At 31.9% G+C, this 56,928-nt stretch carries 69 protein-coding genes, 1 tRNA gene and 2 pseudogenes (2 of these 72 only partly in view); 29 read left to right on the forward strand and 43 right to left on the reverse strand.

Annotated features, from left to right (window positions below):
• The 3 genes from K5781_RS00425 to bioA form a co-directional block, all read right to left on the reverse strand.
• On the reverse strand, window positions 1-62 hold the 5' portion of the coding sequence (locus K5781_RS00425; protein ID WP_297439669.1) for an aminotransferase class I/II-fold pyridoxal phosphate-dependent enzyme. 1,075 nt of this gene lie to the left of the window's left edge; the window shows 62 of its 1,137 coding nt (coding positions 1-62); it begins with the start codon at window positions 60-62; its stop codon lies beyond the left edge, outside the window.
• Window positions 46-1,023 carry a biotin synthase BioB gene (gene bioB, locus K5781_RS00430; RefSeq protein WP_297439670.1) on the reverse strand — a complete coding sequence of 326 codons (978 nt, stop codon included), beginning with the start codon at window positions 1,021-1,023 and terminating at the stop codon, window positions 46-48. Before bioB ends, K5781_RS00425 begins: the two co-directional genes overlap by 17 nt.
• Before the next feature lie 73 nt (window positions 1,024-1,096).
• The gene (bioA, locus tag K5781_RS00435; RefSeq protein WP_297439671.1) at window positions 1,097-2,419 is read right to left on the reverse strand and encodes an adenosylmethionine--8-amino-7-oxononanoate transaminase; all 1,323 of its coding nucleotides are present in this window, start codon (window positions 2,417-2,419) and stop codon (window positions 1,097-1,099) included.
• A 74-nt stretch (window positions 2,420-2,493) separates the two neighbouring features.
• On the opposite strand from bioA, the gene bioD reads away from it, so the two are divergent.
• Together bioD and K5781_RS00445 are read left to right on the forward strand one after the other, a co-directional pair.
• Entirely contained in the window at window positions 2,494-3,180 is a 687-nt protein-coding gene (gene bioD, locus K5781_RS00440; protein ID WP_297440191.1) for a dethiobiotin synthase, read from the forward strand.
• Between the two features lie 62 nt (window positions 3,181-3,242).
• Window positions 3,243-4,456 (forward strand): annotated as a pseudogene (locus K5781_RS00445) (dicarboxylate/amino acid:cation symporter).
• Between the two features lie 5 nt (window positions 4,457-4,461).
• Here K5781_RS00445 and K5781_RS00455 read toward each other — a convergent pair.
• Window positions 4,462-5,010, reverse strand: coding sequence for a hypothetical protein (locus K5781_RS00455; protein ID WP_297439674.1), 549 nt, complete (start codon window positions 5,008-5,010; stop codon window positions 4,462-4,464).
• Window positions 5,011-5,086: 76 nt separating this feature from the next.
• Between K5781_RS00455 and K5781_RS00460 the strand changes: the two genes are divergently transcribed.
• Window positions 5,087-5,557 carry a hypothetical protein gene (locus tag K5781_RS00460; protein ID WP_297439676.1) on the forward strand — a complete coding sequence of 157 codons (471 nt, stop codon included), beginning with the start codon at window positions 5,087-5,089 and terminating at the stop codon, window positions 5,555-5,557.
• 25 nt (window positions 5,558-5,582) lie between these two features.
• Here the strand turns inward: K5781_RS00460 and K5781_RS00465 are convergent, their stop codons facing one another.
• The 3 genes from K5781_RS00465 to K5781_RS00475 all read right to left on the reverse strand — a co-directional run bounded on the left by K5781_RS00465 (window position 5,583) and on the right by K5781_RS00475 (window position 8,548).
• Entirely contained in the window at window positions 5,583-6,977 is a 1,395-nt protein-coding gene (locus K5781_RS00465) for a hydroxymethylglutaryl-CoA synthase (protein ID WP_297439677.1), read from the reverse strand.
• A gap of 111 nt (window positions 6,978-7,088) precedes the next feature.
• Window positions 7,089-7,793 carry a thioredoxin domain-containing protein gene (locus K5781_RS00470; protein WP_297439678.1) on the reverse strand — a complete coding sequence of 235 codons (705 nt, stop codon included), beginning with the start codon at window positions 7,791-7,793 and terminating at the stop codon, window positions 7,089-7,091.
• 41 nt (window positions 7,794-7,834) lie between these two features.
• Entirely contained in the window at window positions 7,835-8,548 is a 714-nt protein-coding gene (locus K5781_RS00475) for a hypothetical protein (RefSeq protein ID WP_297439679.1), read from the reverse strand.
• A gap of 70 nt (window positions 8,549-8,618) precedes the next feature.
• Between K5781_RS00475 and K5781_RS00480 the strand changes: the two genes are divergently transcribed.
• Window positions 8,619-9,575, forward strand: coding sequence for a response regulator (locus K5781_RS00480; RefSeq protein WP_297439680.1), 957 nt, complete (start codon window positions 8,619-8,621; stop codon window positions 9,573-9,575).
• Here K5781_RS00480 and K5781_RS00485 read toward each other — a convergent pair.
• The 6 genes from K5781_RS00485 to K5781_RS00510 form a co-directional block, all read right to left on the reverse strand.
• A complete protein-coding gene (locus K5781_RS00485; RefSeq protein WP_297439681.1) occupies window positions 9,562-11,496 on the reverse strand; it encodes a polysaccharide deacetylase family protein in 1,935 nt (644 codons plus the stop codon). The genes K5781_RS00480 and K5781_RS00485 overlap by 14 nt on opposite strands.
• A gap of 1 nt (window position 11,497) precedes the next feature.
• Window positions 11,498-13,321, reverse strand: a complete 1,824-nt coding sequence (locus K5781_RS00490) for a glycosyltransferase (protein WP_297439682.1) — start codon at window positions 13,319-13,321, stop codon at window positions 11,498-11,500.
• A gap of 109 nt (window positions 13,322-13,430) precedes the next feature.
• Entirely contained in the window at window positions 13,431-13,733 is a 303-nt protein-coding gene (locus K5781_RS00495; protein WP_297439683.1) for a hypothetical protein, read from the reverse strand.
• Between the two features lie 94 nt (window positions 13,734-13,827).
• A complete protein-coding gene (locus K5781_RS00500) occupies window positions 13,828-13,953 on the reverse strand; it encodes a hypothetical protein (protein WP_297439685.1) in 126 nt (41 codons plus the stop codon).
• 49 nt (window positions 13,954-14,002) lie between these two features.
• The gene (locus K5781_RS00505) at window positions 14,003-14,314 is read right to left on the reverse strand and encodes a hypothetical protein (RefSeq protein WP_297439686.1); all 312 of its coding nucleotides are present in this window, start codon (window positions 14,312-14,314) and stop codon (window positions 14,003-14,005) included.
• A 45-nt stretch (window positions 14,315-14,359) separates the two neighbouring features.
• Complete coding sequence (locus tag K5781_RS00510) at window positions 14,360-14,548, reverse strand: hypothetical protein (RefSeq protein WP_297439687.1); 189 nt, start codon at window positions 14,546-14,548, stop codon at window positions 14,360-14,362.
• A 77-nt stretch (window positions 14,549-14,625) separates the two neighbouring features.
• Here K5781_RS00510 and K5781_RS00515 point away from each other — a divergent pair, with 77 nt between their 5' ends.
• Window positions 14,626-15,675, forward strand: coding sequence for a type II glyceraldehyde-3-phosphate dehydrogenase (locus tag K5781_RS00515; protein ID WP_297439688.1), 1,050 nt, complete (start codon window positions 14,626-14,628; stop codon window positions 15,673-15,675).
• Here the strand turns inward: K5781_RS00515 and K5781_RS00520 are convergent.
• Together K5781_RS00520 and K5781_RS00525 are read right to left on the reverse strand one after the other, a co-directional pair.
• Window positions 15,672-16,931 (reverse strand): hemolysin family protein, encoded by a 1,260-nt coding sequence (locus tag K5781_RS00520; protein WP_297439689.1) that lies wholly within the window; start codon window positions 16,929-16,931, stop codon window positions 15,672-15,674. The genes K5781_RS00515 and K5781_RS00520 overlap by 4 nt on opposite strands.
• 142 nt (window positions 16,932-17,073) lie before the next feature.
• Window positions 17,074-18,411, reverse strand: coding sequence for a threonine synthase (locus tag K5781_RS00525; protein ID WP_297439690.1), 1,338 nt, complete (start codon window positions 18,409-18,411; stop codon window positions 17,074-17,076).
• 105 nt (window positions 18,412-18,516) lie between these two features.
• Here K5781_RS00525 and K5781_RS00530 point away from each other — a divergent pair, with 105 nt between their 5' ends.
• On the forward strand, window positions 18,517-18,891 hold the full coding sequence (locus K5781_RS00530; protein ID WP_297439692.1) for a hypothetical protein: 375 nt from the start codon (window positions 18,517-18,519) through the stop codon (window positions 18,889-18,891).
• Window positions 18,892-19,188: 297 nt separating this feature from the next.
• Here K5781_RS00530 and K5781_RS00535 read toward each other — a convergent pair whose 3' ends face one another.
• The 3 genes from K5781_RS00535 to K5781_RS00545 all read right to left on the reverse strand — a co-directional run bounded on the left by K5781_RS00535 (window position 19,189) and on the right by K5781_RS00545 (window position 20,643).
• Window positions 19,189-19,500, reverse strand: a complete 312-nt coding sequence (locus K5781_RS00535; RefSeq protein WP_297439693.1) for a hypothetical protein — start codon at window positions 19,498-19,500, stop codon at window positions 19,189-19,191.
• A gap of 70 nt (window positions 19,501-19,570) precedes the next feature.
• The gene (locus K5781_RS00540; RefSeq protein WP_297439694.1) at window positions 19,571-20,020 is read right to left on the reverse strand and encodes a hypothetical protein; all 450 of its coding nucleotides are present in this window, start codon (window positions 20,018-20,020) and stop codon (window positions 19,571-19,573) included.
• Between the two features lie 50 nt (window positions 20,021-20,070).
• Window positions 20,071-20,643: a resolvase gene (locus tag K5781_RS00545; protein ID WP_297439695.1), complete on the reverse strand. Its 573-nt coding sequence runs from the start codon at window positions 20,641-20,643 to the stop codon at window positions 20,071-20,073.
• A gap of 118 nt (window positions 20,644-20,761) precedes the next feature.
• On the opposite strand from K5781_RS00545, the gene K5781_RS00550 reads away from it, so the two are divergent.
• Both K5781_RS00550 and K5781_RS00555 read left to right on the forward strand, forming a co-directional pair.
• Window positions 20,762-20,974, forward strand: a complete 213-nt coding sequence (locus K5781_RS00550) for a hypothetical protein (protein WP_297439696.1) — start codon at window positions 20,762-20,764, stop codon at window positions 20,972-20,974.
• Between the two features lie 31 nt (window positions 20,975-21,005).
• Entirely contained in the window at window positions 21,006-21,833 is an 828-nt protein-coding gene (locus tag K5781_RS00555) for a hypothetical protein (protein WP_297439697.1), read from the forward strand.
• On the opposite strand, the gene K5781_RS00560 is transcribed toward K5781_RS00555, so the two are convergent.
• The 4 genes and pseudogenes from K5781_RS00560 to K5781_RS00570 form a co-directional block, all read right to left on the reverse strand.
• Window positions 21,826-21,951, reverse strand: coding sequence for a hypothetical protein (locus K5781_RS00560; RefSeq protein WP_297439698.1), 126 nt, complete (start codon window positions 21,949-21,951; stop codon window positions 21,826-21,828). The genes K5781_RS00555 and K5781_RS00560 overlap by 8 nt on opposite strands.
• Before the next feature lie 84 nt (window positions 21,952-22,035).
• Window positions 22,036-22,134: pseudogene (locus tag K5781_RS10130) on the reverse strand (hypothetical protein); the annotation flags it as partial.
• Complete coding sequence (locus K5781_RS00565) at window positions 22,131-23,240, reverse strand: thiolase family protein (protein ID WP_297439700.1); 1,110 nt, start codon at window positions 23,238-23,240, stop codon at window positions 22,131-22,133. The gene K5781_RS00565 and the pseudogene K5781_RS10130, both read right to left, overlap by 4 nt.
• A 4-nt stretch (window positions 23,241-23,244) precedes the next feature.
• Window positions 23,245-24,207: an LLM class flavin-dependent oxidoreductase gene (locus K5781_RS00570; protein ID WP_297439701.1), complete on the reverse strand. Its 963-nt coding sequence runs from the start codon at window positions 24,205-24,207 to the stop codon at window positions 23,245-23,247.
• Window positions 24,208-24,308: 101 nt separating this feature from the next.
• Here K5781_RS00570 and K5781_RS00575 point away from each other — a divergent pair, with 101 nt between their 5' ends.
• Window positions 24,309-24,455, forward strand: coding sequence for a hypothetical protein (locus tag K5781_RS00575; RefSeq protein ID WP_297439702.1), 147 nt, complete (start codon window positions 24,309-24,311; stop codon window positions 24,453-24,455).
• A 9-nt stretch (window positions 24,456-24,464) separates the two neighbouring features.
• Here the strand turns inward: K5781_RS00575 and K5781_RS00580 are convergent, their stop codons facing one another.
• The 4 genes from K5781_RS00580 to K5781_RS00595 all read right to left on the reverse strand — a co-directional run bounded on the left by K5781_RS00580 (window position 24,465) and on the right by K5781_RS00595 (window position 27,205).
• Window positions 24,465-25,133, reverse strand: coding sequence for a nucleotidyltransferase family protein (locus tag K5781_RS00580; protein ID WP_297439703.1), 669 nt, complete (start codon window positions 25,131-25,133; stop codon window positions 24,465-24,467).
• Window positions 25,130-25,381, reverse strand: coding sequence for a hypothetical protein (locus K5781_RS00585; RefSeq protein ID WP_297439704.1), 252 nt, complete (start codon window positions 25,379-25,381; stop codon window positions 25,130-25,132). Before K5781_RS00585 ends, K5781_RS00580 begins: the two co-directional genes overlap by 4 nt.
• 257 nt (window positions 25,382-25,638) lie before the next feature.
• Window positions 25,639-26,028, reverse strand: a complete 390-nt coding sequence (locus K5781_RS00590; protein WP_297439705.1) for a hypothetical protein — start codon at window positions 26,026-26,028, stop codon at window positions 25,639-25,641.
• A gap of 34 nt (window positions 26,029-26,062) precedes the next feature.
• On the reverse strand, window positions 26,063-27,205 hold the full coding sequence (locus tag K5781_RS00595; protein WP_297439707.1) for a 5-(carboxyamino)imidazole ribonucleotide synthase: 1,143 nt from the start codon (window positions 27,203-27,205) through the stop codon (window positions 26,063-26,065).
• A gap of 105 nt (window positions 27,206-27,310) precedes the next feature.
• On the opposite strand from K5781_RS00595, the gene purE reads away from it, so the two are divergent.
• Window positions 27,311-27,886: a 5-(carboxyamino)imidazole ribonucleotide mutase gene (gene purE / locus K5781_RS00600; RefSeq protein WP_297439708.1), complete on the forward strand. Its 576-nt coding sequence runs from the start codon at window positions 27,311-27,313 to the stop codon at window positions 27,884-27,886.
• Here purE and ilvA read toward each other — a convergent pair.
• Entirely contained in the window at window positions 27,879-29,087 is a 1,209-nt protein-coding gene (ilvA, locus tag K5781_RS00605) for a threonine ammonia-lyase (protein WP_297439709.1), read from the reverse strand. The two genes, purE and ilvA, sit on opposite strands and share 8 nt — an antisense overlap.
• 183 nt (window positions 29,088-29,270) lie before the next feature.
• Window positions 29,271-30,110, reverse strand: coding sequence for a hypothetical protein (locus K5781_RS00610; RefSeq protein WP_297439710.1), 840 nt, complete (start codon window positions 30,108-30,110; stop codon window positions 29,271-29,273).
• A 208-nt stretch (window positions 30,111-30,318) separates the two neighbouring features.
• On the opposite strand from K5781_RS00610, the gene K5781_RS00615 reads away from it, so the two are divergent.
• Window positions 30,319-31,122, forward strand: coding sequence for an adenylate/guanylate cyclase domain-containing protein (locus tag K5781_RS00615; RefSeq protein WP_297439711.1), 804 nt, complete (start codon window positions 30,319-30,321; stop codon window positions 31,120-31,122).
• 14 nt (window positions 31,123-31,136) lie between these two features.
• Here K5781_RS00615 and K5781_RS00620 read toward each other — a convergent pair whose 3' ends face one another.
• Window positions 31,137-31,283, reverse strand: coding sequence for a hypothetical protein (locus K5781_RS00620; protein WP_297439713.1), 147 nt, complete (start codon window positions 31,281-31,283; stop codon window positions 31,137-31,139).
• A gap of 137 nt (window positions 31,284-31,420) precedes the next feature.
• On the opposite strand from K5781_RS00620, the gene K5781_RS00625 reads away from it, so the two are divergent.
• Together K5781_RS00625 and K5781_RS00630 are read left to right on the forward strand one after the other, a co-directional pair.
• Entirely contained in the window at window positions 31,421-31,792 is a 372-nt protein-coding gene (locus tag K5781_RS00625; protein ID WP_297439714.1) for a hypothetical protein, read from the forward strand.
• Window positions 31,793-31,855: 63 nt separating this feature from the next.
• Window positions 31,856-32,242: a hypothetical protein gene (locus K5781_RS00630; protein ID WP_297439715.1), complete on the forward strand. Its 387-nt coding sequence runs from the start codon at window positions 31,856-31,858 to the stop codon at window positions 32,240-32,242.
• On the opposite strand, the gene K5781_RS00635 is transcribed toward K5781_RS00630, so the two are convergent.
• The 4 genes from K5781_RS00635 to K5781_RS00650 are packed head-to-tail and all read right to left on the reverse strand — an operon-like array spanning window position 32,239 to window position 33,455.
• Entirely contained in the window at window positions 32,239-32,652 is a 414-nt protein-coding gene (locus K5781_RS00635) for a VOC family protein (protein ID WP_297439716.1), read from the reverse strand. The two genes, K5781_RS00630 and K5781_RS00635, sit on opposite strands and share 4 nt — an antisense overlap.
• A gap of 36 nt (window positions 32,653-32,688) precedes the next feature.
• The gene (locus tag K5781_RS00640) at window positions 32,689-32,907 is read right to left on the reverse strand and encodes an Lrp/AsnC ligand binding domain-containing protein (protein WP_297439717.1); all 219 of its coding nucleotides are present in this window, start codon (window positions 32,905-32,907) and stop codon (window positions 32,689-32,691) included.
• Window positions 32,901-33,140 carry a hypothetical protein gene (locus tag K5781_RS00645; protein ID WP_297439718.1) on the reverse strand — a complete coding sequence of 80 codons (240 nt, stop codon included), beginning with the start codon at window positions 33,138-33,140 and terminating at the stop codon, window positions 32,901-32,903. The genes K5781_RS00640 and K5781_RS00645 overlap by 7 nt, the downstream gene beginning before the upstream one ends.
• A gap of 36 nt (window positions 33,141-33,176) precedes the next feature.
• Complete coding sequence (locus tag K5781_RS00650) at window positions 33,177-33,455, reverse strand: hypothetical protein (protein WP_297439719.1); 279 nt, start codon at window positions 33,453-33,455, stop codon at window positions 33,177-33,179.
• 318 nt (window positions 33,456-33,773) lie between these two features.
• Between K5781_RS00650 and K5781_RS00655 the strand changes: the two genes are divergently transcribed.
• Entirely contained in the window at window positions 33,774-33,959 is a 186-nt protein-coding gene (locus K5781_RS00655; RefSeq protein ID WP_297439720.1) for a hypothetical protein, read from the forward strand.
• 271 nt (window positions 33,960-34,230) lie between these two features.
• Here the strand turns inward: K5781_RS00655 and K5781_RS00660 are convergent.
• Window positions 34,231-34,304, reverse strand: a tRNA-Phe gene (locus K5781_RS00660).
• A gap of 44 nt (window positions 34,305-34,348) precedes the next feature.
• Window positions 34,349-34,885, reverse strand: a complete 537-nt coding sequence (locus tag K5781_RS00665) for a cob(I)yrinic acid a,c-diamide adenosyltransferase (protein WP_297439722.1) — start codon at window positions 34,883-34,885, stop codon at window positions 34,349-34,351.
• An 85-nt stretch (window positions 34,886-34,970) separates the two neighbouring features.
• Between K5781_RS00665 and K5781_RS00670 the strand changes: the two genes are divergently transcribed.
• Together K5781_RS00670 and K5781_RS00675 are read left to right on the forward strand one after the other, a co-directional pair.
• Window positions 34,971-35,498, forward strand: a complete 528-nt coding sequence (locus K5781_RS00670) for an HD family hydrolase (protein ID WP_297439723.1) — start codon at window positions 34,971-34,973, stop codon at window positions 35,496-35,498.
• Window positions 35,499-35,501: 3 nt separating this feature from the next.
• Window positions 35,502-35,720 (forward strand): hydrolase, encoded by a 219-nt coding sequence (locus K5781_RS00675; protein ID WP_297439725.1) that lies wholly within the window; start codon window positions 35,502-35,504, stop codon window positions 35,718-35,720.
• Here the strand turns inward: K5781_RS00675 and K5781_RS00680 are convergent.
• On the reverse strand, window positions 35,717-36,016 hold the full coding sequence (locus K5781_RS00680; RefSeq protein WP_297439726.1) for a hypothetical protein: 300 nt from the start codon (window positions 36,014-36,016) through the stop codon (window positions 35,717-35,719). The two genes, K5781_RS00675 and K5781_RS00680, sit on opposite strands and share 4 nt — an antisense overlap.
• 73 nt (window positions 36,017-36,089) lie before the next feature.
• Between K5781_RS00680 and K5781_RS00685 the strand changes: the two genes are divergently transcribed.
• Together K5781_RS00685 and K5781_RS00690 are read left to right on the forward strand one after the other, a co-directional pair.
• Complete coding sequence (locus K5781_RS00685) at window positions 36,090-36,437, forward strand: hypothetical protein (protein ID WP_297439727.1); 348 nt, start codon at window positions 36,090-36,092, stop codon at window positions 36,435-36,437.
• Between the two features lie 45 nt (window positions 36,438-36,482).
• Window positions 36,483-37,706: a TIGR00300 family protein gene (locus tag K5781_RS00690; RefSeq protein ID WP_297439728.1), complete on the forward strand. Its 1,224-nt coding sequence runs from the start codon at window positions 36,483-36,485 to the stop codon at window positions 37,704-37,706.
• Here K5781_RS00690 and K5781_RS00695 read toward each other — a convergent pair whose 3' ends face one another.
• From K5781_RS00695 to K5781_RS00725, 7 genes are all read right to left on the reverse strand, one after another.
• Window positions 37,707-38,444, reverse strand: coding sequence for an ATPase domain-containing protein (locus tag K5781_RS00695; protein ID WP_297439729.1), 738 nt, complete (start codon window positions 38,442-38,444; stop codon window positions 37,707-37,709). It abuts the gene before it with no gap.
• Window positions 38,445-38,525: 81 nt separating this feature from the next.
• Window positions 38,526-39,377 (reverse strand): helix-turn-helix domain-containing protein, encoded by an 852-nt coding sequence (locus K5781_RS00700; RefSeq protein WP_297439731.1) that lies wholly within the window; start codon window positions 39,375-39,377, stop codon window positions 38,526-38,528.
• A gap of 129 nt (window positions 39,378-39,506) precedes the next feature.
• Window positions 39,507-40,118: a hypothetical protein gene (locus K5781_RS00705; protein WP_297439732.1), complete on the reverse strand. Its 612-nt coding sequence runs from the start codon at window positions 40,116-40,118 to the stop codon at window positions 39,507-39,509.
• Window positions 40,115-40,648: a hypothetical protein gene (locus K5781_RS00710; protein ID WP_297439733.1), complete on the reverse strand. Its 534-nt coding sequence runs from the start codon at window positions 40,646-40,648 to the stop codon at window positions 40,115-40,117. Before K5781_RS00710 ends, K5781_RS00705 begins: the two co-directional genes overlap by 4 nt.
• 74 nt (window positions 40,649-40,722) lie before the next feature.
• Entirely contained in the window at window positions 40,723-43,398 is a 2,676-nt protein-coding gene (locus tag K5781_RS00715) for a LamG-like jellyroll fold domain-containing protein (protein WP_297439734.1), read from the reverse strand.
• On the reverse strand, window positions 43,395-43,913 hold the full coding sequence (locus tag K5781_RS00720; protein ID WP_297439735.1) for a hypothetical protein: 519 nt from the start codon (window positions 43,911-43,913) through the stop codon (window positions 43,395-43,397). Before K5781_RS00720 ends, K5781_RS00715 begins: the two co-directional genes overlap by 4 nt.
• A 29-nt stretch (window positions 43,914-43,942) precedes the next feature.
• On the reverse strand, window positions 43,943-44,470 hold the full coding sequence (locus K5781_RS00725) for a hypothetical protein (RefSeq protein ID WP_297439736.1): 528 nt from the start codon (window positions 44,468-44,470) through the stop codon (window positions 43,943-43,945).
• A gap of 96 nt (window positions 44,471-44,566) precedes the next feature.
• On the opposite strand from K5781_RS00725, the gene K5781_RS00730 reads away from it, so the two are divergent.
• From K5781_RS00730 to K5781_RS00780, 11 genes are all read left to right on the forward strand, one after another.
• A complete protein-coding gene (locus tag K5781_RS00730) occupies window positions 44,567-45,589 on the forward strand; it encodes an AAA family ATPase (RefSeq protein ID WP_297439737.1) in 1,023 nt (340 codons plus the stop codon).
• Window positions 45,590-45,594: 5 nt separating this feature from the next.
• A complete protein-coding gene (locus tag K5781_RS00735) occupies window positions 45,595-47,166 on the forward strand; it encodes a vWA domain-containing protein (RefSeq protein WP_297439739.1) in 1,572 nt (523 codons plus the stop codon).
• A 95-nt stretch (window positions 47,167-47,261) separates the two neighbouring features.
• Window positions 47,262-47,906 carry a hypothetical protein gene (locus tag K5781_RS00740; protein WP_297439740.1) on the forward strand — a complete coding sequence of 215 codons (645 nt, stop codon included), beginning with the start codon at window positions 47,262-47,264 and terminating at the stop codon, window positions 47,904-47,906.
• A gap of 113 nt (window positions 47,907-48,019) precedes the next feature.
• Entirely contained in the window at window positions 48,020-48,664 is a 645-nt protein-coding gene (locus K5781_RS00745; RefSeq protein WP_297439741.1) for a hypothetical protein, read from the forward strand.
• A gap of 130 nt (window positions 48,665-48,794) precedes the next feature.
• Window positions 48,795-50,330: a type II/IV secretion system ATPase subunit gene (locus K5781_RS00750; protein ID WP_297439742.1), complete on the forward strand. Its 1,536-nt coding sequence runs from the start codon at window positions 48,795-48,797 to the stop codon at window positions 50,328-50,330.
• 2 nt (window positions 50,331-50,332) lie between these two features.
• Window positions 50,333-51,778, forward strand: a complete 1,446-nt coding sequence (locus tag K5781_RS00755; RefSeq protein ID WP_297439743.1) for a type II secretion system F family protein — start codon at window positions 50,333-50,335, stop codon at window positions 51,776-51,778.
• A 95-nt stretch (window positions 51,779-51,873) separates the two neighbouring features.
• Window positions 51,874-54,453, forward strand: a complete 2,580-nt coding sequence (locus K5781_RS00760; RefSeq protein WP_297439744.1) for a hypothetical protein — start codon at window positions 51,874-51,876, stop codon at window positions 54,451-54,453.
• A gap of 77 nt (window positions 54,454-54,530) precedes the next feature.
• On the forward strand, window positions 54,531-55,229 hold the full coding sequence (locus tag K5781_RS00765) for an A24 family peptidase (protein WP_297439745.1): 699 nt from the start codon (window positions 54,531-54,533) through the stop codon (window positions 55,227-55,229).
• A gap of 67 nt (window positions 55,230-55,296) precedes the next feature.
• The gene (locus tag K5781_RS00770) at window positions 55,297-56,256 is read left to right on the forward strand and encodes a helix-turn-helix domain-containing protein (protein WP_297439746.1); all 960 of its coding nucleotides are present in this window, start codon (window positions 55,297-55,299) and stop codon (window positions 56,254-56,256) included.
• Window positions 56,253-56,660, forward strand: a complete 408-nt coding sequence (locus K5781_RS00775; RefSeq protein WP_297439747.1) for a response regulator — start codon at window positions 56,253-56,255, stop codon at window positions 56,658-56,660. The genes K5781_RS00770 and K5781_RS00775 overlap by 4 nt, the downstream gene beginning before the upstream one ends.
• A gap of 18 nt (window positions 56,661-56,678) precedes the next feature.
• Window positions 56,679-56,928 carry the 5' end (the start) of a HAMP domain-containing sensor histidine kinase gene (locus K5781_RS00780; RefSeq protein ID WP_297439748.1) on the forward strand. It continues 818 nt past the right edge of the window, so the window shows 250 of its 1,068 coding nt (coding positions 1-250); it begins with the start codon at window positions 56,679-56,681; its stop codon lies beyond the right edge, outside the window.

A 56,928-nucleotide genomic window follows, 5' to 3' on the forward strand; every position in this document is an offset into this window, starting at 1 on the left:
TTTTTTTTCTTTAATTCTTCTAATTCCAAATCTATGAAATTTAGTTTATGTTTGGAGGCCAATTTTTTCTATCAATTTTCTATCTTTTTCAGCCTTATTTCCACCCATTGTTAGGTATCCTTCAGTGATAATCCCATTTGCCCCGCTCTGAAGAAGTTCTTCTCCTGAATCTCCCAATTTTGATTCTCTACCTCCAGAAATTTTGATAACTGATTCTGGAAGTAGAAATCTAATTACTGAAAACATCCTTACTATTTCGGAATTTGGAAGATCTGTTTGTAATTCTAAAGGCGTTCCTGGCATTGGAACAAGTATGTTTATGGTTACTTCTTCTGGAAATAACCTTCCTAGTTCTATTGCGAGCTCTAATCTTTGTTCTCTAGTTTCTCCTAATCCAATAATTCCACCAGTACATAATTCTAAACCGGCGTCTCTTGCTATTGCTAATGTTTTCAATCTGTCTTCATATGTATGAGTTGTACAAATTTCAGAAAATTTTGATTTTGCTGTTTCTAAATTATGATTATATCTTTTTACATTAAGTTCTTTTAATTTCTCTGCTTGTTTTGTTGTTAAAAATCCTAAACTACACTCTACACTAATTCCAACTTTGTCATTAATTTCTGTAATGATTTTACATACTTTTTCAAAATCTTTAGGTGATGGCTCTCTCCACGCTGCCACAAGACAATATGATTCTGCACCATCTTCTTTAGCTTTTTGTGCTTTTGAAACTACATCTTCTGGTGATGGTAATTGGTATGTTTCTATACCTGTATCAAAAAATGCTGATTGTCCGCAAAATGTACAGTCTTCACTACATGCATTTTTTTTAATATTGTTTAATTGTTCTACATCTACTTTTTTACCATTAAAATCCTGTGTAATTTCATTTGCAGATTTTGCTAATTCACTTAAAAACTCTTCAGGAATATTCAATAATTTTTTTGCATCCTCAGAGGATATTCCTATACCTGAAAAAACTTTTTCTTTACATTCTTTAATAATTTCTAGAGAATTCATACTATTTTTACGAAATATTCTATTTATAACAATAATGGATAGGTTAACCTTCTCTCAAGCAGGGGGTTAACAGTCAAATTATTTTTGGTATCGTGGCCTTGATTGTTTGGATTGTTCTGTTTAGGAGTAATTCTAGTTCATTTTCCGATATTGCCAAAGGGGGAACAAGCATGACTATGTTGCCTAATGTGCGGAGATAGATACCTTGTTTTCTTCCTTCTTCAAAGAATATCTTGTTAATGGATTTTTTAGGATGAATTGGCGTCTTTCTGTCTTTATTTGTAACTAGTTCTATTCCCATTAACATTCCTTTATGCCTAATATCTCCTACAACACCTATTTCAGAAATTTCTTGATAGAATTCCTCAAAAACCTTGGATGTTTTTTGTATTTTTTTAATGAGTTTATTTCTTTGATACATTTTGATATTTTGATTCGCGATTGCAGCTGCAATAGGATTACCTGTATATGTATGTCCGTGAAAGAGATGCTTCCAATCATTGAAATCTCCCAAAAATGAATCATATACTTTTTTGGATGTTAAGGTTGCAGCCATTGTTAGATATCCACCAGTTAACATTTTTCCATATGCTACAATATCTGGAATGCTTTTTTGTTCTTCATATTGTATCATTGATCCCAATCTTCCAAACCCCGTTGCTATTTCATCTAAAACAAACAACACATGATATTTTTTGCATAATTGACTAATCTTCTTTTGAAAATCTTTTGGATAAATGATCACTCCTCCAGCTACCTGTGCCCCACTTTCCATGATGAATGCTGCAATGTCATTATTTTTTGAAAATCTTTTTTCAATTTTATCTAAACAATAATTCTGATAATCTAAAAATGTAAATCCTTTTGGAATTCTGTATTTATTAGGAACTGAAAACTGTACTGTTGAGAATAATTGTTTTCTGAATTTTCCAAAAAATTCTGGAACATACCCTACAGACATTGCACCAAATGTGTCGCCATGATACCCGTTTTCAACTGTCGCAATCTTTGTCTTATTTTTCTCTCCTATATTTTTCCAATACTGTAATGCAATTTTTATTGCAATTTCCATTGCTGATGAACCATTATCAGAATAAAACACTCTGTGCATCCCAGGGGAAATTTTTACTAGACTTTCTCCAAGGCTTTCTGCAGGTTCATTTGTTAAATTAAACATTGAGGAGTGTTGGAGTTTTTTACTTTGATTTATGATGGCTTTGACTAGTTCTGGATTTGAATGCCCCCAAACATTACACCACATAGATGCTACTGCATCTATCATTTTCTTTCCTTTTGAATCTGTTAACCATACTCCTTTAGCACTTTTTATCTCTCCAAATGAGTCCCATTCTTTCATCTGGGTGTTTGGATACCATACAAAACTAGACTTTTTCAAGTAGTATCTGTAACTCCAATGTTCTTAATAATCAAACGATAAGATTAATCAGTAATCTCTTCTCACATTTCTTGTTGAAGTCGTTATTTGTTACAGGAACTGATACTGATGTTGGTAAAACCTACATTACTGCAGGATTGGCTATCACTTTGCGTAAAATGGGGATGGATGTTGGGGTGATGAAACCTTTTGCTGCAGGCACTGCCCAGAAAAAAGGCTACAAATCTGAAGATGTGGAAATTTTATCTAATTCTGCACAAGTAAAGGATTCTGAAAATTTGATAAATCCTCAATTTTTTCCAATACCTGCTTCACCATATACTGCATGGAAAACTTTGAAAACTAAACCCAATCTAAATTTGATAATATCTAATTTCAAAAAATTATCAAAACTTCATGAGATGATGCTGGTTGAAGGTATGGGTGGAATAATGACCCCTATCCTCAAAAACTATTTTGTAACTGATCTGATAAAAGCAATGAAACTTCCTGTAGTTATTGTTACACGAACCAAAGTTGGAACTGTTAATCACACTATAATGACTGTAAAGATGTGCGAAAAATACAAAATTCCAATTAAAGGAATAATAATAAATGATTTTGACTCTAATGGTTACAAAATAAATGAACTTTCTCGCGACTTGAAGAATTTAACTAATATTCCGATTTTAGGTTCAATTCCTTTTATCAAAGATATGAGTGATTCATCCATGTACAAAATTTTTAAGAAAAATCTTGACCTGAAATTAATTTTAAAGTGAATGAAATGACATTAAAAAATTATATTTTTAAAAACTTGTGGCTCCAAGTTGTAATATCTCTAATGATTGGTCTCCCTGTTGGGTTGATTTTAGGATATGATCTAGGGATGGGACTAAATGATGATAGTCTCAGTTTTATTACTTCTTATCTCTCGATTCCTGCCAACATTTTTCTGAGTCTTATTTACATGATAATAGTTCCGTTAATCTTTTCTTCAATTGTTGTAGCAATTACATCGTTAGGTACTACCAACAAACTAAAAACTCTGGGATTGGGTGTTGGAGCTTATTTTGTAATGACTACAATAATTGCAATTCTTGTGGCTGTATTTCTTGTGTCTGTGATATCTCCTGGAACTGTCATCGACTTTTCTTCACTAAAGGAATCGTATGATCTTTCAGATGCCGATGTTGAGATTACTGATGGATTTTCTTTAGATGATATTCCAAATGCTGTATCTAGCATTATTCCAAGAAATCCTATAACTTCATATCTTGAAGGACAGATGCTAAGCATTTTGATATTTGCTTTGATTATAGGTATGTCTCTTGCAGCGCTACCAAAAGAATCTGCCAAACCTCTTTTAGACATTCTTGAAACAATTCAAAAAGTAACGCTATACATCCTATTGTTTTCTATGAAGATTGTACCGTTTGCTGTTTTTGGATTGATTGTTGGAATGATCTCCAAAGTGGGCATAGGTTCTATGATAGGAATGGGTGCATACATGGGAACTGTAGTACTGGGTCTTGGAGTTATGTTATTAGTATACACATTATTTTTGAAGTTTGTAGCAAAGAGACCAATCTCTTCCACGTTTTCAAAATTCCGCAATCCACAAACAGTGTCTTTTTCAACTGCTAGCTCAATGGCTACCATGCCTGTTACATTAAAGACTGCAGAAGAAAGTCTAAAGATAGACACAGGGGCTCAAAATTTGTAATTCCATTTGGAACTACTGTTAACATGGATGGCACCGCATTATATCAGGTCATAGCTGTATTTTTCTTGGCCCAACTCTTTTCCATTGAATTGAGCATGCTGTCTATTTTTGTAATCATTGTCACATCTCTTTTGGCATCTATTGGAACTCCTGCTGTACCTGGAGCTGGCGTAATTGTATTGTCTACAATACTAATAACGGTTGGCATTCCTCCAGTTGGAATTTTACTGTTGATTTCTGTGGATAGAATTTTGGATATGATTAGAACTATGGTCAATGTTACAGGTGATCTTACAGCTTGTTGTGTATTTGACAAAATAACTCGAGACTAGAAGCATTATATTCGTAAAATTTTGAACTTGTTGGTTCCTTCAACATTGCTAAATTGAGCAATTTCAAAGATGATTTTTGAAAATGACTTGCTTTCCTTTGACAACACAAAAGATTTTTTGTTTATTGGTAAATTTTCAGATAAAATTAACCATATGTTATCTTTTTCAGGCTGAATTTTCTCTAGTTGAAGAATCTTTTTTTCAATTATCTTGATGTCTGAAGATTTTGGTATGCAAATCAACAATGTCTTTTTTGGATCTTTCTCTAATGTTTTGATATCTGGGATTACAATGTCTAGTTCATTTTGCTTATATTCGACTTTTCTTTGACTGGCAATTAGTGCATTTGTAAGCAAATAGTGTAATAACCCAGTAGCTAGTGCCCCTACTGATTCATCTTTATCCCCCATGAATAGAATTTCATCATAACAGTTTTTGATAACTTCCTCAATTATAACATCAAATTTTTTTTCAATTATTAATTTGGGGATTGATTCTGAATTTTTGATATATTCAAACAAATAATCTTTAATTGGATTTGATTCTTCTTCCAAGCTGTTTAAAACATGTTTTTCTTTTTAATTAATCCTTGGCAAATAATTTTAAAAAGCATGTTGGGTTTTTTCTATCATGTCTATTTTTGGAGATTTAGTTGAATTAACTGATGATGAATCCGTTCACCAATTTGATGAAAAAACAATTGAAAGCATTCCTTGGGAATTGCATGAAGGCATCAAAATTCCATCTGAAACATGTTCATTATATTCAATTGGTTTAGATCATCTTTCTATTGATGAATTACCTTCTGCCATATTTGAAATTATTAAAAAATCTTCATTCAGTCATATTTATCCACATATTTACCCATATGATGAATTGTTGATATTGTTCTTTGAGTTTGCCATTGAAAAAGATACAGATCAATTTGAATTTGGACATTTCGGCATAGTTCCTGCCAGTGATTTTTTTAATGCATTAAATGATGATTACGTTATTAAAATAAGAGATAAAAAATTCAAACTTAAAAAATCTGCTTTAAAAAAAATTCTAGAAAAAGTAACTGAATTTAAAAATCAATTTCCTAATAATTCATTATTGTAAACAGATAATCTTATTTTACAACACACTATTCATTGAAAATATAACGTCTTTCTCCTCTGGATTCTTTCTCTGTATCTACATGTACAAGAACAAACTCTTTTTTTGAATCTACCATAGATTCTTCTGGAGATAACTTGTTTTCATGTAATTCTTCATATTCTTCCCAAGTAAGCCTTCTTCTTTCTCCAATCTCTGTTTCCAAATTCATGTTCTTTACAATTTCTTTGTAGGTTGGTTGTACCACTCCACTAAACACCATGGCACTACTTCCACTTCCGTAGGAACCAAATCCTATTCTTTTTCCATCAAGATCAATTCCTTTTTGATATTCAAATTCTAGACTACTTCGGAATCCCAAATACAATGATGCCGTGTAAAGATTACCAATCATACTGGATGCAATAAGTGAACTTGATAGTTTTGATTCATAGACTTCTTGATATGCTTGTGTTTTTGTAAACAGTTTAGTGAATTCATGATCCTTTGCCATGAATTCCTCATCTCCCAATACTGATTCTATGGTTCCACGAGGATCTTTTGGAATAGGTTCTTCAATTCCTATTTCTTGTAAAATTTTCTTCCATCTTGGTAATTGTCTCCATTCATGTCGAACTAGATATGCTAATGCTTTTTTCCCCATATTGCTATATGGCAAATGCATATTGATGTAATCCATATGATCTAAAATTGTTTCACCTGGTTCCATTTTGATCAGTCCTGTTGAGATTACTTTTTTCTTGTATGCTTCAAGTGCTTTTCTTACTTGAATCATGTATAGTAAATTGGAGTATTGGCCATGAACAATAGGAGTTTCTTTTCCAAATGGTCTGTAAAAATCATATTCATCTTTAATGGATGTGGATGTTACTTTGGGATCAAATGCTAACAATCTTGGATTGTCATTTAGAAGCATAACTACTGCCCCTGCACCTTGTGTCATTTCTCCACTTGAACCCATATCATATTTTGCAATATCTGACACTACTACTAACGCATGTTTTCCTTCTGCTTCTCCTGCTCTAATCCAATTTGTATTATCATAAAGTGCATACGACCCACTTACACAAGCAAATTTAGTTTCAACTCCTCCACAATGCTCAAATGCACCTTGTCCGTAAACTTGTTCTAACATACCTACAACATACGAGTTCATTGCTTTTGATTCATCAAATGCTGATTCTGTTGAAACATACAATCTGCCAATATCTTCAGGTGACAGTTTATTTTTTTGCATTATTCGTAAACATGCGTTTGCAGCTAGACATGCTGGATCCTGATTTGCATCCACAATTGCCATTTGAGAAACACCTAGACCTTTTTGCAATTTGACTGGGTCTAGTCCTCTATTATCTGCAAAATCAGATGCATCTAGGTATAATCTAGGGATGTAGATTGCAATATCGTCAATTCCAGCTGCCATAAGCTTGCCTCCGAGTTTGTACATTTAAGGATATTGGGTAAATTCTAAGTAACTAGGAAGGAAATTTTAGTAATTTTTTAATAATTTGATTTATAAAATGATCGCAATTTATTATTGTTTTAATTCATCTTCAAAAACTTTTTCAAAAGTTTCATAAGGCTGAGCTCCAAACAACCTTGTTGTTTTTCCATCTGGTCCTATGACAAAAAATGCGGGCGTTCCAGTAAGTTCCAAACTCTTTGCATCCTCATTGCTTCCCAAGATTGTTTGAGAGTGCATTCCTTCTAACATACATTCAGTCCAGATATCCATGTCTAATCCAATTTCCTGTGCAAATCTTCCAAGATTTTCCGATGATGCCCACCCGTTATTTTCTCCCGTCCAATTAGTGTACAAAATATCGTGATATTCCCAAAACAATCCTTGATCTTTTGCACAATGGGCTCCATGTGAGGCATTTACTGAATCAGGACCAATAATGTTGTAATCTTTAAAGATCATTTTGACCTTGCCTGTTTCTACATAATTTTTCAAAATACTGTCTTCTGTAGAATGAAAGAAAACATTACAAAAATGACATTGATAGTCACCAAATTCAATCAAAGTTACTGGAGCTGTGGGATTTCCAAGTATGGGTGAACCATTTGCCAAAAATGTATTCATTGTGATTTTTGCAGGACCTATTGGTTGAATAGTGGGTGTAGGCTCTATTTTTAATTCCGCAGGGTTTGTTATTTCTTCAAATGCTATAAATGCAATAATTATTACTATTGCAGATATTCCAGATCCTATTGCAATAGAGGGACCATGTATCATTGAATTTTATTATTTTTTAGTACATTTAGTCTTTTGTGATTTTAATTTGAATCGTGATCAGGTATTTCACCTAAACTAAATATTTGAAATATTTTAGAAGTAGACGAACTGTCGTTTTCTGCATTTATTGTCAAGATTAGTGTTTCTCTTTTTGAATTTTCAGGAATTAAGTACTGTGTTTCAAATAACCCTCTTTGATTTGTTGTACCGTTTGATGAAAATATCTCTTCTCCTTCTTCATTAGTTAATTTCAAATTAATACCTGCATTTGAAATATATCCATAATTCTGATTAAACTCATTCAGTTTATTTTGAGTTTTATCATATGTTTTCACATCAACATAAATTGTTTTTTCAGAATATGCTCTTTGAGTATATTTCACTAACAGTAAAATATTTTCATCTTTTTCAACTTTTTTATCTTCAAAAATCACTTGTTCAAAATTTAATTTTTTAAATTCTCCTTGTATGAAAATTACTCCATATGTATCGATTTTATCTCCTAAAATTTTTGAATATGTAATGTATGGGAACCCTTCTAATGTTAAACCTGAGACACGGATAATCTTATCATCTAATAGCCCTCTTACGTTTATTAGATCACTTATTTGAAATTCATTTTCTGATGTATGTATTGTCCCAGTTTGAAAAAACTCTATTTCTGATAATGGATCAATTTGTGCCAAAACAGGATTAATTGACATGATTCCACAAAACAATAGAACAAACAATCCAAGAATAATAAAATAATTCATGTTGATTGTCTAAATTAACATGTTTTATTTTATAAACAATTTTTATTTTAGTTTAAAATGATTACTTTCATTGACTGCTAAAAATTCTGTTCTAATAATTGAAGATAGTCCTGCTGTAGGTATGCTTTTAGCTGAATTCATGCGAAAATTAGGATACACAGACATCAAAACTGCTGAAACTGGACATGCTGGCATTACTCTTTTCAAACAATATGTTCAAGATGGGATAACCCCGTTAATTTTTTTAGACTATAATTTACCTGATAGTACTGCAAATTCTATCATGTCTCAGATTTTACCAATCAAACCATTCACTAAAATTATCATTGAAACTGCAAATGGTAAAGAAGAAGAAACAATTAAGGAAGTAATTGGTTTAGGCGCATATCACTATCTCCAAAAACCAATCCATTTTAATGATGTAGAAAGAATAATTACTATTTTAGAAGAAGAAGAATCCTATTTAGAGAAAAAATCTCAACAAAAAGAAACATCTAAAGATACTGATATAGATGAAGAAAAAATTACTGAACACATTAATTTTATTTTAACAACCACCAGTCAAATCAGTTTAAATAAAATTTCCCAAATTCTTGGATTTTCGAATAATGTTGTTGATGATTATTTAAAAAAATTAGAAAGTAAAGGTAGGCTAGTTCAATTAGATAGTAAAAAAGAAATTGCATGTAATCAATGTGATTCTATTAGAACATCTCAGATTTTTTATTGTCCTAATTGTAAGAGTTCTAATTTCAAATTGGGCAAACTTATAGAACACTATGATTGTGGGAACATTACTGAAGAAGGAACTTATCAAAACGATCTATGTCCTAATTGTAAAAAAGAAATCAAAGCATTAGGGGTGGATTATAGAGTAATGCAAAATCATTACATTTGTAATGACTGTAATGAATTTTTTCCTGAAATTTCTACTAGTTACATTTGCTTGAAATGTGAAAATAAATTCAAACTTGAGGATGCTAGATGGAAATCAAGTGTAAATTATAAAGTAGTCAATACAAAATAATTCCATTTTTTACCATGTATTCAATTCCTTGAACAAATGTTTTATCCTCAATTGTTCCATCTGCCCACCATCTTGCATTATTTTTAATCCACACAGGAACACTTTGTTCAGATGTATTGGTTTGAGATTTTTCTGATACTTTGATAATTCCATTTTTTACCATGTATTCAATTCCTTGAACAAATGTTTTATCCTCAATTGTTCCATCTGCCCACCATCTTGCATTATTTTTAATCCACACAGGAACACTTTGTTCAGATGTATTGGTTTGAGAGTCCAAATTCATTTCTCTAATTAACACAATTTGTATTCCTTCACTTTCAATCCTTTCAATTAATTTCTTCAGTTCTAAGATCTGTTCTAAATTAGATTCATTAACATATGTTCCATTAACCACTTTTGAAAATTCTTGCGGGTGAGAAGTAATTACTGCAAACCCATAATTATCTAGACCGTTTATTACATCGGTAAATGTTTGTTCATGTGAAATCCCTACAAAGATATTTTGATCTGGTTCAAACGTTCCAGTAGTTGCAATTTCTGGGAATTGATATAACTCCTCTCCTTTTAATGGAAATGGCGGAGGATCACCGTGAAGTAGACTTGAACTGATATGTGTAAACCCATTATCTGATAATACTTGTTTTGTGTCTTCATTGAATCTGTTTTGAGGAGGAATGAATACTTTGGAATCAATACCTAATTTTTCTTTAAGCAATTGCATTGATAATTTTAATTTCGCATCTTGTTCTTCTTTCACAAATTCCGTAAAGGGATTGTTTCCAATTCCATGGTTGGCAATATCAAATTTATTATTTTTTTGAGATTTTACAAAATCCAACAATGTTAAATCATTTCCAAATGAATCTGAAATAACACCTATGGTTAGTGGGATATTTTTGTCAACAAATACTTGCATAAACTGAATTTGTACTTTATTTAACCAATAATCTTGTACATCATCAAATCTAAATGCCACACAATTACAAGATTCTATATGAGATAATTCTTGTTTTTCTGAAACATTTTGAATTTCTTTTTTGAAAATATTGAACTGGTTATCTTTTCCAATTATTTGAATTTCAGTTTCAGGCCATAAATTCTCTAAATTAGGTTCAATTTTTACATTATATGTGCCTGTTTTTAGATTTGAAAATTTAGCTTGTCCTCTAAAATCAACATTACTTGTTATTGATTCATTCCCTAATTTTTTGTTTAACGTAACTGTAATTTTATCATTTGATGAACTGACTTTGTTTGTTGAATTATTGTATAGAGTTACAGTAATTAAATCCTCTACAATTTTTGGTACTCCGACTATTATCTTTTCATTAATTGATGATCCTGGTAGTAATTTTACAGGATATTGTGATTTCAGAAATATTTCTCCTAAATAAACATCTACTATATAATATTCATCAGGATTAACTGTTGATTGAATCCAATAACGTAAAGTTTCTCCCATTTTGTTGGTTATTCCTTGACGTAATTCTGCATTGTCAAAAGTTTTGATGACTACTCTTGCATCTTCAATTGGAGTTTCCCCGTCCTCATAAAACACATTAATTTTCAAACCTCCTGATAATGGAATATTGATTTGGATCTTTTTTGATGTGTTATCTAATTGTACATATTCTACATCCGCATAAATTCCATTGACAAATACTTCAATTTTATATCTGTGATTTTCAGGAACCATTATGACATCAGGATTACTTTCTAATTTTTTTTCTAAAAATACTTCTTTGTTAAAATCTTGATACACTAATAATTTTATTTCACTATGATCTGCTCTATCTCCATTAGTGTATTTTATTTCGACTTCGATTTTTTCTAATTCTTCTGCATCTAGAGTCTCAACAGATGTTATTATCACTAAGAATGAAATAATCAAACACAGTCCTAGATATTTTGGTTTCATTCTATATTCCTACTCTCTTTGCACTAGTCCAAATAGCTTTCTTGTTTCTTAATTGTTCTATAATTGCTTTCAACAACAGGAAATCTACTATTTGTTTGAATCCAAAAACCAAAAATATTGCATACCACAACAATTTTGGATCTTCTTTATCTATTCTTAATGCTAATGCAGTCATAAGATAGTGCACTACTATGAATATTGCAGAAATTTGGAGGATGTACAAACCATCTCCCATAATAACTCCCAATATTGCATTTGCAGTAGCAATAAATCCGATAATAGGGGTTACAACCATGCCTAAAAATAGATAAGGTAATGACAGCCTTTGCAAATATCCGAATCTTGGGTTTGTCAGTGCATCTGAATGACGTTTTAAAACTTGAATATTGCCTCTATACCACCGTTTTCTCTGCGCCACAAAATCTTTCAAAGTGTTAGGGGCTTCTGTATATGCTGTTGCTTTACTACTTCCTTGGGTGATGAGGCCTGCTTTTAGTAGTTTAATAGTTTGATCAAAATCTTCTACGATGGTGTCTTTTCCATATGCTCCTGCTTCAGTCAAAAAAGATTTTCTAAAAGCTCCTAGTGCTCCTGGAACTATGGTGATTGAACCAAATATGTCAAATGCTCTACGAATAATTTGAATTCCTGTAATGTATTCTAGTGCTTGGCATATAGTTATCCAATTTTTTCTATTCCTTACTTTTATGTTTCCTGCAACAGCAGCTACATGTTCATTAACTTCAAATCCTTTTACAATTTCTTTTAGTGCGTTTCTTCCAATAATTGTATCTGCATCAACAATCACAATTATTTCACCCTTGGCATAAACCATTCCATAATTTAATGCAGTAGCCTTTCCTCCGTTTTCTTTATGCAGCACTCTGATTTTATCTTTATATCTAGATGCGATTGATAATGTTGCATCTTTACTCCCATCATCTACAAAAATTATTTCTTTATTGGGGTATTTTGTTTCTAGTAAACCTTCTATGGTGTTTGCAATTACTTTCTCTTCATTATATGCAGGTATGACTACTGAAACTTTAGGAAATGTTTTTACATTTTCTTGCATGTCTTCTCTATATTTGCTTACAACTGCCATTGGGACAAATAACATAACAGACCAAAATGATATGGTTAATGCCCATAGTAAAATTATCCTTACTGGAGATTCTAACAGTGTATATCCTTCATAAGCTATCATTGTACCTATGAGAAATGGAGATCCTAGAAGGAACATTAAAAATATCGATGGAGCCTTTTGCCCTGGTTTATTTTTAGAATATAATTTGCCTGTAGAACCTAATACATGATACAGTGTAAGGACTCCTCCAATACCCATTGCTATCATGCTAAGTGGTCCTAAAATGAAATATACACTAGCTACAAGAAACGCCACGATTGTTACTGTTAATCCTATTTGGACCGGATCTGGTTTCGATTTTTTATGAGATGCCGTTGGTATTGTAGGCTTTGAATTTTGTATAACGACATCAATACAATTTGCATGATACCATTTATTCTGATATCTAGATGATTTTTCATCGAGATTGATATCTGTTTTACATTTGGTACATTTTATCATATTTGGATTTAAAAAAACAGATTTATCGTTTTTAGATAACAGATTATGGGTTTTTGGTTGCTCAAAATCCACATTGGTTATTTCAAAATCTAAAATTTTTTCTAAATATCGTCTATCTGAATTTATAATCTCTTTATTTTGATTTAGTCTTTTTAACAAATATTGATTTCTTCCATCATCTCCTAGTGATTGCTCAATAGCATTTTTTAGCTTTGTAACGATGATCTTTTTATCCAATTTTGTAATTGTAAATGCCTAATTTGTGATTATATGTGAGATCGTCATGAAAGTTTTCCTTTCAGTCTATTTTTTTTGCAAAAAATGCAAATGTTATTTGAGAAACAAATCATTCTCTGTTTATTTCATAAAATTCAACTGGATGAGTAAATTGCCTGTTGTGATCTACTTCCTGCCAAAATTTTTCTTCATCTATATTCCGACCTTCGTTTATCCATACGTTTAGAACTTTTTGCATAAACATTTCTGTATTTTGATCAATTTGAGGTCTAATTCCTGTTTCTTTTTCTACTCTGTCTCTTTCCTCTTTGAATTTTTTTAACAATTCTTTAAGGTGTTTTCCATTTATTTCTGAAGCTTTTTTCTTTTTTTCAGATTGGATGGATTTTTTCATATTTGTAAAAAATCCCATATTTGTTGTATGAATTCTTTAATTAAAAAGTTATAATGCTAGGATAACTGATTGAAAATTATCTTCACAGACATTTTTATGATTTTTTTACCTTCTACATTTTAGGCAAATTTCCACTATTATCTAAATTTGATTTACAAACTTTGCAATATAGTCTTACTTCTTTTGATGGAAATTCTGTACCGCAGTTTTTACATGTAAAGAATTTTTCTTTATTCATAATGTGTAACTACAAATAATGAACTTAAGCATGTTGGTGTGTTTTTGATTTATCTGCCAGGTCTTCTAAAACCACGTTCAATTTTACAATTTGACGCAGATGCTTTTTGGAATTTTTTATTTTGTATTTTATTTTTAGGTTTATTATTTGAAATATCTTTTTCAACTTTAAATTTTCTTTCAGTACTATGTTCTATTTTTTCATTTTCTTTTTTAGATATGTTGTTTGTTGGTGAGATCTTCTTTTTACTTTTTTTCTTTGATTTTTTAAAATTCTGTGTATTTTTTTGAGTCCATTGTATATTATTCAAATCTGATGATGAGGATTTTTCTTTGTTATAATCCCCAAGTGATTTTATCATAGAATTAATTATTTGGAATTAACTTAAGAGTATTGATATTTTTAATTATTTTTCTCCTTGATTTACTTCATCTTTTATTGCTTGAATACAGTCATGACAAATTATTGATTTATCATCCATTTTACGGATTTCGTCATGATTTTGAAATTCTGAATCATATGTAGCAGATATAACTATTTTATTATTCCAAACTTCATACTCTTTCTTCTTTTTAGAACATCTTTGACAATTCATACCTTTTTAGATTTATAATTATCTAGTATGTGTATTTTCAAACTAATGTAAATAAATGGGTAAATAAAATCAATTTCATGAAGCAAATATTTGTCAATGGATATGGTTCTATTGGGAGTAGAATTGTTTCATTCCTCAAAGATGATCCTGAAATAGTAGTTGTAGGTGTTGGAAAATATTCTCCTGATAAAAAAGTAGAAGAAGCAATTTCTAAAGGTCTTGATGTGTATGTTCCTGAATCAAAGATTGATTCTTTTTCAAGTTATAAAATATCTGGTACAATTGAATCGGCATTAGATAAATCTGATTTAGTAATTGATGCTTCCCCTGGTGGACATGGGTTTAAAAATAAAAAAAATCTATACGAACCAAAAAATATTCCTGCAATTTATCAAGGCGGGGAATCTACTATGGGTTCTGAAGCTGTTTCTGATTTATTGTTCAATTCTAGAGCCAATTATGATCAAGCATTAGGAAAATTTCATGTTATGCAGGGTAGTTGTAATGTTACTGGTATGGGACGTATTCTAGAACCACTACGTGATAAATTTAGTGAACAGCTAGTCAGATTTGATGTAACTTTAGTTAGAAGATGGGCAGACATAGAACAAACAGAAAAAAAATTATCCGACACAATTGAAATGACTGAAAAACCTCATCACGGTGATGACGTCAAACTCTATTTTGGAAAAGATGCTCCTCTATATGTTAGAGCAATCAAGGTACCTACTCGTCAAATGCATTTGCATATTATGGATATTAGATTCAAAAATGTTGCGCCTAAACCATCTATTATTCACGATATATTCACAAATGAGTTTGGAGTTGCAACATTATGGACTGCAAAAGGTACTAAGGATGTAAGAGATTATGCTCAAACTATGGACTTTAACTTTACAGATACGAATATGATTCACATTCATGCAAATATGACTACATCTATAGGTGACACTGTACAAATGATGTATTCTGATGATCAAACTGGAATTGTGATTCCTGAAAACCATATGTTGATGCAAGCAATGCTTTTTGAACGTTCATATCAAGATGCATTTGCTCATACTGAATCTATTTTTCACATGAAAGAAAAGAAAAAAATGTTAGAAGAACATTTTAAAAACAATTAGCTTTTTTCATTAATTTTTTCTATACGAACTTCTACAGGTAAATTTTTAACAACTTTTTGAACGATGATTTTAAGATGATTAACTTCTACTTTATCTCCCTCATGTGGAATGTCTTGTAATTTGTGATGCAGTAATCCATTTAATGTTGAAAAATCATCTCCTTGAGGAATTTCTGTTTTGAATATCTCGTTAATTTTATCAATTTCTACATCTCCACTTGTTATTATGGTATTTTTATCCACAACATGAAATTTTGCTTTCTTTTCTGCATCTGTTTCATCCTCTATTTCTCCCACAATTTCTTCGATAAGATCTTCTAATGTAACTAGTCCTTCTACCCCTCCATGTTCATCAATAACTATTGCCATGTGTGTTTTTCTACCCTTCATTTCTTTTAATAAAGCACTTACCATTTTTTCTTGAGATGCAAACACGGGGTCTCTAGAAATTTGTTTTAATGTCATCATTTTATTTTCGTCTTCTAACACTCTTAAAACATCACGTACGTGAATGAATCCTACAATGTCATCATTTGTTTTTCCATAAATTGGAAATCTGGAATGTGAGCTTTGGTTGATTAATGGTAATGCATCAAAAATTAACATGTTTGCTGGCAGTACAAACATCTTTGTTCTGGGAGTCATAACTGCTCTGATTACTGTATCATCAAAGTTTAATGCACCATGAACTAAATCTCGTTCTGTTTTTTCTAATGCATCATCTTTAAACCCTTGATCTATTATGCCTCTGATTTCTTTCTCGGTTAGTGCAGGTGGATGATAATCACTTCCCGTAATTTTTATCATTCCGCGTGTAATTTTTTCTAAAATCCAAACTACTGGAAAAGTAGCATAACTAAAGAAGAGCAATATGCCACTAGATCTTAATGCTACTTTTGAGGCATTAGCATTACAATAAGTTTTTGGAGTCACTTCCCCAAAAATAATAATTAAAAAGGTCATAATTCCCACTGCAATACCTAATCCGCTATCCCCGAAAATTTTTATTGCAACTACAGTTGCCAGTGCTGATGAACCAATGTTTACTAAATTATTGCCTAGGTTTACTGCAGACATCATCCATCCAGGATTTGATTTTAACTTGTAGAGTGCTTTAGAACCTCTTCGTTTTTCTTTAACTAAACGTTCAACTGTAGCTTGAGTAGTTCCAACTAGTGCAACTTCCAATCCACTAAAAAATCCAGATAACCCAATTAATCCTGCTAATGCAGCAAGCTCCATCCAGAGTTCTACCATGAAATCCTCCAGAAAATCAAATTAGAATAACCATGTTTGTTACTCATTTATTTATTATACACCATCTTTTGGTTATACTGATTTTATGAAACTTGGATTTAACTCTTAGTATATTTCTGAAAAAACTTGTCTAGAACTAAGGCTAATTTTTAGGAGGTTTTGCAAACCTATTTTCTGGATTTCTATGATAGTCTACAGGAATCATGGCATCTTTTTGTCTTCCAGTGAGAATACCTACTACTATGTCGTCTTTTTTAATAATTTCTTCATTCATTAATTTTTTAATACCTATCACAGATGCCCCTGATGCCATTTCACAATCAAACCCATTAAGACCTACGACAGACATGCCATCTAACATTTCTGAATCTGAAACTGTGGTTGCTACACCATTTGTAAATTCTAATGCTCGTAATCCTTTCAAAATATTTGCAGGTCTACCAATCTGAATTGCAGTAGCTTTTGTTTTTGGTCTTAACCCTTCATTATCTAAATATTCATAATATTTTGAGATAAGTTCTGTATTTGGTTTTCCTTTATTCCATCTAAGCTCTTCTCCTTCAAATTTTCCATTATACAAATCAGATAATGTGCTTGCTCCTTCCGAATTAATTACTGCAATTCTTGGAATTTTTTTTATCCATCCCCATTCATACAATTCCATTAACGCCTTACCACAACTAGATGTATTACCTAATGCTCCTCCAGGATAAACAATCCAATCAGGTACTTCCCAATTCAAATATTCTAATGCTCTAAAAGGAATTGTTTTTTGACCTTCGATTCTAAATGGATTTACTGAATTTACTGTATATCCGTCATGATTTTGCGCGTCATCCAATGATTGTTTTAACGCATCATCAAAATTTCCATCTACTTCCACAATCTGTGCACCAAATTGATATGCTTGACTGAGTTTTCCTGGAGCAATTTGACCTGCAGGAATATACACATCACAGTTGATTCCTTCATTTGCAGCAAACATTCCTGCTGATGCTGAGGTATTACCTGTAGATGCACAAACAATTTTTTTTGCACCTACCATTTTTGCATGTGTAACAGCTGTTGCCATCCCATTATCCTTGAATGAACCACTAGGATTGTATCCTTCAGGCTGCAACCATAAATTATCATTTGAAATTCCAATAAAATTTGCAGCTTTTGACATATGATATGGTTTTGATTGTCTGCCTTCAGAACCATCAAGAGAAACAAGATATTTTGAACATTCTTCCATGTTTTCTGTATCTATTTGACAAAAATTTAACAAATCTCTAAAACGCCATACTCCACTTTCATTGAAAATACTTCCTTCAGAATTCCTTCGTTTGTAAAAAATTTCTTTTAGTGTTGTTGAAGGTGTTTTTTTGTATTTTACATCTAAAAGATGCCCTTTTTCACATTGCACATTGGTGTTATCTATAGGGTATTCTAATCCACATTGGGGATCAATACATTTGAGATAAGCATCACCTTGCATCGTAATTTCAATTATTGGGTGATAATTTAAAGGAAATCCTGTAAAAATTGTTAAAGTTAAGCTATTTTTGCTAAACTATAGATTAGATGCGATTCAAACATCCTCATGGTTTCTTACAATGACCATCTTAAGAAAATTCTTATTCAAATAATTGACTCCTACCAAACATTAAAAGAAATTAAAGACAATCCAGGAGATCTTGATCTAATTAGAAAAGAAATGCTAAAAATCAATGGCTTTCTCAAGGTTTCTACAAACAATATCGATGAGTATAAAATCACAGTATCTGATTTTAAAAATTTAAAATCAAAGTTTAATCATTATTTAGATAATTTTTTCTTTGAAAAAGAAATAGAAACCATGGCTCCTTTATACTCTAATGATATTCATAGAATTAAAAATATGCGTTTAAAAATAATTGAATCTCTGGAAGATAAAAAAATGATTGATTCTATAAAGGAGATAATAGACAAATTATGACTGAAGAAAAAAAATGCATATTGTGTGGATGTCGTGATCATAAATTGTTTGGGTGTAACAGACATATGTCAAAAAAATGCAGTTGTTTTAAGAACTCTTAATTTACAAATATTATTTTCGTTTAGGTCCAGATCTTTCATGAAAATTTAAACAACATTTGCACTCTTTTTCTAAACATTCTGATTCCTTATGATGACCACAAATACCACATTCACAACTTTTTGACATGATTATGATTAATGTATTTAGAATATAATTTATCCCCCAATTTTTTATGAGTTTAAGGTCAAAATGAGATTATTTTTTAGATTTTTGTTTTTTTGTGGGTTTGCCTTCTAACTCTTTTTTGATTTCTTCTGCTTTATTATCTACAGCCTTTATAATTTCTTGAATAATTCCATCTAAATCACTATCTTCTGCTTCTGGTTCAACGGTGCTCGCAATTTCATTGATAGTTGTAGAAATTTCAGAACTAACATCCTCAAAGCTTTCAGGATCTTCATATGCTGCATTGTAAAGATTTTTGAGGTTATTTACATGGCCAATTACTTGTTCTGTAAGCACTATTTTGTAATCTGTACCATTAACATCAAATTCTTTTGAACTCATATTGCTTTTTCAAATTCTTTTGTTTATAATGTTTTCAGCTAAAAAATTATCAACAGAACGTAATTTATTATTAAAATACAATATAGTCTAGTGCTGAAGCATCACTAATTAATCTGGTATGTTTCGAACCTACAACATAACCATTTTTGATGTCTTCTGCAGGAATCCATCTATTAGTGGATGTATAATGTCTTTTTTCAGCTAATTCTCTTTCAATTGCTTCGATATCAAATTCTGCTTCTTCCACCTGCTGTGTTGTAAGATGTTTAATTGTGACTAAAATTTTTGTAACTTTAACACGATCCCCAAACTTCCATTTGAGTACTGGGTTTTCATCTGAAACCTCTAACACTTTGATTTTCATCTGCTTTTTTCCAAATGCATCATGACTAATCAACACCCTCTCATCAGTAAATTCTTCAAAACTAATTCTTGAATTTACTTCTGCATCAGATACTGTTTCTAGTAATGATTCAGTAATTTTATCAGATGAATCATTGTTGATCTTTTCTTCTGACATACACCTACTTGACATCTTATACTTAAAAACGATTTGAGAGTAAAATAGTCTTAGGCACTAGTTCTTTGTTTTGTTTTAAATGGCATTTTGCATTCTTTAAGAAAAATCTCTTTTCTTTTGCCCTCGGATTTTGCAAAAAACTTGCCATCATAATTACACACACAATCAGTAATTTCTAGAGATTCATCCCATATTTTGAAATATTCGCGTAATTCTCTACTCTCATATTTTCCAATATCTACTCGTTTTTTTGATAGGAATTTGAATGCCAAGAGAACATTTCGTTTTTTGTAAATGTCAAATGTCTTAATCCAATCTAAACATCGTTCAATCTGATCAGCAGGAACTGGTAATGAAGTACTGGTGCCTGATTTTGCTTCAATTGTAAAAATTGTACTATTTTTTGTATTTACAGCTAAAACATCAGGTAATGCAATACTTGGCGATCCTAATCTAAATGCCTTCCAGTCTTGTGTAGTTTTAAATCGTTTAACAATAGTATCCTCCCATTGATATCCTCTTTGTCTTCTAGTTCTAGCTGCTTTTTGATTATTTGATGTTTCTTTTTGATTTTTTATCTGTCTAGTAATAGTTAATGTAGAAATTTTTTGTTTCAATATCATGATGTTGCTCCTTTTTAGTATAGAAAAGCAGGTAATTACATAATAACTCAAACAAATCTTAGAGATAAGTCATATTCAGTACTGAATCTTTTAAAATCTATAAAAAATACTGTAGAATATGTATTCAGAAGATATTGTGATTGAGAAGCTTTTGGAACAAAGAGACGTTAATCTAAACATGCTTAAACATTTGGATTTTGAAATGATGATGGAACCTACTACAAATGAAAAAATAAAAATTCAAAAATTGCAAAAAAATACTATATCTAAATTAAAAAAAATTGAACAGGAAATTGCATTTTTGACCTCTAAAAAACATAGTATACAATGAGTTTATCAAACCCGACTTTCATATTGGATTTATGCTAGAAGATTTTGTAAAAAATCTGATTTTAGTTAAACAAAGTTTTGCAAAAAATTATTCTGGTAACGCCCATATTCAAGAAGTTATTCCTACTAAGATTTCAGAAAAATTTAAGATTCGAAAAGAATTCTTGGAATCACTTCATAATTTTGCCTTGAAAAATCCAATCTATTTTAATAATTATGTTGATGAAATTGAGGGTATTTCTTGTACTGTTTACGAGGGAGATATCAACGAATATTGGTTGAACAGTATCAAACATGGCTCTAGTTGTCAGCCGTTTTACCCTACGTGGATTCTCTCTTCATATGTAATGGCGTTCATAGCAAAAAACTTGGGGTATTCAGAGTTGGTAGATATTGGTTCTGGTGATGGTAGAATTGCATATTGTGGAACTGTACTAGGAATGAAGTCACATAGTATTGAAATTGATGATGTGTTAGTAGATCTTCAAAATACAATTTCTATATCAACAAATGAAAACTTTGATCCAATTTGCACAGATGCCTTGGAATTTGATTATTCAAAATTGAATTTGAAAAAACCGATATTTTTCATAGGAGGGTTAGCTCAAATGGGAGGAGATGTTTTGGCAACCAGCATAATTGACAAAATTAACTCCATATCCAATTTACGAGATGAGACATCAATAGTATTTGCAGGAACAAATACCAAAAGACAACTATCTGGAAATCTAGGTAATGGAGGGTGGAGTACATTGATTGAAAAGCATGATCTAAATGTAATTGATACTGTTTCTTTACCAAGTATTTGGACTTTTGATCAAGATGTTGAAACACCTTACATATTCACAAAATTTAACTAACTTCAAAGAAATAATTTCCATTCTTAATTCCACAGTTTGAAATTTTTACCCTTTGACCAATTTCTGGAACAGATAAAATATGTGCCATAATTCTAATTGATTTTTCGAACTCTACCATGCAAAAAAATTGCTCACCTTCGCGTGAAAATTCGATAATTTTACCCATAAAATCCCCTTTTTTTAGATGAACATTTCCAAAACAATTACTGCAAATTTCCGATGGCGGCCATACTATTTTTTGACAATTATCACATTCGGGAATACAAAATTCTCCTTTTTGTAATGTATCTTCAAAAATCATTTTTCTAAAACCAATACTGTTGAAGAAGTTGCAGCAGCAGACATGTTGTGGACTAGACCTACACTAGCATTATCTACTTGTCTTTTCAATGCATTTGATTGAAGTTGTTGAGTGATTTCTATTGTTTGTGCAATACCTGTAGCACCAAGAGGATGACCTGAGCCAATTAAACCGCCTCTAGGATTTATTTTAAAATTGTTTGTTTCATATGACTCACTGATCATATCCATTCCTTTTCCTTCTTTTGAAAATCCAAGAGATTCTAATGCCATTGGTTCACAAACAGAAAATGCATCGTGTATTTCTAAAACATCCACATCCTTATTTTCTTTTTGTGCCATTCTAAATGCATCTTGACTTGCATGTTTTGATGATTCCATAGAACTTAATGAAATGTTTTTTGTAAATCCAGCTGAAATTGTTTTTTGACCTATGCCTGATATCCAAACAGGTTCTTCTGATATTTTTTTCATTTTTTCTTCAGAAGCTAAAATGATTGATGCACTACCAGTACATGGTCGTGAACAATCAAGCAATCGTAAATCATCTGTTAATTTTTTTGATTCTAAAACATCTTTAATTGAATATGTTTTCTTGGATAATGCATTTGGGTTTTCTTGGGCATGTTTATGGTTTTTAACAGATACAACTGCTAGATCTTCATCAGAAATGGAGTATTCTCGTTTGTAAGATTTTGCAAAAATTGAGGCCCAAAAAATAGGATGTTTGAATTCTCCTCTAGAATTGTCCCATTGGAGGATTTGACCTGGACTATCATATCTTTCTGCACCTGAAATTAGAACTAAATCTGCAAGACCTGAGGCAATGTATGAGTATGCTGACACGATTGAATTTGTGCCTGAATTGCATAGACTTTCTATACTGTGTGATATTTTGGGCTGTATTCCTGCTAATTCACACAATATTGGAGAAAGATATTTTGAATTGTTATTTGTAGATACTAAAACTGCATCAATTTCATTTTGATGAATTTTGTCGTTATTTTTGAAAATCTCCTTTGCCGAATCTAACAATACTTTTTCAATTTTGTTATCCTCTTTTGTAAACGGAGTGATTCCATAACCTGCAATTCCTACCTTGTTCATATCATTACTCCAAAAATGTTTTCTTGAATAATCCAAAAGATTTTTCTGTGTTCCCAATTGGATTAAATTGTAAAATAGGTTGATCAATTCCTGCATTAATAAAATTATTCAACTGCTTTTTACAATCATTGGGATTACCACATACTGCTAATGAACTTAACATTTTTTCTGAAACTAATTCATGATTTGATTTAAAATCTGATTTTTTAAACTCTTCAAAAATATTTGTTGTTTCTGATTCGAATCCATTACTTGCTAAAAATTTTCTATATATTTCTCCTACCGAAATGTAAAATGCTATGGTTTTTTTTGCTCTTTCAATTGCTTCTTCGGAATTTTCTGATACGCATGTAATTAACTGACAGGTAACATCAATTTTTTTCTTTGATTGCATTTTTGAAATTGTTTCTTTCATTTCGTTTATTGGACGAAGATAAAAAATTACTCCATTTCCAATTTCCCATGCTAATTCAACCATTTTTTTATTTATTGCAGCAACATAAATTGGAATTTCATTTCTTATGGGTTTGATTAATAATGTGAAATTATTCAACTTGAAAATTTCTCCATCATAATTGATTTGTTTTCCAGACAGAGCCAACCTTATAATTTCTACATACTCTTTCATTCTTTGAACTGGTTTTTCAAATTTATTTCCATGAAATGACTCTACAATCGGAATGCTACTTGTACCCAAACCTAAAACCAATCTTCCTTTAGATAGCGTATCCACAGTGGAAGCACCCATAGCAATAGTTGATGGGCTTCTAGAATAGATATTGATGATGGATGAGCCTATTTTTTGTGAATTTGTTTTAGATGATACTGCCCCCAACATGGCAAAATTTTCCATCCCCCATGTTTCAGGCACCCAAATTGTGTCAGTATGAGTCTTTGAAATGATTTCTGAGCATCGTAATACCTCATTTATGGATAATAGAGACCCTAAACTACATGCTAGTCGCATGAAACTAGTAAAATTTTTGGATATTCTAGTGTATCTGTTTTAGCAATAGGTGAATTTTGGTTGAGGCGGAAGATTATCAGATCATAGGATAACAATAATTATTGAGCGAACAAATATTCTCAGAAAAATCAGATGAAAAACCATCCTTTTGGGAAAATGCAACAAAATATGCATCCGTTAGCAAAGATGAACGATTTGTGGAAGAGATTGCATATTGTATGGTTACTCTTCATCGAACAGGCGCATAGACATTTTAATTATTTTATTATTTTCTCTACTTCCAAAGAACATTCTTCCATATCTTTGAATGAATCTACAGAATACCATTTTACATCTTTGAATTTTACAAGATGAAGTTTGCCTTTTTTAGCATAATCGGGAAACACTGTTTTTTCTATGTCGCCCTTTATTGGTAAATCCTTGATCATTTTTGTTTGTAAATGATATATTCCTGCATTCATCCATAAATCAGAAATTTCTTTTTTTTCTTTGAATTTAGTAATTTTATCTTCGTCGGTTTCTAAAATTCCAAACTTTGTTCTCAATTCTACTGCAGCTATTGAGTTATCTGTTTTTGATAATTTTTTCAAATCGATATTGGTGATGGTGTCGCCGTTTAGAACCAAGAAAGTTTTATCCTTGATTGATTTTGCAGCTTTTTTGATTGCACCACCAGTTCCCAAGGGTGATTTTTCAATTGAATAATTGATTTTGATTCCTATTTTTTTTGTATCAAGATAATTTTCAATCATTTCTTGTTTATATCCAGTACAAATTATGACTTCATTAATTCCAAATTTTTTAAGATATCTTAGTTGCCATTCAATTATTGGGATGTTGTTAATTGGTACTAGGGGTTTTGGGACATAATCTGTGATTGGTCGTAATCTTTTTCCCCTACCGCCAGCTAAAATTATTGCTTTCATTGTTTCTTGTCAGATTGTTTGGGTTTTATGTTTTCAGCCTCTACTAATTCTTCCATTTTTTTTGCAAATTCATTGTATATTTTTTCAAGATCTTTTAAAGGCATTTCAATACCCAATAGTTTCATAGTTTTGTTCCAAGACTCTATGTATTTTTCATCATCTAAGCCTTTTCCTAAAGTTTCAGCTATAGAGTGAACTCCTTCTGTTTTTCCTAGAGCATAAATTGCAATTTCTTTATCTGTTAGCATATCTTATTGGTCCTCAATAGATTCAGAATTTTCTGATAACTCAAGGGGTTCATTTACATAGTAATGCAATTCAGTGTAACAATCAGGACAATATGGGAATTTGGATAATTTACTCATATGTTTTTCCTTCTTCGGTGATATTGTAATGTAACTCGGTATAGCATTCTTTGCAGTAATCTAAATAGTCGGTATGATCACAATCATAAACTTTGTTCACATCATTTTCACATTTTGCACAAGTTGGCATAATGTTTCGTTTAAGATTTTGTTATTTTAATGCCGCCTAAAGCTAATTGAATTGCTGCTGGAACAAACATCATTGCCATAGATGCCATTGGATCTCTATCTGAAGACTCAGCAGCAGGGGCAGGATTTACTAAAACTACAATTCCACCGACAATGATCAAAATACCCGAAATAATTATCATAATTCCTAATCCTTTTGATGGCTCTTTTCTAGAAATGAAAAATGCAATTATTGGCAATATCAATGCAGGTGCGCCTAGACCCATACCTCTTTGCATATGATCAAGGGGTAAAAATCCATGATCACTATCTGAAGACATTGCAACGGCTACATCTGCTGCATAAAGGACTAGTAATCCAATTGCAATTCCTGCAAGGATTAATGAAGCAGTTAGAGCCATAAAGAAATTTTTTTAACACAATTAATAAACTTAATCAGATTGGCTGTACTGCTGCCTTTGCTTTAAGACTCTCTAGTTTTTCAATTAATTGATTAATAGATTCACCCTTACTTCCAACTAAGTTAAAATGTCCTAGTTTTCTTAGAGGCTTTGAAACTTTTTTTCCGTACATTTTCAAAAATAAATTCTCTTCTGAAATCTCAAGGGGTTTGTATTCTCCTTGGAAATCTTTTGAACCTAAAATGTTGTACATGATAGTATTGTGGATTAATTTGGTACTTCCTAATTCTAATCCCAAAATTGCTCTGAGATGTTGTTCAAATTGTGAAGTTTCACTAGATTGTAATGAGTGATGTCCAGAATTATGAACTCGTGGTGCAATCTCATTAATTACAATTGAATCATCTTGAGTTACAAACATCTCTATGCCAAAAATACCTGCTCCTTTCAAAACAGTCATTGTCTTTTCAGCAATGATTTCTGCCTTTTTGGTTACTTTTTCTGAAACTCTGGCAGGAGCTATTGTTTGACGAAGAATATTTTCTTCATGAATATTTTCAACTAAAGGATATGTTTTGATTTGTCCTTTTGTATTTCTAGCAGCAATTACTGATACTTCCATTTTAAATGGGACAAATTTTTCTAATAGTAATTTCTGTCCTTGGAAATAATCATATGCTTTTCGAATATCTTCTTCTGAGTCAATTTTGTAATTTCCTCTGCCATCATATGCATCTCTTCGGGCTTTAAGTAATGCAGGATATCCATATTCTTTCAAAATATTTTTTACATCATCAATATTTTCAATTTTTGCAAAATCAGGAACAGGCATATTATTTTCTTTCAAAAAAGTTTTTTGCAGATATTTATCTTGAATTATTCTTAAAGTTTCAGGCGAAGGATTAATTTCTGCATTTTTTTCGACATATTTTAAAACATCACTATCTCCAGATTCAATTTCATATGTGATGATGTCTGATTTTTTAGATAATTCTATAATTGCATCTCTATCTTTAAAATCTGCAACTATTTGAGATGCACCAACTTGTGCTGCAGGACAATTTTCAGTAGGATCTAAAACAATGATTTTAGATATTTCACTGGGCATTTTTTTGGCAGCTTCAGCTATCATCATCCCTAATTGGCCTCCACCAATAATTCCAAGAATTTTCCCCATTACAAAATTGATATTTTTGGATTAAAAATATCTAATGTTGATTTTGAATGTTAATCTGTTAATTATAATCGAATTGTTAATTACTCTCTAGTTTTTCTTATTATCATGGCATATTCTAAAAAACCTCTTGTCGGCATCATCATGGGATCTAGTTCAGATACTAGGATAATGCAAGGGGCTGCAGAAATTCTAGATCAATTTAAAATTAAACATGAAGATCAAATTGTATCTGCACATAGAACTCCTGCACGATTAGCAGAATATGCAAAACATGCTGAAAAAATGGGGTTTAAAATAATTATTGCAGGAGCTGGTGGTGCTGCTCATTTACCTGGAATGATTGCATCTCATACAATAATTCCTGTTATCGGAGTTCCCATTCTGGTTTACAACGACAAACATCCAAAAAAATCAGATACTACAAAATTTTCTGCTTTTGGAGGTTTAGATTCATTACTATCAATTACAGAAATGCCTTCAGGATCACCGGTAGTTGCAGTAGGAGTAAACAAAGCAGGAAATGCAGGAATTTATGCAATGAAAATACTTGCAAATGAATTTCCAGATTTGAAAAATAAACTCAAACAACATAAATCAAATCAACATAATTCAGTTATGAAAGAATCCGATCAATTAAAAAAACAAGGATTGTCAAAATTTGCCAAGAAAAAATTCAAGTAAGTAATGTAAACTGAATATTTTTCTTTTTCAACGCATCAATTAGTAATTGAGCTTGGTCTTTTCCTTGAGTTTCTAAACTTAGTGTAACGCCCGCGGAACCTGCATTGATTTCAGAGCTTAATCTATCATGTACCACTTCTACAATATTGGCATTGGCCAAAGTAATTTCATCGACAATTTCTTTGAATGCTCCAGGTCTATCAGGTAATAAAATAGATAATTTAAGTAATCTTCCCATTGCTGCAAGTCCTTTATCTACAATTTGTCCCAAAAGATACATGTCTACATTTCCTCCTGCCAAAATAGCTACGACCTTTTTTCCTATGGCCGGTTTTTTAGATATCAAATATGCTAAACTTGAAGCTCCCGCTGGCTCAACAACAAATTTCATTCTTTCCATCAATAGAAACATGGCCTTGGTAATTTCAACATCATCTACTAAGACAATTTCGTCAATTAGTTCTTTGATTATCGTGTATGTTAACTGACCAGGAACTTTTACAGATATACCATCAGCTATAGTTCTTTCGCCTCCACTAGATGTGATAGAGCCTTGTTTTATTGAATCATACATTGCGGGAAATGATTTTGATTGAACACCAATAATTCTAATTTGAGGATTTTTTGTTTTTATTGCAATCAAAGTACCTGCTGCCAATCCTCCTCCTCCTATTGGAAGATATATCTCGTCCACATCTGGCAGATCATCCAAAATTTCTAATCCTATAACTCCTTGTGCTGCAATTATCTGTGGATCATCAAATGCATGTATCATAGTTGCACCAGTATCTTTTGCTATTTGTTTAGCTTTAGATGATGATTCATCATAATTTACTCCCTCTAAGATTACATTAGCTCCATAACCTCTAGTAGCAGCAACTTTTGCAGGAGAGGCATTTTTTGGCATCACTATAGTACATGGAATTTTTTCTAAGGAGGATGCAAATGCAACACCTTGAGCATGGTTACCTGCAGATGCAGCTACCACACCTCTTTTTTTTTCTTCATCGGACAAAGATTTTATTTTAAAATAAGCTCCACGAATTTTAAACGAACCTGTTTTTTGTCTAAATTCAGCTTTTAGATAAATGTCTGAGCCAGTAATTTCACTGAATATTGGAGATTGTATCAAAGGTGTTTTTTTTATTTGATTTCCTCTAAGTGTATTAGCTGCCAGTACATCATCATACGTAGGGTTCATTGGAAATGTTGCTATTGATTCCGTGTATTTTACTTCTTCTACAGAAAAGTTACATCTTTTGTCAAATTTTATGCGTAAAATTTGAGGAATGCCTAAATAGTTTAAAATTCTCGTTCAAATTATACCCAGGACCGGTTCTCCCCTTTGAGAGAATATCTCATTTACCGGTTCCTTGGTTTATTGTTACGATTGAATAATTTTTTCAAGATCAGATAAATAGTTTAAAATATTTTCTTTAACAGAAGCAGACATCTTTCTCGGATCAAATACTCCTTCACGAGTTTCGTTTTTAACAAATTCTAAATCTAATGTTAACAAACATCCTTCTTCTCCTCCTACTAATTTTGGGTCATCAATTAATACTGGAGATGTTTGATATGTTTCAATCAAAAGAGAGTCAAGTTCCGAAAATAATCTAGTCTTTTTTTCAGATAATTCTTGAAAATCTACTCCCACATCTTTTTGAATTTCTGCAAAGACTTTTTCCCTAAATTCATCATTCTCATAAAATATCTCAAATAATTTTTGATGGTCAAAATCTTTGTAACCCATCTCTTTGAGTTTATTTAATACCAGTTGGTCACTGTTATCAGAGAGTTGTTCTTGTTCGTGTTTTGTCAAATCAACAATTTCAGATAATTCTTTTTGACAATCAATGACTCGTTGATCTGGTTTGTAATACAACAAAACATGAAATTGTATAGACAGGTGTCCTGAGATTAAATAATTTCCTTCTTTAATCTCAAATTTTGTGAAAATTCTTCGAATATCTTGATTATTTGTAATTGAAACATCTTGCAAGGACCAATCAGTTAGAGAATCATTAATTTTTTGGAAATAGTCAGATACTAATTTTGGATCAAATGTAGTTTGCTCAGTGACCGTAGAATCCCCAAGCATTACTTTAAGAGAGGTTGTTTTTGTTAATTCGATAATTTTTGTATGAAAAGATTTTTGAAGTGATTCATTTTTTCTGTTTAGCAATTGAATGAATTCATTAGAAGATCTTGAACCTAATCTCACAAAAAATATCGATAAGATCCACTCCTTAAACCTTCATGATTAAATCTAAATAGATTGTATGAGCATTATTAGTATGAGTGCTGAAAAAAACACCTGTTTTTATTGTAAAGTAGTCATAACCGAGTATTACCATGAGGGATACAGGGGAAATAGAGGAAAATGCCCCCAATGCGGCGTGGATTTTCCCCTAGAATAAGAGGTAATTGATATGGCTGATGAAAAAACTGAATCAACTCCAAAATCTGAAAAAACAGATCAAGGTAATAGTGTTGTAGATATGCTGCTCAGCAAGAATCAACAACAAACATTAGATTCGGAAACAATGATTTTAGAAACTCAAAAACGTGTTTGGGCTGCTTTGAAAAAAGGTTATGAATATAGTGGATTAATTGACGAGTCTGACGCGTTTTTGAGAAAAAATGTTTTCTCTAAATTAGACATGGTTGTCCTTTATGTGGATCTAGTTGGTTCTACCACGATGACATTAGAAATGCCTGCAGAGAAAATTGCAATTATTGTAAGTTCATTTTCTCAAGAAATGGCAGCAGTGGTAAGACAACATCATGGATATGTTTTAAAATTTGTAGGAGATGCAGTAATTGGATATTTTGTAGGAGATGGAAATAGTTTGCTTGCAGCAGATAATGCTGTAAACTGTGCAAAATCTATGATTTCAGTAATTCAAAAAGGAATCAATCCAATCCTTAATCAATATGATTATCCTGATTTAATGGTAAAAGTAGGATTAGATTTTGGACAAAATATTGTTGTAAGGTATGGTTCAGATGTTGAAAATTCTCACGTGGATTTGATGGGTCCAGCTATGAATATTGCAGCTAAAATACAAAACATGGCAAAGCCAAATCAAATTTTAATTGGAAATGATGTTTATCAAAGATTACATCCAAGCTCAAAAAAAGAATTTGTTAAAATAATTTGGAAAAAAGATGAATGGAAATATAGATCTAGAACAACAGGCGAAGTATACAGTGTTTATGAATTTAAGGGATAATTTTTATGATATAATTAAATTGTAAATTTATCAGGACATTCTACGTGTTCATAGTGATGTTCGGTGAATTTTTCCTGAACAACATAAATCACAATTTTGTGTAAATCTTTTTCTTGAATCTCTTTTTTACATTTTAGGCAAGATTTTTTCGAGTTGTCCATGTGTAACTGCGATCAAAATTAGGAATCTATAAGGATCTGCGATCAGCTCAAGTTGAGCTAAAATGCCTGAAAATTAACTAAATAGTATATCAAACGACTAAAGCAAGCCACAAATATAGCAAATATCGACCAATATTATGGATAATATGGTAACGAATCATTTACGTGATTTGTATGGATTAAATCCAAACATACCACATTTAGCATTTCAGTTCCCAAGAATTCCACCAGGAATTTCAAATCCAATGTTCAAAAATCATGAAAATCCAATGAAAGAACAATTCTTACGAAATGCTGAGACAATTAATCAAAAATTACAAGGGTTCCAACAAATGTATCAGCAATATGCAGCAGGATTATTAACCATGAATTCTACAGTAATTCCACCAGGACATCCTGCATACACAAGACAAAATTCAATTGAAACTCTACAAACAGAAAATGATAAACTGATAAAAGAAAACTTGGAATTAAAGAAAAAATTAGAAAAAGAATCAAATTCAAAATAATATCATAGTTCTAAGAATTGCAATCAGTCAATATCCTTATTAATTTCAAAAATTAGTTTGATTATGGTAAAAACTCCTGCAGAGAAATGGAAAGATACAGTTGTAAAATATAGAAAACAATGTCAAAAAATTTTAGAGATTTCAAATAACATAAGATATGCAGGGGTGGTAAATCCATATGGAAGAACATTAACAGGAATGATCAAACCAAATCTAAAACCTCTTTTACAGTCAGAAGATTTTAAAAATGAATTATTTGTAATATCGACATTAATTTCATTGAGAAAAAACTCTGTTGGTACAATTGGCAAATTAGAACATGTTGTTTTAGAACACCAAAAAATTACAATTGTGATTTTACAAAAAAATAATGTTACATATTACGTTTCTATCAATAGAAAAGAAAAAGGCTTAGAGAAGATTATTTCTTCTATAAAGAAAACAATCTAAGCTGGTGTAAATCCTTGGTATCCGCCTGTTTGTTGATCTTTGTCATCAAAACTTGGTTCGAACAATGAAATAAGATAATCATCAGGATCTAAAATTACTGCATTTTTTCCTGCATCTTTTTCAACTATATCACGATGAATTGTGACACCTTTTGTTCTTAATTCATCAACAGCAGATTGTAAATCTCCAACAAGAAATCCTATAGTAATTCCATTTTCAATAGAACTTCCAATATGTTGAGCTGTTAATGAAGCCGGATGTAAACTCAATAAAGCACCAGATGTACCCAAATCAACCCAAGATCTTCTCTGATTTTTAATAGGAAGACCTATGATTTCATGGTAAAATTGTAGGGATTTGTCAATGTCTTTAACAGCTAAAATAACATTGCCTACTTTTTTGATGTTCACAGAGATACTAGCTTTAAGTTCTTTAAATCCATTGCGTCATTGGACTTCAACCATTGTTTCAGTTCTTTCTACACCAGTAATTTTTTGGATTTGGTTTGCTACTTCTTTAATTTGTACTAATTCACTAACATCTATCACAGCAACGGCATCAAATTGTCCACTGGTAGGAAATGAATCAGAAACTGAAGGAATTTTTCTCAATCGGGCAGCGATTAGTTTTTTTGGAGATTTAACCAAAATTATTGCTCTTACCATCCCATGTTGACCTCCACTTCAATCAAGGTTTCAGTAGTTACAATATCTTTAATTTTTTTAAAATCAATTACTATGTTGTTTATTTCATCAATATTGCCCTGTAAAAGAACACTAATGTCTGCTCGTCCTGTAACTACCATGATTTGTTTTACAATTTTTCGCTTTTTCTTTAAAATTTCAACTACAGAATCTACTTTACCTGGTTTTACAGTAATTAGACATAATGCTCGCATAAATAGTATATACAAGCATATTGAATAAAGATTCCTCTAATCAAACGCTTCTTGAGATCGTGCTTCTTCTAGATATGCACGTCGTTCTTCATTGACTTTTTCTTGATCAATTTCAATATCATCATCAACTATAACAATACCCATATCACCAGAGGGTTCATCCTTAATTTTTTTAGTTTTAGCTTTACTTTTAGCTTTTGTGGTTTTCTTAGTAGTTGCTTTAGCTTTAGTTTTCTTAGTAGTTGCTTTAGCTTTAGTTTTCTTAGTAGTTGCTTTAGCTTTAGTTTTCTTAGTAGTTGCTTTTTTTTCAGCCATGAATCTCGAAAAACAAGAGGTGGGGTAGTTTTTAAAGATTATGCAGATATTATTTAGAATATCATATCAAAATATTATCGATCTACTAGAACACTTAAGTCAAGATTGAACTAAACACGGACTTTATCATTTAACGATCTGAAGTCTTAACAGTGGAGGTGAAAAGAAATAGCAACATTAGCAGATTACCAAATTACAGGAAATAGTGCATCATTAGCAAAAATAGGAGATCAATCATTTACAATAACATTTGTAGAAGATTCTGATTATTCTCAAGGAGACATAGTCACAAAAGGAGTAAAAATAACCACAAAAGAAATGTTTGAAGTGGATGGAAATCAGATAAACAAATTTCATACAACTCGTGTGGCAATAGTAAATAAATTCAAAAATGAAAAACTACGAGAAGACATTAATCAAAAACACGTTCCATTAGGACCTGTAAAATGCATCTCAGAAAAAACAACATCTGGAAAAAATTTCTTTAATTTGATAGATGCATAGTAGAAGATATTTTAAAAAAAGGTTTTCCGCCTTTTCTTTATTTTATTAAAGAAAAGGGAATAAAATGAAAACCAAGTAGATTACAACAAATATCTACTTAATAGTATTGTAATTTTAAAAAATGACGATCTCTGGAAATTATTATTTTTTAAAATCATTACACTGTAGTAAAATGTATGAACTCAAAAACTTATCATTCTTTTATGCCATATTCTAGTAATTTTGATAGTATTTGTACGGTGCATATAGTAAGTGTAAATTTTAAAAACAGTGCCGCGGGCGGGATTTGAACGCGCGACAGCCCGGTCTTCAGCCGAGTGCTCTCCCAGGCTGAGCTACCACGGCACTTAGAGAAAAAGGATTATGTTGAGGAATTAAAGTTTGTCTTTTCAGATCTTCCAAGGAATATCGGGGATGTTTTTTCGGCGATTAATCAACCTGCCAATTACAAAAAATAAATCAGATAATCGATTTAGATATTTAATACAATTAGCATTAATTTCATCTTTTTCACTTAATTGAACTGTTTGAGATTCTGCTCGTCTAATCACAGTTCTGACATAATGCAGTTGAGCAGCAGATGGATCCCCTCCTGGCAAAATAAAGTTTTTCAAGGTAGGTAATTCTGATTCAAATTGATCAATGTATTGTTCTAATTTTTCAACCATGGATAATGAAACTCGATTCTGGACATCATTGAGATTGGGATTAGATAAATCCGCACCCACCAAAAACAAATCATTTTGAATTTGAGTTAAAATCGATGCAATGTCTTTATCCAAAGGATTTGTTAATACGATACCTAATGCAGCATTTGCCTCATCAACAGTACCATAAGACAGTATTCTTGGGTGAGATTTTGAAATTCGAAGATTTCCTTGCAGACTTGTATTGCCATCATCACCTGTTTTAGTATATATTTTCATTAACTTCACATTCTTGAAATAACTATTATGTGATTCGAAATCATTCAATATGAAAATTCATTAGTAGATTACTTAATGCCATAATATGATAACAAATTTTTTCAAGACTGCAGTAAACCTAAAAGATATTCAAAGACAAGGATGGATTGAGAAACTATCAATCCATAATCCCGAATCAGTTGCAGATCATTCGTATTCTATGGCAATAATGGGCATGGTGTTATCAGATATGGAAAATATGAATTCAGAAAAAGTACTTAAAATGATACTTCTTCATGATTTGGCAGAATCTATTATTGGAGATTTTACTCCTGAACAAATTATCTCGAATGTAAAAAAAGAATTAGAAGAAAAGACTTTTTTAAAAATTTTAGATGATTTGCCAAATTCTCTTAAAGCACAGTATAGAGACATTTGGAATGAATTTCAAAATCACAATACCGAAGAATCAAAATTTGTACATCAAATAGACAGATTGGAAATGGCTTTACAAGCAAAGACATATCAAAAAACCCAACACAAAGATGTATCTGTATTTTTAAAAACAGCAGAAAACGACATCATACATCCTAAACTAAAAGAATTATTTAGAAAGATCATTAAAGATGAATAAAGCATGTCTGAAAAAGATGAATTAATTGAGGCACAAAAACAAGTAATTGGGATACTATTTGAAGTGATTAAAAGATTACAAGCAAATAATGATCTAGACAAGGAATATTTTCAAATAATTTCCAAAGACAACAAAGATGAAAAAAGAATCAAAGAGATTTTAGATGAAAGAACAGAGAATGCAAAAATTGTAGGCAGACTCTTAGAGAAACTTGAAATTTAGTGTCCACAACTACAGTCATCATCAGATATGACTCGTAGATGAGCTGTTTGCATATACTTGTCTTGAACATAATTTGCTAAATTTACAATTCTTATACGTGGTTCTTTGGTTATCCAATTTCCTTCATTTTCAAACCAAAACTCAATTTCATCAAGATCATATCGTTCATTTTGCTCGACAAGATTTTTGAAAATTATTTTTATTTCCTCAATTTCAGACTCGGACAACTTTGATTTGTCTTCAACCATAGTGGTTATTTCATTTAATTTGATGATTACATTATTTGTAAGTGGCACATTTCTTTACATTTAGGATTCTATAACAATCTTTAGAAGTAAAATTGTTATATCATCCAAAAGATTTGAAAATATGCAATATTTTCAGGCTTTAAAATTAGGACAAAAGAGAGTGGCAGAAGCAAGAGAATATCTCAATACATTAACGGATGGAAAAGCCATGCCTGCATTAGCTCTTGTCGATACCAAATCTAACGTGTGGAATCCAGTAGGTGAAGAGAATTTGTATGCATTTGTAGATGAATCAGCAGGATTTGTGCTTACAGACAATAGTGGTTATATTTTAGCACTTGTTGACAAAACAGGTTCTTCAAAAACTATCGTACAAGGAGTGACAAAACAGCAAAAAGAAAAACTTGAAAAAGCATTTCAAAACGACAATATTCCAAAATTTGAAGGTAAAGTAATTTTACCTGTCTAATCTTAAAACGTAAGCTTTAGTTATGATGCGTTATAGAATAATAAAATGAAGAAATTTTCTCAAGAAATTGAGGTAGGAGGCCATTTGATTGACTCTTCAATTTTGACCAAGATTTTTGATAAAATAATGGACTTGAAGGGGGAATTTGAAGTAGAAGAAATAGAAATAGGTAAAAAGAAAAAGGATGAATCTTTTGCCAGACTATCAGTTACAGGAAAAAATCAAAAACATTTAGATGAAATTTTAGAAACCATATATCGTTTAGGTGCAGTTTCAAAAATTCAACAGCAAATTACTTTGAAAAAATCACCAAAAAATTATGTGATGCCAGACAATTTTTACAGTACTACCAATAATCACACTAGTGTTTTTCATAAAGGAAAATGGATTACTGTAGAAAATATGATGATGGACAAATGTATTGTTGTCAAAGGCGATAGAGCTTTTTGTGTTCCAGTTAGAGATGTGAAAAAAAATGATCAAATTATTGTGGGGGAGAAAGGAATCAAAATCACCCCTCCTGAGAGACCTCGAGAAGGAGTAAATGTTTTTGAATTTATGGGAAGTTCAAGCTCTAGTGAGAGACCAACACAACATATTGCTAAAAAAGTTGCTGATGATATTTACAATACCAAAAAGAATGGCGGGAAGATTGTGATTGTGGGAGGACCAGCAATTGTCCATACAGGAGCTGATGATGCAGTTTCAGAATTAATCAGGTCTGGTTATATAGACGGAGTATTAGCAGGCAATGCCTTGGCAGTCCATGATATTGAATATGCCACATTAGGCACTTCATTAGGAATGAATGTTCATGATGCGACTCTTGCATTTCACGGTCACAGAAATCATATGGATACAATCAATGCAGTATTCAAGGCAGGTTCAATTGCAAACATGGTAAAAACTAAAAAATTAACCAAAGGCATAATGTATGAATGTGTAAAAAACAAGGTTCCATTTGTTTTGGCAGGATCAATTAGAGATGATGGCCCCCTGCCCGATGTAATAACAGATGTTGCTCAAGCTCAGAGAGAATACAAAAAAGTTCTAAAAGATGCTAGCATGGTGATCATGATTTCTACAATGCTACATTCAATTGCTACAGGAAATATGTTACCTGCAAACGTCAAAGTGATTGTAGTGGATATTAGTCAACCAACAGTAACTAAATTAATGGACAGAGGAACATGGCAAGCCTTGGGAATTGTGTCTGATGTAGGGGCATTTTTGCCCATGGTTGCACAGCAAATTAGAAAAAAGAAATAATCAAGGCATCAATCTAGGGTGTAGTAACTGTAACCCATCTGCATTAAGATCAATTGGATGGATTTGTTCACTATGTTTAATTCCACGCATTTTTGTTACTTGTATTGTTCTTTCCATAGTATCTTCAATTCTAGTATGACGTAATTGAATAATACCAGATGTGACAAACCATTCTAAAGGTATTTCATCACTTTCAGAATATTCTGAAAGGATAATACTAGTTACTCCAAAATTTTCTAGTGCTTGAACCATTCCTTGTAATCCTTGTCTCAGGTAAAATTTATCAGAATATTGCATTGCCAAGATTGTAATTGAGTCTATAACAACACGTTTAGCTTCTATTCGTTTAATGCTACTCAACAGTAATTTTGTTAAATGTTCAAAAGGCAATTGTTCACCACGGAATAATGAATCATCCTTGGCAATCAACTCATCTTGAATTTTAAACGGTCTTGCATCAATCATTAGAATTTTATCTTGAGAGACTAAATTATCAAAATCCCAACCATATGATTTACAATCGTTTTTTACTTCTTCTATATTTTGAGACATTGTAACATATATTCCAGATTCATCAAAATCCTTAGCACCAGAATAGAGATATTGTAGTCCAAAAGTTGTTTTACCACTTCCAGGAGGGCCAGAAACAGTAATGGTTCTTCCAGGTTTAAATCCCCCAGAAATAACAGAGTCCAATCCAGGAATACCTGTTTTCACTTTAGAATATGTCGAATCCATATGTACAAAGAAATTAACGATAATTTTGTATATAAAGACGAAGACGAGTTTGATTCTAACAAATATTTTGTTATGAACTTATTACAAGTGAATATTTTTTGAATTAGTCCATAAAGACTCAAAAAGTAATTTCATAGAATAAACCATTGATTTTGAATTAGTCCACATTGCAAATAACTCTTCAGATGAATTAGCATTTTTAGTAAAGAATAACATTTCACCATTGTCTTTTAAAATAAAACACAGATGATTTTCTATATCTTTGCTTAATTTCTTAATGTTTTTTCTTTCCAAATCATCAAAAATGTAAGTGGTTTTATCAGAACATGCACTTAGTAATCTGAATGATTGTTTTGATTTTATGAATGATTCTAAGAAATCCCCATGATATAATTTCAGATAATCCTTTTCAGAACCTAAAATTAAAAATTCATCGTTGTAACTGTCAGTCATTTCAGTAATTTTTGAATGAATTTGATTTGCACCTTGCAACATTTGAAATTTTTCTTCAACTTCATCATGAATTGAATCAAATGCGGGTATGTTGTCCCACAATTCAGACAACCCTTTTTCCATCTGTTCAAGGGATTTTACTCTTTCTTTTTCAGAATTTACCAAAATCCAAATAGCTTTGTCTAAAGGTAGTGCTGTAAATTGAATTGGATGTTGGAAAGTTGCAGAAACTATTCCTTTGTTTTGTAATGCAGATAACAGATGATATGTTTCTGTTCGGGGTAATTTTAGTGCCTTGCATACTTCAGGGGCAGTTTTTGCACCATATTTTCCAAGATAAATGAAAACCTTACTTTGATTAGATGTTAATCCATATTGTAATAATTCAGTTTGAACCTTTTCAACAGATAATTTGTATTCATACATTTGTGAATCAGGAGTGGAATCAAATACGGATGTTTGTGTTGTGTTTTTTGCCATGTTTTTTCAGGATCCTCTGTTAGAAAACACTAGACTAAATTCTTGCATAGCTAAATTTGTTAGATCGGATTGATCGTTTTTGTCCATTTTTAGATGAAATTGTTGAGCATATTTAGGCATGAATAGTCATTAAACTCCAATTTTTATCATATTGTCAACAGGAATTGCTTTACCTGAGTAGATCGACTTTAAAGTAAAATTCTCTCTCATACCAGATGATTTTAAGAAAGTTATTTCTAAAATTCCTTCTTTTCCTCTAAATGCAACACAGCCCATATCTTCTTTGAGTCCTTTCTCCATAACATTAGACAAAGTAGATAATGTTCTTTGAAGGTTTTCCAGTTTTGCTTTTAACTCATCAACTGCTTTAAAGTATAATTCCAATTCTCCCTTGAGGCCTATTCCATTATACACTAAAATTTCATTTAGATTATACCATTTATCGCTAATTCCTTTTTTTCCTTTTTTCTTTTTCTCAGGTTTTGTCTTGGTTTTCTTGTCATTTGCTTTTTTATCCTCTATTTTCTTATCGTCAGATTTTGATTTGGGAGGTTCGCCAGCTAATTTTGCTTTTAGAGCAATAAAATCAGGATCATCTGCAGAAGATTCTTCATTAGAGCGGATTTTTTCTCCCAACATGTTTGAATATTCTTTGATTTGGAATTCTGTATCTTCTATTTCTTTTTCCAGATTAACTTTAAGAGAATTAACAGAGTTAAATCTCTCTATCAGAGATTTCAAGATTCTTCGTCTAGTGGAACTATAGATGGTAGATTTTCTTTGAGTTGAGATAATGTGCTTAGTTGTTTAGTGGCAGTTCTCAAGAAGGTAATTTTCTCAGTCAAATATGATTTCTGTTTTTGAATTAATTCCAATAATTGAGGAGTGACAAATTCTACGATGCTAGTAATGACTTCTGGAGGATAATCAGTGAATTTTTTAGTCTCTGTTTTTCCATTTGCTAGTTTAATAATTAATTTCAAATTTGGAAGCATTGTGATATTGCTATCGGATGGTAAGTTGAAAATTTCAGGATGTACATTTGTTGAAAATGATAAAAATTGAGTTATTACCTGTAATGCATTGTGTAAATCATCAATGACATTTGTTTTTTGATCCTCTAGTTCATAAATTTGAAGCGATTCCTCCATCAGAGTATTTAGCTGTGTTAGAGTCTTTGCATTAATATCATTAGGTTCAATCGAAACTTGTTCAGGAGCTTCCTGTTGTTCAGGAGCTGTTGAATTATCTGTAGATTCTGCAGATTGCAATGACTTTCAGATGCCAAAAGATCACATTAAAAGTTGTATGTACCACAATGTTACAGATCTGTAATGGAGCCTGATTATGGATTCCCGTAAATATGTATCAGCCCAAGATCTATGGTTTTTTTGAACGTTTCTCCAGATTCATCATACCCTTGGAGATACAATGCACCATCATAATCCCCTGTTGGAACTGTATTTTCAGCTTTTGGAGCAGAGTCAGGAGACGGAGGGGATTGTAGTTGATAGAAATCAATTTCGGCATAATATTCAGCAGGTATGTATATGCTATCTTGATATGGAGTTATTTCAGAATAATCCGCAATAGGAGTTGGTTGAGTAGTTGCATTCACAGTATATGGGACTGCAGCATATGAAGTTAAACCATCATTGGAAGTCAGGACCAGTCTTGTTCCAGCATAAACAAACCAAATTCCACCAGGGCCTTCATTATATGCCAAATAATTTATTTCCTCATCATATGAAAAAGATAGAAACGTAGGCCAACGTGGGGTTGGTGGAGGCGTTTGAAAGAATGAGGGGCCATCAGGAACATTAAAGAAACCTCCAAAATCATTATCAAATGTTATGTTGATAGGTAAATTTGATTCGTCTTCATCTTTCCAATCAAGAATTATTTTGATGCGATCACCTATATCAAAATCTATTACACTTGTTGAGGCCGCTGTCATATTTGCCTGCGAATATTTTAATTCAGAATCTTCATCATTGTCAGTGAAATTGTGGGTTTGAAGACTCAACCAATTGGTAGGATCCGAATCATCTTGATTTATGGTTGGATCATGAAATGGTAACACTATTTTTTTCTCAAGTACAACATCTTCAATCCAAACCCCGTCTTCATCGGTACGTTCAACGGTCATGTATAACCGCGTACCGTTGTTACCATAGTTTGTGTAATACAAATCATTAACTTGATCAGCATCTAATGCAGCATTATCCCAAAACAGATAAGAAGCAATGTCGGCTTTCGCATCAGGTTCACCATCGCTATTTTTTGCAAAAATTGCATTAAAATCTGGATCTACACTTGAATCACCAGAATATGTATCAGTATCAGAAACAACGAGTGTCCCATTAATGTATAGTTTACATGACCAAGCGGCATCCCTAACACCTACAATGTGAATCCATTCGTTAGTATCATAAGCAGTTGGAGTTACACAATCTACAATCTTATTGTGACGATCAGGAGAATATTTGAATTCTATTTCTCCACCAGTTCCAACAAATAGACCAAATATGTCTTCATCTGAGCCATCTGAATCAGGACAATCATTACCTGGATCATAACAAGGATCCTCTCCAAAAGCTACTAGAGGTTGTCCTCTTACATCAGCTCCTAGGTTTTCACTAATATCTGGAATTCTCACCCAAACAGCAATTGTGTCAGGAGCATAATTTTGTTCTACATTGTCAAATTCCCCATCATCTTGAAACCACTGATCTCCGTAAGTATCAGGATCAGACCTAAAGTAATTATCTCCATGAGGCCCGCCACCAGAATCAAAATCTCCTGAAAAACGTGGGTCTCCTTCTTCTTCTTTCATCCCTTTATCGTTATCAACTGTTCCCATCACATCACAAATTCTTTGACCATTTCCACAATCCTTAGAGTCCATCATAAATGCAAAAGTAGGTTCTGGAAAACCCAGAGGCACTGCATTAGAAAAATAATTCAAAGATGCATTAAAAGTTCCAATGGGTAATGATGTTGATGCAGTCATAGGTGCAGAAATAAATTCCAATGTGTTTCCATTGGGAGACAGGGTAAGTCCTGCAGAGTTTGGAGATGAGCCATCCATGCCATATTCAGCATTAGGAGTTAGTGATGTATCAATATGAAAAAACAGTACATCAGTCAAAACAGAATCAGATTCAGTTAATCCTAAAGATGTAAGTGCAGAACCTGCATCAGTTGCAATTGGAACTTCTTTGATAGATACAGATGTAGTTGCAAAATTTCCAGTATTTGCATTTGTCAGGGTAGCATTGAAAATCTGTTTATCGCCAACAGTATCGCCTGTTAATTCATAGGAATAGGTGAAAATTGCCACTTCGCCTGGGCCCAATGAATCATATGAAGTAGGGATTGGCCCTGAAATTAGTGAGTTTGACAGTCCTGCAGATGTTTCAACGAGGTCTTGTTCTGAAACATCCATCACAGGAACCAAATTATACAAATAATTTCCATTGGACATGTTGTTTACAACTGTAAACAGGAGGGTAGACTCGAAGGTACTAGGAATTACTGAAGGATTTGGAGTCAAGCTCATGTAAACATTTTCATCAGCAAGAGAATTAACATAAAAAGAATTTATTTCGCCTCTAGATGAGACAACTTTCATGTTGTATCCTTTATCTACATCCATTGTAAAATCAACTAGACTGCTAAGATCAGCAGTATTGCCAGGTGCAATCTCTGCATCTAAATCAAATTTTTGAACTACGTCGTTTACTCCTTGCTCATCAATATACAGTGTAGTAATTTTTACAGGTATTTCCCCAGTGTTTTTAATAATCCCATCTAATTTGTCAGATGCAGTAATATCAATTGAAGATATTTCAAATGCTTCAGATTGTTTATCTCTCTGTCTTGATTCCTCTACAATTAATGATTGAGAGTAATTACCCATCACATCCAAACTGTACGAAACATAAGACAGTGCACCAACAACCACTGCAACTAAAAATACAGTTCCAACTACAGCACTTAGACCTCTGTGAGATGTCATGGTGCAACCACCTGAGAAATGAATTGGTTGTCCCTATTTGTAAAAACAATCACATCAAGTTCATCTGATGATTGCCACGGATATGTTGCGTTTAATGAAAGAGATTCAGATTTTACAACACCGGCATCAGTATATGTATAGGTAAACGAAGTATTGTTAGTTCCAGTGACATTAGTGACCTGAATTGATGTAACATTTAATCCTAAAATTCCAACATTAGCTATCGTGACATTTAGATGGTTGGCAGTCATTATTCCTGAAGGAGTTGCAAACCAAATATTTTCAAAAATTAAATCTTCACGAATTTTATTCATTTGAGTATTAAACACCTCATCCATTTCTTGTTGTTGCTGAGAAATACTAGTTTGAGACCATCCAAGTAACATAACTCCTATTATGCTGACAGATGCCAAAAGAATTCCACTGGTAACAACATTTGCAATTCCTCTATGATGAGAAATTCTAAACTTTACCGTGCATGTCTTGAAATTTTTATCGAGGTTAAAAGAAAACATATCTTTTATCATTTTAGCAGTATGTGAGTTTATGTACCAGATTGGACGATGTCAGGGTTTTCAATTTTCTCATCAGTAGATGGATCTGCTTTATCGGATGTCTCAGATGAAGATTCTAAAATTTCTTCAGGTAGATCCTCAGAAATATTTTCATCAATAGATTCAGAATTTATGAGTTCATCAGGTTCTATTAAGGAGTCATTCATTGTTCCAATTGTATGTGGAGGACTGGAAACGTTCAAACTCTTTGAAAGTAAAAAGAAAGTTGGAAAAAGTTCATGGTAAATCATTGTAAGGATTTTAGGAATATCATTTTCATCTTTTTCTAAAATTTCATTTCGCTCTACAGAATCTCCTGAAATTTTTGCAATTCCTTCAATTGCTAATCGCACATTTTTTGGGTTGGATAATGCTGTAAAACCATATTTAAAAACAGATTGTTCCTCGCTATTATCAACTTCTTCAATATTTGCCTCTACATCGTATTTATCCAATTTGTTTAGTGTAGGATCATTTTTACTCATAGCAATAGAGGTAAGCTCAACATGTGTATTCATACCTAAAAAGTGCTAAATTTTCATTATTACAATGTGTATGTAATATCTACACACACATAACAGCATTAACTATATCTGAATATAAAATAAGCATAATTGGAACAAAAAAAACAGCTTATTTCATCTGTTAATCGAACTAGAATCAGTTCTGATAATGTTAATCTTTCAGTATCCATTTCAAAGATTAAGAAAAATACACACGAATTATCAAAAATGTATGATTTTAAAAAATACATGGATTCATCAGACATGCATTTTCCTGAAGAAATGGATGAAATGATTCCAAAGGATACTCCTCCTTATCTTGATAATGGAGAGCATTATGTAGAAAGAATTGGAAGGGCGTTAAAATTTTTCAAGCAGTGTGCACTAATTGGTCCGAGTGGAACGGGAAAAACTCACATCGTATATCTTGTTGCAGAATTAGCTGGATTGCCAATGTGGGAAATTAACTGTGGTTTGGCAACTTCGGTTTTTGATTTATTTGGAAGATATGTAGGATTGGGAAAAGAGAATTGGATTGATGGATTGATTACAGGTTGGTGTAGAAAAGGGGGAATTCTCTATCTGGACGAAGCAAATATGATGAAACAGGATGTTGCAACAAAACTTAACCCGTTATTAGATCAAAGAGGCCACATGGTTTTAACTGAAAAAGATAGTGAAATTATTCACAGGCATAAACATGCATATATGATAATTAGTATGAACCCCGTTTCATCAGAATTTGCAGGTACAAAACCAATCAACGCAGCCATGAGAAGAAGGATGAGTGTTTGGTTGAACTTTGACTACATGAGTGTAGGAGACAATATTGATGAAAAAGAGATCAACATGGTTTCAAAGAAAGGAGGCATTCCCATGAGTGATGCTGAAGTTATTGTAAAGGCAGGAGCCAAAATAAGACAAGAATACAAAATGGGTGATTTGCCATATGGTCCATCTGTTGGAGATTTGGTCAATTGGGCAAAGATTTGTTCTGATGGTATGTCAATTATTGATGGAGGAAATGAAACATTAATCCCTATGACCAGTGATGACCCTGAAGTTCAAGATGAAGTTAGACACATTGTAAAGAAGATTATTGAAAGCCATGTGGCAGCAAAGAAAAAGGAGTAAGATAAATGAAAGAAACAGTGCAAGAAATTGCACATCAATTATTCTTTGATATTTCAGAAAGAAAACCAATAGATGTGGACATGTTCTTTTTAGAACAACAATATTTTCCTCAGATTGATTATGAACCAAGAATGACAGTATATCTTCCAATGCCAAGACAAATTCAAGGGATAGAAACAATTCAGGGTTGCACATTTGCAAATTTAGAAAAATATCAAAATACAATTTTTGGATTGTTTTTAGCATCTGTATGTCATGCAGCAGGACATGCCAGAGTCACAGATTTTAAAAAATACAAAAAATGGATGGTAAATAAAAACAAAAAACGAGCATATGAAACATTTGAGTTTATTGAAGATGTCAGAGTAAACCAATTTTTAAAAAATAAATTTCCACAGTATTTTTTAGAAATTCAAAAAATTCAGAATTATTTTGTGCAATTAAATGAAAACAAACTAAAACAAGATATTAAAAAAAACTCAAAAAAAATATTTTCAAACAAATTCATTACAGACATCAAAATTAAAAGAGAAATAATTGAGGAAAAGGTATTACAAATGACATCTGAAAATTATACAGAGTTTGAAGAAATTGCAGACGAAATTTATGAATCATCAAATATCTTAACCGATAACAAACTACCTTTTGCAGATCACTATAGTCATCCAAAAAGAATAGAAAAATGGATAGAGAATGTCAGTATTTCGACTAAAGGGGAATTTCTTAGCATTGTAGAAAGATTTGGAGAAGTGTGGTTTGAGCAGCTAAAACGTAGAGCCAAAGTTAGAAAAAAATATGGTGGAATTACAGAAGATTTGGAATTTGACAAGATAGATTTTGCACCGGAAAATATTGGAGAATACCTTAGATTGAAAAATGCCACTCACTTGTTTTTGAAAAAAATGTCAGCACAGATGAAAATGACACCAAATGTCATGGATGAGGGAATGCCAGAAGATATGGGGTTGTTACAGATGCAAGCAGCCATTCAGGCAGTTGCAGCACAAAATAACAGCATTCAGATTTTTGAACAAGACGACTATAGGAGAATTGAGGAAGAGTGGGCAATAGTTGTGGATACTAGCAGCAGTATGAGGCTAAAATTTGATGAAATGAAGAAATTTGCAATATGTTTAGGAGAAGCAGCAAATGAGGTGAATTCAAAAAATGGAAAATGGGGATTTTTTACATTTAATAACAATTTCACCATTGTAAAAGATCATTATGAGAACTATGATCAAAATTCAAAATCACGAATTGGCGGTATCGAAATTAAAGGATTCTCATTTATAGCAGATGCCGTAAAATTATGTTCTAGGATATTAGAAAGAGAGAATATTGAAAGAAGATACATCTTTTTAATTACAGATGGCCAAGCTTTAGGAACATATGAAGCAGACAAAAAAATGGAAGAAGCTGTTGAAGCAGCAAGGAAAAAAGGAATTAGCATAGTAGCAATTGGAATGCCTGCAGGAATTACAAAAATTTTTTCAATGTGTATGCCTTATGAGGGATTAAGAAAAACAGTTGCAAGGTTTCTAGGAGCTTATACAATGATTGCTGGCGACGATATGTAAATTATTATTTTAAAATAAAGACAAAAATAAGAAAACCCATCATTGGGAAATTCGCTCCTACTTTTTAAGATGTTACATAATTCATATGATAATACTTGAAAACCAAACTAAGCAAAAAACGTGCAATCAGTACAGTGCTCACAACAGTCATCATATTGGTGTCTTCAGTTGTTCTTGGTTCAGGTGTCGTGCTTTACGGAACATCATTGTTTCAGGGCGGTACACAAACTGAAAACATTAACGTTTCAGGAATCAAGGTATGGGTACACGATACTGATACCGTAGGTGTAGCTTGGGGAGCAGCAGCTGTAAGAAACACAGGTGACAAAGTAGTTGCAGTTGATAAAATATCAATTAGAGGTACAGACATTCCATTTGAAAATTGGTATGCAGATACATCACTAACATCATCTGAATTCCAACAAGCTCTGAATCACACAGGTTGGGTAAATGCAGCTCCAGGAACAGATGGACCTGCAATAGCTAAACTTGGAACTTGTGCATCAAATACATCCTATCTATGTATTGATCAAGATTCAGCAGGATCAGGAACAAGCATAATTTCCGCAGATGCTGCTACAGGTCCAGTATCTCTGAATCCTGGTGGAACAGCAGTTATTTACTTTAAGGTAGGTAACGGGACATACACTACATTGGATTCAGGCATTCAATCAAATGTAAGCATATTTGCAGGAAATGCAGGCTCACCCTATTCAATCATAGTAGAAGGCCAACTATAGAACAAGTGAACACCGCCCAATTCATTCTTAAAGTATGATTCTTTTTACTCTGTAATTCAAAAAAATTACATACTTGACTAGATATTCTATTAATTTGGAGATTAAGCAATAAAATGAAAACCAAACTAAGCAAAAAACGTGCAATCAGTACAGTGCTCACAACAGTCATCATATTGGTGTCTTCAGTTGTTCTTGGTTCAGGTGTCGTGCTTTACGGAACATCATTGTTTCAGGGCGGTACACAAACTGAAAACATTAACGTTTCAGGAATCAAGGTATGGGTACACGATACTGATACCGTAGGTGTAGCTTGGGGAGCAGCAGCTGTAAGAAACACAGGTGACAAAGTAGTTGCAGTTGATAAAATATCAATTAGAGGTACAGACATTCCATTTGAAAATTGGTATGCAGATACATCACTAACATCATCTGAATTCCAACAAGCTCTGAATCACACAGGTTGGGTAAATGCAGCTCCAGGAACAGATGGACCTGCAATAGCTAAACTTGGAACTTGTGCATCAAATACATCCTATCTATGTATTGATCAAGATTCAGCAGGATCAGGAACAAGCATAATTTCCGCAGATGCTGCTACAGGTCCAGTATCTCTGAATCCTGGTGGAACAGCAGTTATTTACTTTAAGGTAGGTAACGGTACACTTACTACATTGGATTCAGGTGCATCGACTACAGTCAGTGTATTTGCAGGAAAAGCTGGTGGCCCACAAAGCATCACAGTAGCAGGTCAATCCTAGGATAATTGACTTTTTTAAAATTATCCACAACAATCTTTTTACTTTTTAGATAGAAGAAGAAAATTGTGTGTATTGTAATGTTTCACACTGTTGGATATAACCAAAAAATCAAGATCAAGTATTGAAGAACATGGGTAAAAAGAAAGAAGAGCAAGGACTAGAAACATTTCTTAAAAGTGAATTCCTAGATGAAATTAATAACACTACTCCAAAAGGTTCCAAAATTTTAGAAAAATACCCACTAAAGGCACCATTTAGTTATGCAAATATCATACAAAATCAGGATACAGGAAGCATATCTTATCAAGTAGATGAAACTAAACTTAATGCTTCAGAAGAAATAGTATACAATCAGCTATACAGATTAATTGAAGAAAACTTAGATTCTCCAGAAAATATTGAAAAAGATTTTGGGTTTATGTCATTTGTAAATAAAATTCTAAAAGAAAACGAGAAACTGTTTCAAGAACAGCCATTGGCAAGTATTGAAAAAGTAAAATACTATTTGGAAAGAGACATTGATGGATTTGGCAACATAGATCCCATAATGAATGATCCAAACATAGAAGACGTAAGTTGTAGTGGAATTCTTACACCAATTTATGTTTGGCACAGAAAATATGACAGCATTCCATGCAACATTACATTTGAAAATGAAAAATTAAATTCCTTTGTTTCACGAATTGTGTTCAGAGCTGGAAAACACATTAGTTCAGCACATCCAATTTCAGATTTAGCTTTACAAGGAAATCATAGAATTTCAGTATTATATCAAAAAGAAGTCACACCAAAAGGGACTAGTTTTACCATAAGAAAATTTAAAGAAGATCCATATTCAGTGATAGATTTAATTTCGTTTGGAACCATCAATGTAGATATCGCATCATATCTATGGCTATTAATGGAAGCCAAGATGTCCATCATGGTAATAGGTTCAACTGGAAGTGGCAAAACAACAATTCTAAATGCAATTACGGGTTTAGTGAATCCAGATTACAAGATTTTTTCCGTAGAAGATGTATCTGAAATCAACATAAAACATGAAAATTGGTTTAGTTTAGTATCACGAGTAGGATTTGGACCTGAAGGGGAAGGAGAAATTGGTCTATATGATTTAATTAAATCAGGAGTAAGGCACAGACCAGATTATATTGTAGTAGGTGAGATTAGAGGGTCAGAAGCATATGTAATGTTTCAAGCAATGGCCACAGGTCATGGAGGATTATGTACAATGCATGCTGATAGTTTAGAATCTGCAAGTAAAAGATTACAACAAAAACCGATGGACATTCCAGCATCATATATGGCATTAATGAATTGTGCAATTGTAGTTAGAAGGGTTACAGACAAAGACGGGAAGAGTACCAGAAGAGCAATATCGATTCAAGAAATAAAAACTGCAGATTCTTATCATAATGCATTCAAATGGGAACCAAAATCAGATTATTTTAGTCCACAATTAGAAGATAGTGAAATGTTAGAAAGAATCTCACAGCAAACAGGTAAAAGTATTGACGAAGTTTTAGAAGAATTTGAAAGAAGAAAAATTGTTTTAAAATGGTTGGTTCAGAGAGGCATTAGAGCATATGATAAAGTAGCAGAGATAGTTGGAAAATACTATAGAGAACCAGAGACATTGATGAAAAAAATAGAATACGGAGTGTAACCATGTCTTTTTTAAAAAAACATGAAGAAGAAGACAAGAAGAAGAAATTAAATAAAAAAATTAATGCAGAATTGCCCTTTTTTATTACCATAGTTACTCTATTGGCAACTAGTGGTTTTGGACCCTATACTATTTTTTTGAAAATAAAAGATTTGGAATTATTACCAAATGTCAGATTAGAAGGAATAAAGATCCTTAAAAAAATCGATATTTTAGGTAAAGACCCACTAGTAGTAATGTCTGAAACAAATGAGAGAGGATCAAATTTTGGAGATTTTTTAAATGGTTGGGTATCCTCGATTCAAAGTGGAGGAGACGTAGTAAATTTTCTTACCACAAAAATGAATTCAGCATTTGACATGTATGAATCACAACAAGCAGAATTGGCAAAAAAAGTTGAAACCGTGATTGAGACATACATGACAATGCAGGTAGTAGTTTTAGCAATTTACATCATAGTTACTGCCACATCCACAGAAGGAATAGGGAGTACTAATGCAATTGGAGAAATTGATCCCCTCTACATGGTAATAATCATGCCACCTGTAGTATCAATATTATTTTCAATTATTGCAAGCAAATTAAACAAATCAAAAGTCAAAGAATTGGATTGGAAAAAAATCACAATGTTTGGAATCCCTGGAATATTGGCAGCAATTGTAATAATTACACTAAAAATATTACCTGATTTTAACCTCTATATTTTAGGAGGAGCATTGATTGCAGCTGCAATGTGGCCTGCGTTAAATTTTAAAAATAAATATAAATTTTCTTTAGATTCAGAATCAGCAACAGCACAAATTATGAGAGATGTTGCAGAATCAAGAAAAGCAGGTTTAGGTCCTGAAAAATGTGTAATACAAACAACCAAAAGGAAAGATTATGGATTGTTTAATCGAATTGCAAATGGAATTGCAAATAAATTAGAATGGGGGATGACATTGGACAACATTTTTGAGTTTATTAAAAAAGAAATTACAGATTTCCAAATTTTAATTAATTTCAAAGTGTTGTTTGAAATTATCTCCTCTGGAGGAGGTAATGTTAATACACTTAGTACATTAGCAGGGGTTGCAGAAAAAATTCACACTATAGAAAAAACAAAGAGAGAGAAATTAAAACCATATGTCATGGTAGGTTTTATGTTAATTGCAATTACAGGATTTACTACATTACTAGTAATTGAGTCATTAACAAGTTTGGGAGCTCAACTAGAAGAAGATGAAGTAAAAAGAACAGCATTAGAATTAGAATCAAAATCAAGATTTGAATTACTTGGAATTGCAATACTTGTTCAATCTTGGATTTCAGGTTTATTTTTAGGTAAAATTACCACTGGATCATATTCTGGAGGTTTCATGTATTCAATATTTCTGGTAGGAGTATCTATTGGAGCAATAGTGGTCATTCAGATGAAAATTTTTAGTGTTTCTTCAATATTCGGCTAACTGTATGTATTGTAATGTTTCATACTATCCAATATAACAAAAATTTATCAATTTAGTTTAAGATGAAAGCATATTTTTTGATATTTTGTGTTTTTTTGAGTATCTTTGTAATTCCTGTACAGGCTCAAATTACGTCAGAATTTGGATATCAGTTACATCCTGAAAAATTACTTGAGAATACAGAGGGGAAATTACAAATTTTTGTTACATCTAACAACATGATGGTTCCAAAACAAATTGAAAATCTAAAAGTTGTAAGTTCTGATAACTCAATAATTCAAATTCTAGGAGTCGAAGATAGCAATGATAAATTTACAAAAAATATTTTAATTAAAGCAGTAAACCCAGGAATAACTACTATAGCATTAGCTGCATCAGGATTCTCATCTAAAGAAATTTCGCTTGAAGTTTTTAATAACAATAATCACCCAACACAAATTTTGATGAAAACAACACCGGAAGTATTTCCTGTAGATGGTCCCAGACATGGATATGTGGCATTAGAACTAGCTACAACAGGAGGATTGCCCACACTGGCATCAGAAGATACAACCATACACCTGTACACTCCAAATAATGATGTGATAGCATTAAAAAATTCTGAAATTGTGATTGCAAGTGGTAATTACTATGCAATTACAGAATTTGATATCATAGGTAGTGGAGATGCAATAATTTTTGCAGAAACGGAAGGAATGAAAAAAATCAGTAGTATTGTAAGTGTATTAGAAGCTTCAAAACCTCTTAAATTACAATTATCTGTATTCCCAGAAAATTATAATAGTTTTAGTGGAAACAAAGGGTTTGCAATAATTCAATTACTTGATGCAGAAAATATTCCAGTTTTAGCAGAAGAAGACATACCTTTCAAATTAGAAATAGAAAATCCAGATGTTGCAATTAACACTAGCCATGATTTTGAAGAAGTCATATTTGATAAAAATCAATTAAAAATTGAGAAAGGAGAATATTCAACATTTACAACATTTACACCCAGACCCAATATTGGAGATTTTACTGATGATTCTGAACAGACATACAATATGTTTATTTCAGCAAATAATATTTTGACCGAAGGAGATCAGATAAAAATAATTCACGATGAAATAGGAGCATTAGAAGGCAAGGGGCCATCAGTTACCAAAGTTTTACCATTTCTGACTACAGGTAAAGAAGAAATCATTGCTGTCACATATTATGAGACCAGTATTGAAGTGTCTAGACAAACAGGAGGCAGTAGTCAAGGAAGTACAAATAGGGAACTTGTCACAGTAACTGTACCTGTTCAGGCCAATGAAGAACATGAAATTAATTTCTCATCTTCAGAATCAGACACAGTAAATCCCATCAATCCAATAATGAAGAAAGGAGAAAGTGGAGTAATTGTTTATGGTAAAACAGGGACGATTATTCCTGATGATTCTGTAACGTTCTACATTACAGATAACGAAGGAGTTAAAACAGCATTAGGAAATCCAATAGGTCCAATCAAAGGAGATATTTCATTGGTTGTTGAACCTATGCTTCCAATGATTTTAGCAGAAAAACAATTTCCAGTGTTAGGATATTTGCAAGAAGGAAATAAAGGTGAAGAAACTACAACAGAAACTACAACAGAAGACGGGGAAGATGCAGAAGAAGATGCAAGGTCGGGAGTTACACCATTTATTGAAGACGGAGTATTAACTTTTTCAGCAAATAATTTTGTAGATGTAGATTCCACCGCAATTAAAAGAAACCAACCATATTCAGTAATCAACATATTGTCAAATGAGGTTGGATCTTCCACATTGTTATATCAAATGGGAGGATTTGACGGAAGTACAGATATTGAGACACATACAACAGATCCTGCACAAATTCATTTATCATTTCCAAAAAATATTTTAGCAAATTCTGAAACTTTAGCTACAGTACAATTACTAGATTCAGTAGGAAACCCAGTATATGCAAAAAAAGATATTGGAATTAAACTAGTCTCAAATAACGAGAGCATTTTGAAAATTCCTCAAGAAGTAACAATAGAAGAGGGACAATATTTTACAACATTTGATTTAGAAACAATTGAAGAAGGTATTGTTGAACTTGCTTTACTTTCGGAAGATTTCTCATTATCAAAATATGACATCAATATTGTTGACATCAGCCCAGTTTTGACATTAGATCTTTTAGGTACAATGAATTGGAATGAAAGAATTGAAGGTAAATTATCGGTCAGTATACCAGAAATACAAACATCTCTTTCAGGATTTGAAGTAGAATGGATTGTAGAGGGGGGTGAATTAATAAAAATGGATGAATCGACAAACAATGAAGGAATTGCAACAGTAAACGTTATGGCAAATGATAAAGATAAAGTATCGATCTCAGCAAAAGTATTAGGAAATGGACTAAGTGAATCTACAATTTCAAAAACAGCTAGCATACTAAATATGCCAATTGTTGAAGAAGTGTCAGATATAGAATCTGAGAATTCAGTAAACGAACTATCTTTAGACCCCATCATTATGATTATCATCATAATTCCCACATCTATAGCAGGAATGTTATTTTTCCTAAAACGTACAGATAGGTTAGAATTAATTACAGAAAAAATTCCAATTGCAGATAAGTTGAATTTGGGAGACAGGATAGAAGAAATTAAGGAGAAAATATCAGACATCAAAAATCGTTAATAGAGTATAAAAAATGACTAAAAAGAGAACCTATTTTCTCAAACACATGAAATAGAATTTAAAAAAAAAGAATCATAATGATTGAGCATATAACCAATTATGAAATAATTGGAATAAGTATCGCGTTAGTGATGTTAGTAATTGGTTCAATCATTGATTTTTGGAAACGTGAAATCCATGATTATTATTGGATTGGATTTGGAGCAACTGGATTGATATTGGTGTTTTTAAGCTCAGAGATTGTTTCTAATTTACTAGTAATTGGATTTGCACTCATTATAGCACCATTTGTAATATTAGTATGGAGAATAGGTTTGTTTGGAGGTGCAGATGCATTTGCATTAATTGCTTTAGCGATCATTGCGCCAATGGCAACATTAAGTGAAAGTCCGATATCTCCATTTACTACATTATCAAATGCAGCAATATTATTTGTAATTCCATTTATTGTAAATATTTCTAGAAATATATTTTCTCAATTAAAAGGAGAGAAAATTTTTGAAGGGTTTGAAGAAACCAAAATAAAAAAAATTATTGCATTATTAATAGGATATAAGGCAAAAAATCCAAAATTCGCATTTTCTATCGAAAAAGTAGAAAAAAATAAGAGAAAATTTACTTTTGCAATGCATCATGCAGAAAATGAAGAATTCTGCAACACCCCAAATACATGGATAACTCCTGGAATTCCATATTTGCTTCTAATTACAGGAGGATTTGTTATTCAGTTGTTATATGGAGACATAATTTTGAGCCAATTATTGGTCATGAGGTAGAATTTTAGATCTGTAATATGCAATAACATACACCCCCTTATGTCATCATTGAATGTAATTATTTTGAATGACAGTAACAGAGACTGTAGAAGAAGGAGTTTTTCAATCAGAAAATCCAATTCACGAATTAAACAGAATGCTTGTCAGATATGATCTTACACCGAACCAAGCCAAAGTGTATTTATTTCTGAGTAAAATAGGCATAAAAACAGCATCAGAAATATCAAAAGCGCTAAAAATCCCAAGAACTGAAACATATCATCTGTTATCCACATTACAGCAGAAAGGAATAATTTTTTCAGTGTTTGGAAAACCCACTAAATTTAACGCAGTAGGACTAGAAGAATCACTAGAGATCTTAGTGAATAATGAAAAGAACAGAATCAATGAACTAGAAGCAGGCAAAGAAACCCTGATCAAATTATGGAATATAATCCCCAAGTATGGAGAAGCAGAACCAGAATCACAAGACAATAAATTCCAATCACTGCAGGGAAGAAATTCAATTTTGGTTAAATTAGAACAGATGATAAAAGAGTCAAAGGAAAATATTCTAGTTTTAGGAACAGATGCAGATTTTAAGAGGTTTTACTTTACAGAATTTACAGAATTACTAAACAAAACAAAATCAGAATTAAAGGTATTAACGGATCATCAAGCAGACATGCCAAATATTTTTGAAAGCATTGAACCTAAAAAAGTGAAAAAAATAGAAGATAAAAATAGAGAAGATTTTTGTTTCATCATCAAAGACGATAGTGAAGTTATTTTCTTTATAAGCAATAACAAAGTAAAAGACATGTTAGCAGTTTGGACAGATTCTAAAGCATTTGTAACAACATTAAGATCATTGTTTAGTTTAATGTGGAAAAAATCACACCATATTGACGAAACTGATGCTGAATCATTATTAGGTTCAGAGATTACATATGAACACAGACTAAGAGAAATAGAACAAGAAAAAATGATTTTAAATTATTTACAAGAAAACTTTCAATTGTTAGGGAATAGGAGAAATGAAAATTGACAAAAGACAAAGTTAAACAAAAAGAAGAATTGCAAAGTTTGAATATTTTGATTATTGACGATAATGAACAAATTACAAAAATGCTAACAACATTTCTCGAATTAAAAGATCATAAATGTACAGTAGCAAATGACGGTAGAGAAGGATTAAAAATAATCAAAGAAAATCATCATGATGTAATATTATTAGATTTAGCCATGCCTGAATTTGATGGCTACTCAGTAATCAAGGATCTTGAAGAAAACAATTCTCTTAAAGATCATAAAATTATTGTATTTACAGCTTCTACAATCACACAGGAAGAACTTGATGATCTTGTAAAACAAGGTGTGACAGGATATATCCTAAAACCAATTGATATAGATATTTTACATTCTAAACTAATCGATACTGCAGAATTATAATAATCAGGAGTATACTAAATGCTTCCAATAAAACACACTTTATTTCTAGTATCAGGAGTTTCAAGTTTCATTATATTTTACATGGGAATTGTAAATTTTCTAACTTCAATAGAAGAAAGTACTGGAATGATACTACTAATATTTTCAGTTTTTGTTGCAACTGGAACTTTGCTAGGAACTGTTCATATATCAACTAGCATTACCAAGCCCATTCAAAAATTGGCAAAAAACATGTCAGATTTTTCAAAATCCAATAAAATGTCAGAAG

The sequence above is a fragment of the Nitrosopumilus sp. genome, assembly GCF_025699255.1.
GTDB lineage: Archaea > Thermoproteota > Nitrososphaeria > Nitrososphaerales > Nitrosopumilaceae > Nitrosopumilus.

Excerpts from the sequence above, each read along its gene's own strand:
- bioB (WP_297439670.1), bottom strand. The coding sequence starts at position 1,023 with ATGAATTCTCTAGAAATTATTAAAGAATGTAAAGAAAAAGTTTTTTCA.
- K5781_RS00460 (WP_297439676.1), top strand. The coding sequence starts at position 5,087 with ATGTCTATTTTTGGAGATTTAGTTGAATTAACTGATGATGAATCCGTT.
- K5781_RS00465 (WP_297439677.1), bottom strand. The coding sequence starts at position 6,977 with ATGGCAGCTGGAATTGACGATATTGCAATCTACATCCCTAGATTATAC.
- K5781_RS00470 (WP_297439678.1), bottom strand. The coding sequence starts at position 7,793 with ATGATACATGGTCCCTCTATTGCAATAGGATCTGGAATATCTGCAATA.
- K5781_RS00475 (WP_297439679.1), bottom strand. The coding sequence starts at position 8,548 with ATGAATTATTTTATTATTCTTGGATTGTTTGTTCTATTGTTTTGTGGA.
- K5781_RS00485 (WP_297439681.1), bottom strand. The coding sequence starts at position 11,496 with ATGAAACCAAAATATCTAGGACTGTGTTTGATTATTTCATTCTTAGTG.
- K5781_RS00495 (WP_297439683.1), bottom strand. The coding sequence starts at position 13,733 with ATGGGATTTTTTACAAATATGAAAAAATCCATCCAATCTGAAAAAAAG.
- K5781_RS00500 (WP_297439685.1), bottom strand. The coding sequence starts at position 13,953 with ATGAATAAAGAAAAATTCTTTACATGTAAAAACTGCGGTACAGAATTT.
- K5781_RS00505 (WP_297439686.1), bottom strand. The coding sequence starts at position 14,314 with ATGATAAAATCACTTGGGGATTATAACAAAGAAAAATCCTCATCATCA.
- K5781_RS00510 (WP_297439687.1), bottom strand. The coding sequence starts at position 14,548 with ATGAATTGTCAAAGATGTTCTAAAAAGAAGAAAGAGTATGAAGTTTGG.
- K5781_RS00515 (WP_297439688.1), top strand. The coding sequence starts at position 14,626 with ATGAAGCAAATATTTGTCAATGGATATGGTTCTATTGGGAGTAGAATT.
- K5781_RS00520 (WP_297439689.1), bottom strand. The coding sequence starts at position 16,931 with ATGGTAGAACTCTGGATGGAGCTTGCTGCATTAGCAGGATTAATTGGG.
- K5781_RS00525 (WP_297439690.1), bottom strand. The coding sequence starts at position 18,411 with ATGCAAGGTGATGCTTATCTCAAATGTATTGATCCCCAATGTGGATTA.
- K5781_RS00530 (WP_297439692.1), top strand. The coding sequence starts at position 18,517 with ATGGTTTCTTACAATGACCATCTTAAGAAAATTCTTATTCAAATAATT.
- K5781_RS00535 (WP_297439693.1), bottom strand. The coding sequence starts at position 19,500 with ATGAGTTCAAAAGAATTTGATGTTAATGGTACAGATTACAAAATAGTG.
- K5781_RS00540 (WP_297439694.1), bottom strand. The coding sequence starts at position 20,020 with ATGTCAGAAGAAAAGATCAACAATGATTCATCTGATAAAATTACTGAA.
- K5781_RS00545 (WP_297439695.1), bottom strand. The coding sequence starts at position 20,643 with ATGATATTGAAACAAAAAATTTCTACATTAACTATTACTAGACAGATA.
- K5781_RS00550 (WP_297439696.1), top strand. The coding sequence starts at position 20,762 with ATGTATTCAGAAGATATTGTGATTGAGAAGCTTTTGGAACAAAGAGAC.
- K5781_RS00555 (WP_297439697.1), top strand. The coding sequence starts at position 21,006 with ATGCTAGAAGATTTTGTAAAAAATCTGATTTTAGTTAAACAAAGTTTT.
- K5781_RS00560 (WP_297439698.1), bottom strand. The coding sequence starts at position 21,951 with ATGGTAGAGTTCGAAAAATCAATTAGAATTATGGCACATATTTTATCT.
- K5781_RS00565 (WP_297439700.1), bottom strand. The coding sequence starts at position 23,240 with ATGAACAAGGTAGGAATTGCAGGTTATGGAATCACTCCGTTTACAAAA.
- K5781_RS00570 (WP_297439701.1), bottom strand. The coding sequence starts at position 24,207 with ATGCGACTAGCATGTAGTTTAGGGTCTCTATTATCCATAAATGAGGTA.
- K5781_RS00580 (WP_297439703.1), bottom strand. The coding sequence starts at position 25,133 with ATGAAAGCAATAATTTTAGCTGGCGGTAGGGGAAAAAGATTACGACCA.
- K5781_RS00585 (WP_297439704.1), bottom strand. The coding sequence starts at position 25,381 with ATGCTAACAGATAAAGAAATTGCAATTTATGCTCTAGGAAAAACAGAA.
- K5781_RS00590 (WP_297439705.1), bottom strand. The coding sequence starts at position 26,028 with ATGGCTCTAACTGCTTCATTAATCCTTGCAGGAATTGCAATTGGATTA.
- K5781_RS00595 (WP_297439707.1), bottom strand. The coding sequence starts at position 27,205 with ATGGGGAAAATTCTTGGAATTATTGGTGGAGGCCAATTAGGGATGATG.
- purE (WP_297439708.1), top strand. The coding sequence starts at position 27,311 with ATGGCATATTCTAAAAAACCTCTTGTCGGCATCATCATGGGATCTAGT.
- ilvA (WP_297439709.1), bottom strand. The coding sequence starts at position 29,087 with ATGAACCCTACGTATGATGATGTACTGGCAGCTAATACACTTAGAGGA.
- K5781_RS00615 (WP_297439711.1), top strand. The coding sequence starts at position 30,319 with ATGGCTGATGAAAAAACTGAATCAACTCCAAAATCTGAAAAAACAGAT.
- K5781_RS00620 (WP_297439713.1), bottom strand. The coding sequence starts at position 31,283 with ATGGACAACTCGAAAAAATCTTGCCTAAAATGTAAAAAAGAGATTCAA.
- K5781_RS00625 (WP_297439714.1), top strand. The coding sequence starts at position 31,421 with ATGGATAATATGGTAACGAATCATTTACGTGATTTGTATGGATTAAAT.
- K5781_RS00630 (WP_297439715.1), top strand. The coding sequence starts at position 31,856 with ATGGTAAAAACTCCTGCAGAGAAATGGAAAGATACAGTTGTAAAATAT.
- K5781_RS00640 (WP_297439717.1), bottom strand. The coding sequence starts at position 32,907 with ATGGTAAGAGCAATAATTTTGGTTAAATCTCCAAAAAAACTAATCGCT.
- K5781_RS00645 (WP_297439718.1), bottom strand. The coding sequence starts at position 33,140 with ATGCGAGCATTATGTCTAATTACTGTAAAACCAGGTAAAGTAGATTCT.
- K5781_RS00650 (WP_297439719.1), bottom strand. The coding sequence starts at position 33,455 with ATGGCTGAAAAAAAAGCAACTACTAAGAAAACTAAAGCTAAAGCAACT.
- K5781_RS00655 (WP_297439720.1), top strand. The coding sequence starts at position 33,774 with ATGTTTGAAGTGGATGGAAATCAGATAAACAAATTTCATACAACTCGT.
- K5781_RS00665 (WP_297439722.1), bottom strand. The coding sequence starts at position 34,885 with ATGAAAATATATACTAAAACAGGTGATGATGGCAATACAAGTCTGCAA.
- K5781_RS00670 (WP_297439723.1), top strand. The coding sequence starts at position 34,971 with ATGATAACAAATTTTTTCAAGACTGCAGTAAACCTAAAAGATATTCAA.
- K5781_RS00675 (WP_297439725.1), top strand. The coding sequence starts at position 35,502 with ATGTCTGAAAAAGATGAATTAATTGAGGCACAAAAACAAGTAATTGGG.
- K5781_RS00685 (WP_297439727.1), top strand. The coding sequence starts at position 36,090 with ATGCAATATTTTCAGGCTTTAAAATTAGGACAAAAGAGAGTGGCAGAA.
- K5781_RS00690 (WP_297439728.1), top strand. The coding sequence starts at position 36,483 with ATGAAGAAATTTTCTCAAGAAATTGAGGTAGGAGGCCATTTGATTGAC.
- K5781_RS00695 (WP_297439729.1), bottom strand. The coding sequence starts at position 38,444 with ATGGATTCGACATATTCTAAAGTGAAAACAGGTATTCCTGGATTGGAC.
- K5781_RS00700 (WP_297439731.1), bottom strand. The coding sequence starts at position 39,377 with ATGGCAAAAAACACAACACAAACATCCGTATTTGATTCCACTCCTGAT.
- K5781_RS00715 (WP_297439734.1), bottom strand. The coding sequence starts at position 43,398 with ATGACATCTCACAGAGGTCTAAGTGCTGTAGTTGGAACTGTATTTTTA.
- K5781_RS00720 (WP_297439735.1), bottom strand. The coding sequence starts at position 43,913 with ATGTTTTCTTTTAACCTCGATAAAAATTTCAAGACATGCACGGTAAAG.
- K5781_RS00725 (WP_297439736.1), bottom strand. The coding sequence starts at position 44,470 with ATGAATACACATGTTGAGCTTACCTCTATTGCTATGAGTAAAAATGAT.
- K5781_RS00735 (WP_297439739.1), top strand. The coding sequence starts at position 45,595 with ATGAAAGAAACAGTGCAAGAAATTGCACATCAATTATTCTTTGATATT.
- K5781_RS00745 (WP_297439741.1), top strand. The coding sequence starts at position 48,020 with ATGAAAACCAAACTAAGCAAAAAACGTGCAATCAGTACAGTGCTCACA.
- K5781_RS00750 (WP_297439742.1), top strand. The coding sequence starts at position 48,795 with ATGGGTAAAAAGAAAGAAGAGCAAGGACTAGAAACATTTCTTAAAAGT.
- K5781_RS00755 (WP_297439743.1), top strand. The coding sequence starts at position 50,333 with ATGTCTTTTTTAAAAAAACATGAAGAAGAAGACAAGAAGAAGAAATTA.
- K5781_RS00765 (WP_297439745.1), top strand. The coding sequence starts at position 54,531 with ATGATTGAGCATATAACCAATTATGAAATAATTGGAATAAGTATCGCG.
- K5781_RS00770 (WP_297439746.1), top strand. The coding sequence starts at position 55,297 with ATGACAGTAACAGAGACTGTAGAAGAAGGAGTTTTTCAATCAGAAAAT.